Raw genomic sequence first — 57,671 nt, 5'->3', positions numbered from 1 at the left:
CGCTTCTGTTCCGCCGCTTCCCCCAGTCAATCCATCCATTGCAAACTCCTTTCCCGCGTTCTGCGAAGATGCCTCATTTTACAGGCATCCTGTTTTTGCATAACAATCGTGCACTTGATCGATAACATAATTTTGCATATGTTATCGATCAAGTGCTACTGTTTAGTCTGTGCAGGAGGAATCTGCGATATACAAAACGAAAACTTGGTTTCTGTCTGTCAGGTATCCAACATTATTTTCCGGCAAGATATTCTCTCATATGTTCTCTGATATGCTCGAACTGTTTTCTCGTATGAGAATTTTTCGACTCAAAATTCATCAGTCGATCCAGATACCCCTGTCTCTTCACAATACGGCAGCTCTCGGGATAGACCAGCTCGTACACCAGTGAAATATGTCCCACCACATTATCCACCGCTGTTTTCTTCAGGGAACGCAGCACAGCGTGCTCCTCATCAAAGCTCTGCAACACTTCCGGTGTCACTTCCTCCTGATATAATACCTCGGTGTCCACATTGTAGATCTCTTCCAGAGGGAATTCCACATTGACCTTCAAGATATCAATCTTATCCGCATCCCGTAAGATATGGCAGAACATTGCCGTACGTTCGTCCAGTCCCTCCGGAATCCGGTAGGCGCTGTGATAAAACACCGCCGTCCACAGAAGTTCATCGTAGGAAGCATCTTCTACGAAATCCCGGATACTGATTCCGGCATCTGCCTGAATTTCCTCGGGCAGGCTTTCTTCGCTTCCGGAAGCAAGTCCGTGTTTCTCTTCCCAGACCTTACCAAATAAAATCCTTGCTCCGTATTTCGCATGATCGATGGAATCTGCATCGGTGAAGGTACCATATACCCGCTGCTGTTCAAAGCGTCCCACATCATGGAGCAGTCCGGTCAGCCACGCAATGTCCACCTCTTCCTCCGGAAGGTCCAGAGATCTGGCGATCTGCTGACACAATCCGCAGACCCGGTAGGTGTGTTCTATTTTCAGGCGGATCATGTCCCGGCTGCTGTCATAACGGTCCGTGTATTCCTGAAATGCTGCCAGTGCTTTTTCTCTGTTGATCTTCATTGTTCGTTGCCTCTTTTGCCTCTTATCTCTTATATCATGTTTCATGACTCATGACCTGTTCGGTTTTTTCAAATCCATTCCTTCTTATCTGATGGTTTTTGTCTCTGTCAGGCCTTTTTCTCTGTCGACGATACATAGGCCAGCTTGTATACCGCTACACAAATCACTGCAACCACCATCAGCAATCCCAGCTCCAATGCCCATGTAGGAATCGTGGAGGCACACACCACAGTCAGAAAGTCCACTGTAAAATGCAGTCCGAAGGCTGCTGCCAAATGCAACTTTCTGCCTGTCTTCACCGCACTGTATACAAGAATCGACAACGCGATCTGCAGGGCGATCGCACTGATCCGCTCCACCGGTGCGAGGTAGAACTGGTAAGCCGGCGTGGTCCAGAGAACAGAGAGCTGATGGTAGGTTACCTCCTGTTGTGCGGGCTCCAATGCCGTCATAGTCTTCTCCATCAGGCCACCGTTAATCATGGCTGCGGTAAGGAGATTGCTCATAGAAGACATACCAAGGATCAGAAAAGCCTCAATGCCGCCATGTCCGGCGCCGTACATCAATGCATTTTCCCGGGTAAGGTGTTTTTTCAGGCAGAATTTCATGGCGATCCACCGGCCGCACTCCTCAAAAAGTGCTGCTGCAAGCCCACCGTAAATCGCATACAGCCAGATATTGTCCCGGATCACGTCTCCGGTCACCGTCAGCACAATGGCATGACAGATCTGCTCTAAGATCATGGCAAAGCCCACGAAGATACCGCAGCCGATGAAAAATGCCGGCACCCACGCCTTTGTCTTCTTATAGATAAAGATACCTAAAAATATGGGTAAACTCACGGATAATAGCAGAGATATCACCATTCCCAACATGCTTGCACCGCTTACGGTTCCCCAGATCATTGCTGTTTCCGTTACACTCTCAACTGCCATATATTCTCCTATCTGAGCGCCACGGGACGCTCTGCGCACTTGTTATTTCACCGTCTGCTGCCGTTTATATTCACCGTTCCCTCTTGTAAGATCCTCCGGAAAAAAGTAAGAAAACCTTCCTCTACCGCCACCCGGTCAACCGCTGTCTCAGGCAGATCATAGAAATATTTTCCGGTTCCGGGATCCAGGGAAATGCTGTCCAGCGGAAACCCCTCTCTGCGGATGCTGCTATGGGGTACATCCGTCAGCCAGAATTTCTCACTTTCCATGTCAGGCTCCATCGCCTCATATACATGTTCCTCATCCTGCACATAGCAGATAGCATTGCGGTATTTTGCCGTAAGCCTTCCATAGCGTTTGACCAGTCCGATATAGTGCTCCAGCATCTGCTCATCCGTCAGATACACACCATTCACCGTACGCACATGTACCCCGGGCTGGACCGCCTCCGGGACATCTTCAAAATACAACCCGGAATCACAGGAAAATACAGGCATACGAAAAGCTTCATAATAAGCATGGACCTTCTGCCTGGCATTCTCCAGAGGCGTATTGCCTGTCTCCGGGACATCGGGAATTTTCATCCCCTGTGCCCGCAGATCCTGCAGACTGATCAGTTCAATGCCAAGTCCGGCTATGCGGTTCTGCATGGCAGCTGCCTTGGCTGGATTGCCGGTACCGTATAACAGTTTCATAAGCAATGTCCTGCTTCCTTTCCGGTCAGATCAGTGCCGGTGTCTGTGCCAGGACAGAGATAATCGCAATCGCCGCCAAAATCACAACAACTACCACTACTGCAACAATGATCTTCTTTTTCATATATGATACCTGCTCTTTCTAAACCTTTTATGTTTTTGCATTCCATGAACTAATGATGACATATTTCAAGGACATTTTCAAGGATTATGAAAATATTCGAGATGGCTCCACTTTCTCGCCCGGCCAGGATTTTCTGAGTGCCGCATAGGAAACCAGGAAATTGGCAAGCCAGCCGGCCGGCACGGCAAGCCAGACAAAGTCAATGCCAAAACGCGGTGCACAGATCAAAGCCACAGACAGGCGAATCGCAAGGTTTACCATATTGGCAATGAGGAATGGCCGCATGATTCCCAGTCCGCGAAGAACTCCATCGGTCGCCATTTTAATCCCCATGAAGATAAAGAAGTAACCAAGCCATCTCATATAATCTCCTGACACCTGATAGGCCAGAGCTGTTCCGTCTTTTCCAAGAAATAACGAGGAAATCTGCGTGTGCAGCGTTTCAATGACAAGGAAGGCAAGTGCCGCAAAGCACACGTCCAACAACAATGCCGCATGATAGCCTTTTTTGATGCGTTCGGTTCTGCCTGCCCCAAGGTTCTGGGAAACATACGGCGAAACTGCATTGCCGATGGACACGAAGATCAGGGAAAAAACATTCTCCACCCGCATCGTCGCCGCATATCCTGCAAGTGCCTGTGTGCCGAAGGGATTTACCACTGCCTGTACGATCATCATACCGATCGACACGGTAGACTGCTGCAAGACCGAGGGCACTGCGATCCGAAGCATCGAGCGCAGCTTGCGCCCGTCAAACCACTGAAACGGGCTTTGGTATCGCCGCATCCGGTATAAGAAAATCAAAAGTGAAAAAACAGCGGAAATTCCCTGGGCAATCAGGGTTGCAAGCGCTGCACCGAATACACCAAGCCCCAGACCGGCTACCATCCAAAGATCCATCACAATATTCAGGATGGATGAAAAGATCAGCAGTCCCAGCGGAATTTTTGATTCACCGATGGAAGTGAACATAGTGGAGAGAATATTGTACATGAATAAAAACGGAAAACCCACAAAATAGACCCGCAAGTACAGTACCGCTTCGTCCAGAATATCGGCAGGGGTCTGCAACCCGCTCATCATCGCATTGGAAAAGCAAAAGCCAAAGACACCAAGGAGGATGCTCAGAAGCAAAAAGCTGATCAGTGACGTAGACACAATGGTTTTCATTTTGCCATACTCTTTTGCGCCGAAATAGCGGCTCACAAGCACACCAGCACCGACACCGGCACCCAGTGCCACACAAATGAAAACATTCGTCAGGGCTGCACAGGCACCCACCGCTGCCAGTGCAGAGGAACCCACAAACTGACCGACGATAATGGAGTCAGCCATATTGTATACCTGCTGAAAAAAGCTGCCGAGAATCATCGGCATTGCAAAAACCGTCAGCGCTTTCAGCGGTGCATCGGTAATCAAATACTCATCTTTTGACATGATCATATTCCTCCACAGTTCCTTCAGCATTCTTCCATGGCTTCTTCAACTCGTTCATCTGCATCTTCTGGAAGTTGGATGGCATCCAGCTTTCGCGTGAAAAGTTCAATCATCGCAGGATACTGATTTGTAATTGGGTGACTAAACCGATAAAACTGCGGCACACCTTCTTTCTTTATATGCAGCAATCCCATTTCTTCAAGCTGTTTCGATGCCCTTGATATAGAAGCAGGTGTCAGTTCCAAGTTCTTCGCGGCTTGACTTGTAGATAGTTCCTGTTCGCCTCCAATCTTAACTCTTTTTGAGTTAAGATACAATATTTGAGTTAAGAACAGTTGAAAATCAACATTATCAAATATTATTTTTACGCAAAAAAAACCGATGCAACATGAGCATTACACCCACACTGCACCGGAACTTGTTTTTTGCATCCGTTTCCAGAATCACCGGCACGCCCAGCCGGTTGCCCTCGGCAAAGGCAACATCCAGCACCTTTCGCATATAGCCCTGCCGCTGATATTTCTCCCGCACACAGACAAGCCCAACGAAAATGTAGGGCTTCCTTTCCTTGTCCATGCGGTCTTGCAGGGAAGCCCCTCCCCGCTTGATAACGATACCAAACTGCAGAAGGCGCTTCATGTCCGATACTGCTTTTGCGGCATACCAATATGCCGCCCACTATTATCTGACCTTCATGCAGAAATCACAGCGGTCATTTCCACGCCCCAGCGTCATGCTTCTCTCCCAGATCAGCTTCGGATGCAGCCCGGTATAGCTGATGTCATCACTGTCGCAAAAGCAGCAGCACAGCTCCGGGCAGCCGTATTCTGTGCAGGTGTCATGATAGGGACACTTCATCATATCCACACGCCAGACGCCGTTACCGGTCTGCAGTTCTTTTGGGGCAAAGCCCGCCGCCGGGCCGAAAACGCTCCGGGTGGATTTGACAAAAATGCCGGGAACAAGGCGGTAAAGCCCCGGTATGTGCAGCAGGGCGGCAAGCTGTTTGTGGCTCGTTCTCGCCAAGCGCTCCACATAGTCGTGAACGGTTTGCAGTGCCTCCTCTTTCGGCATGACCCGCTGCAAGGTCTCGTAGGCCGCAATGCCCGGCAGGATCTGCCGCTTGAGGTGGTATTGCTTTTCCTTGCTTGCATCTGCATTTTCAGCCAGCAGCGCACTCAGGCGCATATCGAAAGCGGTGTTCAGTTCCTTTGCCCGCGCGGGAAAGCGCTGTGCCGCAGTCTCCCGGAAATCACGGGAAAGATAGGTTTCCTTCCTCTTCATCGTCCGTTACCCTTTCTTTTTGTATCCGCAGTCGCAGTAGGGCCCGCCGGAGGCAAGGGTGTACTGCCGCACAAAATTTGTCACGCCGCCCGCTTCGCTCATGGTGTAGTCCAGACGGCATAAAGCAGGGGTCAGGTCGTACAGCCCCAGCTCCTTCATCAGCACACAGATGCCGCACTTGGTAAAGCGTCCCTCGTAGCCGCTGCCATCCGGGTATTCGTAAAACTCCATGTTCCACGAATAGGGGTTGCGGTCGGCGGCTTTCAGAGCGGCAGTGGCTTTCATGGCAGCGATATCCTTTGCGGTGAACTTGCTTTTTCCGCTCTTACGGCAGAACCACTGCATGGGTGCTGTCATCATCGCCTTTGCGTAGTAATCCGTCAGGCGGTCTACCGCCGGGCGCTGCGGCATGGAGAGAATGAACGCGCCGAGCATTGCGCAGTTGACGATGTTCATCTTGAAGCGGTCCGATTTTTCAAACTCCGGCAGGTCTGCAATGATTGCTTTGTACTTCGGCTTTGCTTTTTTCGTGATCGCTTGTGCCGCATCGGCATCATAGCCGAACACCGCCGTCAACTGCTTTTGGAATGAGCCTGCAAACAACGCCCACATTCCCATTGGCATACCCATGTATTTCATTGCACTGCCTCCTTACATTCTCCGCATTTTGCCTTCTCCCGCAGCAACACCAGCCCCAATACCAAAACCAGCAGGTGTCCAGCGGATTCCGTGCCGTGATCGATCTGATCCAGCGGCCACGGCAGAAGCGTGAAGAGATTTCCCACAATCCCCGTAAAAACGATGGGGTTGCAGAAGGATGCCAATATCCGCTGTGCTGTGTTTTTCAGCGGGAGCATCCTTTTCCAGATCATAACGAGCATCACGACGGAAAGAAGTACATCACACAGGATATATGCTGCCAGCAGCGGCGCGGCGTTGCAGTAAAACACCTTGTTGGCAATTTCAGCTGCCGCCTGCATATCGCCGTATTTCTCAAAGGTAAACTTGAAGATCAGCGCCACATTCATGAACATAGCATGAACATAGCCCCAGCAGACCGTGCCGGTGAGATAGGCGATTTGAAACAGCTTGACCCATTTCTGCTGCTTCGGTTGGGTGAGGCGTTGCTTCAAAAGCTTCCACATCTGGTGAAAACCGATGTAATAGAGTGCCGTTCCGAGAACACCGCAGATGATGCTGACCACCATGCGCCATGTTGCCATATCAAGATAGGCGACCTTGACCATCAGCCCAATGGATTCTGTGCTTTGGCTTTTCCCGGTCGCCGCAAATAAAAAGTCGCCGATCACATATAAAAGGCATCCAATCATACCTGCGATGAGTGCTCGTTTTTCTTTGCTCATTTTCATCGCTTGCCTCCAAATCCGATCTTCACGATCTGCATTTTCATCATGCCGTCACCGACCCTTGCATGAAAAACAAAACAGCGGGAGCATTCCGATTTCCCAATGTCTTAAACTTCATTGTCTCTCCTTTCCTCAGTGAATAAAAGCCGTCATAAGGACCGCCAACACCGCTGCTATACCTGCCATACCCACCGTGCCGAAAAGCCACTTTTTCCGCTTGTCTTTTGCAGTAATGTAGGGCTTCAGATCTTCTGTTCCGGGAATCGTCCATGCGTTCGTGTGCCCCACCCAGTAGCCATCGATCAAAAAGCGGTCAATGAGATTCATAACGGACAAGATGACAAGCAGCTGCCAGAAGCCCGCCGCAAAGCCTTTCGCACCGTTTATCCCATAGACACAGACCAGCACATAACCAATATAGCCGGGAATACAAACAGCTTTGAAAAGTTGAGAATTGCGCTTGATTTTCTCGTGTGTCGTAAGTCCCAGCTTCACGCACCGCTGCTGCACTGCCGGGCTGTAGAGATGCACCATCCCAACAGCCCCCTTGCGGATGCCCACAGCACAGACAAGAGCCAGCAAAGCCCCCAACCCAAGACCTTCCAGAATCACCTGTAAAAGCATTACTTATTCCTCCTGTATCCGTTTTCATCCCGGTATTCGGGATGTTCCTTTACGTATGGATCCTTATCGCCGCAGATGGTATAGTCGCATCGGCAGCCGTCCACGCAGGTGGTCGTCCGCACGAGCTTTGCATGGAGCAGTTCCATGGACGCATAGTCCACATTGCACAGGGCGGGCATAATGTCCGCAAATCCGAACCGCTTAGCAAATTCCGCCGCCGGACACGCCGTAAATTCATAATAGATGGGCTTGCTGTTTTCGTAAGGTGCAACATCCATCTCGTAATCATGCCATGTGTCACAGTGCTTTTGAGCGGTACTGAATGCCCGATACATCAGCTTTTTCCAGAATGGCTTGTTGCCGCCTGTCAGCCGATAGGCACTGCGAATGGCTTCTTTTCGCTCCATGTTTCTTCCTCCAGATACCAATAATCATATGGCCGTTTCCGGCATCATTTTTTCAAAATATCCGTAATTTTCTTGAAATCCTCGCGCGCCTCCTTGAATATTGGTAGCATACAGTAGCAATGCACCATCTTCGGGCGGGCGGACACTGTATAGGGAACCTTAGCGCGTTTGCAGGCCTCCTCAAAGTCTGGCAACGCACCGTATAGCACCTCATCCGCAGAATAGAAGAAGTGAATATCGCCAACGCCGGTAAAATCCCCCCGGGAGCCGGAGAGCATATAGTCCGGCACATTCTTACAGCCATGCCGCATAAACTTTTCCACCGTCACCATAAAGGCATAATCGATGGAAACGTCTCTCTCATTCAATGCCTTCATCCGCGATTTTTCGCCATCGTTCCATGGCACTTCGCCGGGTGATACGGCAACGATATGCCGTGGCTGCGGCAATGGCTCCGGCTGCGCATTATTGTGCGCTGCGATTCCAAGAGCCAGTGCGCCGCCGGAGGAAAAGCCACTGGTGCTGACATTTCCACCGCCGTACAATTCGAGCATTCTGCGGTAGCATTCATAGACCATTTCGTAGGTTTCGGTGATACAATGCTCCATGCAGAGCGGGTAGAACGGAAACCACACATCGCAGCCGGTCTCACGGCACAGCTTACGCATGACTGGCAGATCGCCCTTGTCCGGGCCGATCACCATACCGCCGCCGAAGAAATAGAGGATGGCGCGCTTTGACGGATTCGGATTTTCACGTACGATCAGGCATGGAAAGCCGTTGACTGTAATCGTCTCATAATATGCCTTGTGGTCGGTCGGCGTAAAAACGCCTCGATGTCGGTTCTGCTTTTCAATTTCCTTTCGCAGTTCGTTCTCTGGCAATGTGAAAGACTTTTTCACTCCGGAGAGTCTATACACTGCCCGCAGGATGGATGCAAAAATGCTCATGGCTTTTTTTCCTCTCATTTCCGCGCTGTAACGCACAGCCACCCCTTTTTGTTTTTGTGGCTCTGGATCTTACAAAATCCTGCTTGCTCCAGATATGCTTTCAGTGCAGTGTCCGTGTAGATGGTCATACCATTGATAATTTGTGTCCATTTGTCATCTTTTGCTGTTTCGCCGTTTGCTTCATTGCAGATGAAAAAGATCCCGCCGGGCTTCAGCACCCGATAGACCTCTCTGAAATTCTGTGCAAGCTCCGGCCAGAAGTAGACCGTTTCAAAGGCGGTCGCCACATCGAACTGCTCCGCTTCAAACGGCAGCTCTGTCACGCTTGCCTGTTGCACGTTGCACCGTCCTGCCGCAATGGCTCTGGCATTGACTTTTCGCGCTTTTTCCACGCTGACGGCTGAGTAGTCGATGCCCTGCACCCTGCCTTTGGGACACAGTTTCAACAGCGTTTTAATGTTCGCTCCACCGCCGCAGCCGCAGTCCAGTACCATGGCATCCGGGGCAGGCTGCAAAAATTGAAGTCCCCACGCTGCCATTGCGCTGTGTCCGAAGTTCATCATGGCAACCATGATCTTCCCGCCAAGTCCTACGGGCTTTCGGGTGTTTTCAAAGAATGACATATCACACCTCCGATTTCACACATTCTGCATAGGTCAGTGGGAAGGACGCTTTCAGCACAGCACTTTTTCGCACCCTCCACCCGTTCTGCCGCAGAAAACTCAGATACTCCTCACTCGTCCACCTGCTATGCAGAGGGAATCCTACCAATCTCATAAAATAGGCTTTGATCCTTCCTCTAAGTGAATTTTCCGCGTGCGTAAAGGTTGGCGCGATCAACACACCATCGTCCTTCAGCACCCGTTTGATCTCTCGCAGTGATTTCTCTGGCTGCGACACGATGTGCAATGCGTTGGATACGATCACCACATCAAATGAATTGCCTGCGTATGGCAAAGAAAACATATCCTGCACGGAAAAATGCAGCTTCGCAGAGCAATTTCCCCGCTTGGCTTCTGCAATCATTTTTGGAGAGGCGTCCGTCGCCTCAATGCATGCCGCTACTTTTACGATATGCTTGGCGATCAGTCCCGTTCCTGTAGCCAACTCCAGCACTGTTTTGTCTTTCACGACCGGACGGATCAGCTCATATATTTTTTCGTATGCTGCCCTGTCTTTTCGCATAAAGCAGTCATACAGACCTGCATTTCTGTCCCAGAAATTCTTGTGATCTCGCATTGCCGTCTCCCTTTTATAGTTAGACCACTCTAACCAGCACGCGCAGATCTGCAAGTTAGGTTCGGTTAACTCGTGTGTTTAAGAAAAGCCGCATTTCTGCGGCCTTTCGCCTTATTAAATAACTTCCTCCATGCACTGCACACCAGCGTTTTCAGCCACTGAGGATAACGATTCTCAATCTGCTCCTTGTGGAAACAGCCAAAATCTATTTTTTGCACCGTTGCGGTAGCCTTTGTTTTTTGTCTATATTATACCGTGCTTGCTTCTGATTTGCAATGGTATAGTATTCTATTTTGTAAACTTCCTCTGTCACATCTACAAAAAAGTCTGTTATATATACATCAGGATAAAGTTCCCGAAGGTTAATTTTCTTCATTATGTACCTCCATTTCGATTCACGGGTGATTGACGGGTGAATCGAATGGAGGCGGAGACCGACACCGGCAGACAACCGGGTCATCTCCGAAAAAATGGCAACAAAAAACGCCAGATTTCCGTGAGGGAAAACTGGCGCGCCAAGAACAGTCATTATTATACTGAATTACATGGAACGATAATGCCGATGCAATGTTATACTTGCCCGGAGGAGGAGCAATGCTTTTTTTTACTGATGTAGATCATGTGAGCTTTGAAAAAGCAAACGAGACACGGCAAAATAACCTCCAATCGGCTACCGTGTCCCTGCAAGTCGTCATTGGTTTGTGTAGACGCAAAGAAACGGCGGCTCTGAAAATCAAAGCCGCCGAAATAGAATAGGCGCGTGAAAATATGGCTGCTCTGCGACGGCTTTTTTTCTTTGCCGTCGTCCGGCAGATTATTTTAGAAATTATCTATTATCATTTTTTAGGTATAATTGTTCTCTTGTAGATCATATATGTTGCCACATAGTAGAAAAAGTAGACTACTAATAGCAAACATACGGTAAGGACTGTTTGCTGTATTCCAGATATGATAGAAGCTATCTGCAAAACTCCATTAACGTCATTTATTATGCTGCCTGTCATTACCGGAAATAAAAGCAAATTAACTAAAGTCGCCGGAACAACAGGCACGAAATATAAAAGAAACAACTGCTTTTTCAACAAAGTTTTTTTCTGATGATTTGCGACACCAATATAATCCAGAGTAAGATAATCTTTTCTTTCCTTGTTTGCCCAGCTTAAAATTTGAACTGATAAAAGGGTACAGGCAATGGCAGCAGATACAAATGCAAAATAGAATAACGGCAGGACAGTATAAACAGCCATAGAAGCAGACTGATTACGAACTCCTGTTTTTGAAAGTATCTGCACACTTTTGTTTATGGCTTTTAAGTCCTCAATTTGTGTTAATGACAAAGCAGAAAGTGTCTTTACTACAAATACATTTTGCTGTTTGTACAAAGCCTTACCAACTTTATCGGGAACAATGATTAAAAACCCGTTCCCATTTCCATATGACTCCTGTTGCATAAAATCTTCACTGTATATACCTCCGAAGTGACAAATTGTGTCACCAATCAAAAGCTGTGTGTGTTCTTCGGTATATTTTTCAAAAGGAGCTATATTGGGAACAGTGCAATGTATGATATAAGTATTCCTATCAAGCACGACGCTGGATAATCCCAGCATATCACGCAAATTATTGTAATCACTTATACACATAAAAGTATCTGTTGTTTCGCTCGATATAGAAAAACCAAATTTCCCCTGCACTGCCCTTAATGTTTCTTGATAAAAGGAATTATCTTTATTTGTATATAAGGTATACTCATAACTGCTATCCAAAAGATTATTTTCTTTTAGATAAGATAGATATTTAGAAAAATCTGTATTTTCCTCGTTTGAAAAAAGGGCTATATCAAAAGCAACAGCGTCAACGCGTTTTTCTACCATAGTGGTAAAATAAACTCCCCAGTTAATCGACAATAATGTAACTGTTATTAGAATTGAAGCTCCTATCATCAAAAAAAACATGGAGCGCAGTTTAGTAGTAAACTGCCGATAAACAAACACCCTTATATTTGTATATTTCCACTTGTTATTTTTTAAGCGGGAAGTGAAATGGTTCAGCAAAACAGCAAATAAGCCGTATGTTGCCGTCGAAAGAAGAACAAGAGAAAAAAGCGTTGATCCGTCCGGCATATTCTTAAAAGCAGACATTGTAATAATCGCAATCCCAATTATTCCTAAAAGCAGAGGAATCAGAGTTGCGGACAAGCCATATTTCTTTTCTCTATTATCAGAATTATCATTGTCTAAGTATAACAAATCTCGTACATTGAACTTACGGATACTACGACTTGTGCTAATGGAAACAAAAGAAAAAATAGCTCCCATATATACTAAAGTTAATATAATTGCTTTTGATGAAAATTCAAAGTTAAAATAGTATATTGTCGCATACATTTGACAAATTACAGCTTTTAATATCTGATAAAACAGCGTGCCTATAAAAACCCCGATAATTAAGACAAATACATAGATAAAATAATTTTCAAACATGAACATTTTTGCAATATCATTATTTTCAACACCTAATAGCATATATAAACCAAATTCACGGCTTCTTTTCCTCACCATAAACACGGTAATATGTTTTACCAATGCACTTATCACAAGCACAACAAGAACACTTACGGTAATAAGAATTAGCGGAAGTATTGATTTCTCATTTATGATAGCAGCTATTTCCTCCGAAAATATAATCATATTAAATGATAATAGCAATGCAACCGTAATGACCATAGTGATTATATAAATCATATATTCAACAACCTGTTTTTTTGCATTTTGTAATGATAATTTCTTAGGCATGGTTATTCACCTCCAAATGCAGATATTTCAGAAAGAATTGTCTGATAAAAGTCATTTCTATTGTGCTGCCCCTTATCAATTTCCTTTTTTAGGTTTCCGTCCTTTATGAAAAGGACACGATTTCCAAAACTTGCTGAAAAGGGATCGTGTGTTACCATAAGGATTGTACTTCTATCCTGTTCGTTCAATTCCGCAAGCATACTTAAAAGCTGCTTTGCGGACGCCGAATCTAAAGCTCCTGTCGGTTCATCTGCTAATATCAATTTGGGATTGTTTACAAAAGCCCTTGCACAAGCACACCTTTGTTTTTGCCCTCCCGACACATGGGCGGGTAATTTACCAGCTATATCACTAATGTTCAGCCGTTGCATAAGTCGTTTGACAATTTTTTCTATTTCTTTCCCCGGAATCCCCTTTATTGACAGAGGAAGAGAGATGTTTTCCTCAATAGTCAATGGTTCCAACAAATTAAAATCTTGAAAAATAAAGCCAAGATTTTCACGCCGAAACGCTGCCATTTTAGCGGACGAAATAGTTGTCAAATCCTGTTCACCCAAATATATATGACCGCTACTTACGCTGTCTATTGTTGAAATACAATTTAATAGAGTTGTTTTGCCGGAGCCGGACGCTCCCATAATACTAACAAAATCTCCTGAGTTTACAGAGAAACTTACTCGATCAAGTGCTTTTTTTAGATTGTTTCTTGTTCCGTAATATTTTTCAATTTCCACTACGTTTAAAAGCATTTTAATGTCCTCCTTTAATGAAAAACCAATAAGCAAATTAACATACTGAATGGCTGATGAAGCAGATATATCCAGATTGTTTTGCTTCCTAAAACCGATAAGCAGGGTAATTTACGCTGGGCGTATTTTTGCCATGTATAATGTTTCATGAATATCTGATTAAAATAAAACCCGCATAAATATAAAAATATCCACGGAAAAATAGGAAAGTAGTCACTTGAATGAAACCCCTCATGCGGAAAGCCTAACGGTGTAAGTATTTTTATATTGTATAATAGATTTGGAACTTGAATTTGTAGCAAACCGGTTATTCCAATTTGACCAAATTGTATTTGTTTGCAAAGCAGGAACAGCAAAAAGCAGATTGCCATTCCATAGATAGCAGGGATTTTCTTTAATAGTTTTTCTAAAGGAAGCGTAAGAAGGATTGCACAACCCATAAAATTTAATATTCCAAACCAAATTGTTTGCGCGGGAATGACTACTAATGTAATAATTGAAATCAGCAGCCCCAAAAGATTAAATATGATTCCACGCCGTAAATTCTTTTCTTTTCCCCATACCCATACAAAACCAGAAATAAAAATGAATGTGCAGCATATCGCCTGTTGCCAGATATGGATTGCCGGAAGGCTATACCATGTTGGAGATTTTTCATACACAATATACACATCGTATAAAAAATGAAATATAACCATATTGATAATAGCAACGCCCCTTATCCCGTCAACAAAATAATACCGTATCTTTTCTTCTTGCATACTGTTATCCTCCTATCTAATGCCATAACAGTCCATATTGAGAAGTTCAATTACAACGACTTCCGGGCGATTGTTAAAACGGATGGGAATAATGCTGTTACCTAATCCACGGCTAACAATCATATTTGTACTGACACTTGTATATAGCCCTGCGTCATACTGTGGAAATAGCCCTTGATTGGGTGCGATCAACCCGCCGATAAATGGCAAACGGAATTGACCACCGTGTGCGTGTCCGCTTAAAACCAAATCAATATTGCAATGTACATAGCTTTCAAACAATTCTGGCCGGTGCGACAGCAAAATGGTGTAGCTGCTTTCATCATCAACAAGACTACTCAGCTTTGTTCTGACCATAGCTGGGGCTTCTCTGAATATATCTCCTTTTATGGTAAAATCAGGGTCAGAAAGTCCAATAAGCGTTATTTCTTCTGTGTCGTGTTTTAACTGTACAGCTTCATCTTCAAGCACAATTACGCCAATCGTTTTAAGTTCTATTTTGAGTTCATCATACTGTGACAGGATTGCTTCGTGGTTCCCTGTTACATAATAGACAGGCGCAATCTTAACCGCTTCTTTTGCAAAATCAAGAGCTACTCCAATATCTGTATGCCCTGCGTCCACTAAATCCCCCGTTATTGCAATAATGTCCGGTTTGCTTTCTGATAGCAATTCCAGCAACTTTCTATTGCCTTTCCCAAATTCTGCGTTGTGCAGGTCTGATACTTGTGCTATTCGGAACCCGGAAAATGCGATAGGAATACGGCTACTTGAAATTTTTATGTTACTTACCGTCAACGCTGTATTACCCCAGATCAAATAAACGAGTAGGGCAAAAAATATTGAGCTTATTACGCATAATTTAAGATGTTTTTTCATGTTTTCTCTTTTCCCATCCTCCGTAATTATCTCTGCCGTGCGACGGCTTTTTCTTTTGTCGCTGTCCGACAGATATGACTTTTTTTATTTTATGAATATCATATCAAGGAACGACAAATCCAGCATGAGTAAATCACGCATGTTTTCTGCGTGATTTACTCATGCACTTTTTTACTGTGTTCGATATACTGCTTCTGTACATTGAAAGGAGCGATCAATAATGAGTACACTATTAGAAGTAAAAGACATCACCAAAATCTATCCAAACCAGCCGAAACCAGGACTAGATCATGTTTCTTTTGAAGTAATGCAGGGTGAATTTCTCGGTATTATGGGAGCTTCCGGCTCCGGCAAAACAACGCTTTTGAATGTGCTATCCACTATTGATATTCCTACAAGCGGCAGCATCTGCATGGGAGAGGAAAAAATTCAAGAGCTTAGTCAAACACAGGCAGCCGATTTTCGTAAGAATAATCTCGGCTTTATCTTTCAAGAGTATTTTTTGTTGGACAGTCTGACTGTGCAGGAAAATATTGCAGTTCCCTTGACTTTGCTCCATGAAAGCGCAAAGACGATTGATAAAAAAGTGATGGAGCTTGCGGAGCTGTTTGGAATTGCTTCACAGCTGAAAAAATATCCCAGTGAATTGTCTGGCGGTCAGCGACAGCGTGTAGCGGCGGCTCGTGCTATGGTAAAACGCCCGCCGTTGATTTTTGCAGATGAACCCACCGGGGCATTGGACAGCAGTTCAGCAACGGAACTGCTCTTTGCCCTCTCAGAAGTCAATCAGGCTTTAGGAACAACAATTTTAATGGTAACACATGACCCGTATGCGGCAAGCTATACAGATCGCATTTTGTACTTTAAGGACGGGCATATCATTTCCGAATTGAAACGGTGTAACAGGGAACGCCGTGAATTCTATGAGGAAATCATGCAAGAAGCCGCCAGACAGGACGAAAAGCGTTAAGGGGGGTGACAACATGAAATTATCCGCAATCGCCTTAAAAAATCTGAAACGGAACTTTTCGTTTTATTCCCTGTACCTTTTTTCCGTTTCTTTTGTCTTGATGATTTACTTCTGCTTTACTTCATTTTCCATGAACCAGATAATCATGGAAAAAATATCTTCGGATGGCAGAGTGGAAACCATGTGCCGGACAGTAGCAGTATTCATCATGGCATTTGTCATTTTTTATATGTTCTATTCCAATAGTTTTTTTATGCGGCGGCGTATGAGAGAATTAGGGATTTATTCGCTACTTGGGTATCGAAAATCAACTATATTGAAATTACTGATTTTTGAAAATGTAATGATCTGCTTTGGCGGTATGATGCTTGGGATTCTGACTGGCAGTATTCTCCACAAAATCGTAATCGCCGGGATTGTGACCCTTTTGGGAATATCCGTAGATCAAAGCGCAATCCCTCTAATTTACCCGGCAGCAGTAAAGGCAATCCTTTCCTTTGTAATCGTCGTGCTGATTACACTTACACTTTCTAACGCAAGGCTGCTCCGAAAATCCACCCTGCTTGATTTGGTGCGACTGGAAAAGAAAACGGAAAAACCGATCCATCCCCATGCAATAACAGCGATATTGGGTGTCGGATTTCTCAGCGCAGGGTACGGCCTTGCATTGGACATTATGCGGGGAAAGCAGTCATTGTGGAATACCATTGGATTTTCTCCTATTGCCATGCTGACACTTTTTTGTGTTGTGGCAGGAACGATTCTGTTTATGTACTCATTCCTACCCTATGTCTGTCAGAAAATCCGGAAGAAAAAAAGCAGACTTTACCATGAAAATACCATTATTGTAGTGCCAAAGTTTATGCACCGCATCCGTTCTAATGCGAAATCACTGATTCTGCTGATCCTGCTGACAGCGGGGACGCTGGCGGTCTTTGGCTCGACGGTTCTTTCTATGTGGTATCCATACCAATCTTTCCGGCGCATTATCCCCTCTGCCATTGAATACCGAGTGACAAATGAGCAGGAAAAGGAAATCTCTTTGCAGGCTTTGCAGAAGGCTTGCGACGAACAGGAATACGAAGTTTATGAAACGATTATTTTCAAAGTAAAAGCAACTTCTGATCGTCTGCCGACAGAATACAGTATCAGTGAAGATAAGGGGCGTATTCCCGAATTTGAATGTATCAGCCGGACAGACTATGCCACCCTGCTTTCTCAGCAGGGAAAGAAAACGGATATTCCAGAATTATCAGATACGGATTGCATTTTAATCAAATACTATCCAGACCATGAACATTCTGACATGGGAGCCTCGTATCGTCTGGACTTTGGAACAGGAATAACCGATGTAACAGTAAAACAGACAAGCATTGATAATCCTATTGGCTTTTCAAACAGTGTTGGAACGCTAATTTTGTCGGATAACCTTTATCAAAAAATGCGTGACAGTACCATAGATAGAGTTTCGGTTATCAGTATTAATGGTGAAAAAATGCGCTCTAATGAAACTGCCTACACAGCTTTGAAAGCGTCTATGCCGGACAACATTTATCTGGCAAGCGCATGGCAAAGAGAAAGTACCTTTGTCCGCGATGCAAGTTCCACTTTTTTGCTAATTTGTTTTACTACGATTATTTTCTTAATTGCTACGGGCAGTATTCTTTACTTTCAAAATATTTCGTTCGTAACCTATGACAAACCGGACTATGAAATCATGCTGAAAATGGGATATAGTCACACAATGATTAAAAAATGTGTGCGTCGGCAGATACAGATTTATTACGTTATTCCCTATGTCATAGGATTGCTGCACAGCATTTTTGCGATGATTTGTTATAAGTCTGCACTGATGGACGATCTGCTCGGACGGAACAGCGCCGTTGTTGCACCGATTCTTCTGGCGGTGGCGATCTTCTCCATTATCTATGTTATCTATTACCAGTTAACGAAACGCTCCTGCTATATAATTGCCTTGAAATAATGCGGCGGCTGGCACTTTCATTGGTGTCAGCCGTTGGTTTATTCAAAAATATTTTAGAATAGTAACCTTGAACTCATTGGGAAAGGACAGTACAATATTAGAAAAGGAATGGGGGTGGAAAATACGAAAAGCACATATTTCTCAAGACAGATTATTTGTGTGTTGAATCAATTTGCCGTGATCATTTATCTCGGCTTTATAGCGTACAACGGACATTATATAGAAAGCAATCACCTTGTTCATTTTCTATCTTTGTCGCTCTTGTTTTTTGACGCGGCGTATATCTCATATAAGAATGTAAAATGTAATAAGGTTCTGAACCACTTTTCCTTATTGTTATTGTTGCTGGGCTGGCAATTCTTATTGTACCTGTTTGATTTCCGGCCAATATCCAAAGCGGTTTCCATGCTGTTGTTACCTGTCTGTTTTTATCAGTCAGCATATTTCATACAGACATTTTTATTTCAGAGTTCCGCCTATCGGGGGCAAAAAGCGCTGCTTGCTTTTTTGAAAATTTCCTGCGTAACAGCAATTATTTGCTTCTTCTTTTCAGATAGGGCTTTTTTCACAGCCTACCAACTGCAATTTTTTATCTCGACACTGGCTCTTGCTGTCGTTGGTATCATACAGAGAAAACGAATTGTCTTTGTGCTGAAAAGTCAAAGGAAACGTCTGCTTTTTCCACTGGCTCTTGTAGTAATTCCATTTGTAATATACCTTTTCGTTTTTCACAGGGAAGCGGAATATATGGCAAGCATGGGGAGCTACATCCCCGTTATGCTGGCATTTGTATGTATTCATAGTATCGTGTTCCAATACCATCCACAGCAGGTACAATTTTTAACGCTGTCAGGGGGATATATTGTTGCTCTGGTTTTTGTCGGATTGGTTGGACTTGTTGGAATGGCATATCTTTTTCAAATCCCACTTGTGGCAATTTTGATGAGTGTTTACATAGTGGTTCTGCTGGCACAGGTTTACAATATCCTTTTGTATGTGCGGATTTGCAGACAGCCGACCGACTATAATAACCCCACGGATCGTCAGCACTTTTACGCCTATTCACTGGAACAGATTAAACGGGAAGAAAACTTAAAAAAAGATTTTTCCAACTATTTGCACGATAATATTTTGCAAAACCTGCTTTCCATCAAAAACATGTTATGTAAAGCAGAGCAGCCAGAGATAAGGAGGTTACTTCTCGATACGTTGACAGAATTAAATGCTTCCATCCGTTTTCAAATGCAGACTTATCACCCAAATCTGGTAAAAAGTCTGACCTTAAAGGAGAATATTCAAAATCTGCTTGATTCAATGGAAGAAAACCATTCTGCAAATATTTGTTTGGACTGCGATAAAGATGTATTTCTTGTAGAGCCATATAATGTGCTCATCTATCGAATGATAAAAGAACTGGTAACAAATGCGTTAAAACATTCCTCCGCAACGACAATCGATGTGTTGCTGATGCAGGAGGACGGACGCATTACCCTAAAGGTGACGGATAATGGTATTGGGTTCAAACCGTTCACTTATAAGTCAGGTTCACATCAGGGGCTTGCTTCTATTGGGGAACAGGTCAGTTTATTAGATGGCACTATGAACATCCAACCCGCTACTGGCGGCGGAACGGCAGTTGTCATTTCTATGCCTATGAACGGAGGTGATTCGTATGAAAATTTTGTTGGTCGATGACCATATACTTTTTGCCAAAAGTCTTTCGATTGCCCTGTGTGATAATCCAGAGATTGAGCAATTTTCCAGTACAAAGGATATTCAAGATTTGGAAAAACAAATTGCCACAGAACTACCAGATATTTTACTGATTGACATTAACTTAGGAGGACTGACAGACGAGGACGGTTTAATGCTCACACAACATTTGTTGGAGCGTTTTCCAGATCAAAAAATAGTCATTCTCTCTGGCTATAATCTTCCTGTTTATCGCAAAGAAGCAAAGAGGATCGGTGCAAGAGGGTTTATCAGTAAGGATGTAGAACCAGATGAGTTATTGCACATTTTATTGACCATCAAAGATGGGGCAACACACTTCCCACGGGAAGAAGTATTTATAGAAGAGCTGACAGACGGGGAGAGAAAAGTTCTCGAATTGGTTGCATCAGGAGTCAGGCGCCGCGAAATCGCTGAACAGCTTTTTATTAGTGAACGAACAGTATCAAATCATTTGCAACATATTTTTGAAAAATTGCAAGTTAGCTCTACCGTTGAGATGATAACAAAAGCTATTAAGTTAGGATACATTGCTCAATCGGTAATATGAAATATAAAGTTTAGAACAAGCACATATCGCAATATTCCACAGGCAGAATATGAAATATAGAATGTATGTGGGTGATGCAATATGGCAAAAATCGAAGATTGCCCTGGCTTTGAAACCTTCGGTGCGGATGTAAAAGAAGCACGGAAGGCGAAGAACCTTGCACGAAAAGATTTAGCCGAAAAGGTGAACATTGATACAAGGTATCTTGCCAACATCGAAAACGAGGGCACGATCCCCAGCCTGCCGGTCATCATTCAGCTTGTAAAAATCTGCGGCCTGCCGATGGAGAGATATTTCAATCCAGAGGTCATGCGAGAGGAAAGCGAGCTGCGCCAGCGGGTCGGACAGAAGTTGAAACTCTGCCCGGAACAGTATTTGCCTATCGTGGAAGGCGCCATCGACGGGGCCTTAAAAATTGAAAAGCCGAATGAAGAAACGGAGGGTGTCTGAACATCCTCTGTTTTTCTTATTTTGCGGGCATTTTTGGACTTCTGCAACGCTTTATAAGTAGGGATAAGATACGGTATCACGGCGCCTCTGAATTTCCCGGAGGTAGTCGATTGCCTCATGGTACAGTACCAGTTTGCAGTAAGCATCGAACTGGCACCGCTCGCCATAGTCATTGCGGGGGATCATATCCATCTTTTCACCCCCTTTCCTGGGGGAATGAGGTGGGTTTCTCCCTTTCCGCTAACAAGGCGAACGCAAAGCCGGACTGCTCCGATGGAGGGGCTACGCTTTTTTTAGCTGGTGCAGATCATGGATACTGCGAAAAAGAGAAAAGGACACGGCAAAATAACCTCCAATCGGCTACCGTGTCCCTGCAAGTCGTCATAGGTTTGTGCAAACGCAAAGAAACGGCGGCTCTGAAAATCAAAGCCGCCGTTTCAAATGGGCGTGTCAAATTGTCTGCTCTACGACGGCTTTTTTTCTTTTGCCGTCGTCCGGCAGAGTATTATTCAATATTTAATTCAATGTTTCCAGTGAAATTCTCACATTCAATGCCAATATAATTTCCACCATCAGGAAGTGTAATTGTGTCACTATAAGTTCCGGTTGCTTCAATCAACGTGACTGCTTCATCAGATCCAGAAATCCAAAATACTTTTGCAGTACCTTCCGTAATCTCCAAGGTGCAATCAATGGACAGCTCCTTACCGGCTTCTCTCTTTATGGAAGTTCCTCCGAACAAATACTCTGTACCTGAAAAGTTCGCATAATCAGCCGTATAAGTCCCTGTATAATCATCAATTCCTTTTTCTTTTTCCCCTTGCAGTGACGATTTCCCTGTCAGTTCTATGGAACCCGCAGACTGAACAATGTTATTGTAATGATTGAGAATTTCATCTTTTGAACAGCCAGCAAGCATAAAACTTCCCACAAGGACGAATGTTAATGCTAAAACTATTTTCTTCATAAAATCATCACCAGCCTTTCTTTGGTGCTACCTTTTTGGCCTTTTTCTTTGTTTGGGTTGCTTCTCGCTCTTTCATGCACAAAATCAAGATGGCAGAAATAACGACAGCAAGCACAAGACTGCAAGAACAGGTTCCGATATTCCAGTTGACTGCGGTATCATAGCTGCGGTAGCCTACCATTCCAAGACTTGCGGTAATCGGATAAAGGTTTGCTAATGTCATATTTCCTGCGGCAAACATCCCTCCATATCCATAGACAAAAGCAATGATTACACCGACTAAAAAACTGCCTGCCCTCCGATAAGTAAGAGCAATAATCGGCAGAACCGCAAGATATAAAAAGAAATTAACCGCAGTAATCTGCAAGGCTGCTTTTAAAGCTAAGGAAATCTCAAAGCCGGGAAATCCCACAATCATTTCTGCTATGATTGTAAACAGACCGCATATCAGCCCGAAAATAATAGACAATACGCCGCACACAATCAATTTTCCGGTCAGCAGTTTCTTAAAAGAGATCGGCACAGTCAGAATATTTTTCAATGTGTCATCCGTCTGCTCACGAGAAATCATATATCCAGCAATTAGGCTGATACACATCGGAAAAATCATGGACATATTGTTTTTGATGACCTGTTCTGTAAGATAGGCAAAATCCCAAACGGAACCATCATTCGCCATAGAGGTAAACAAGGTCAGCAGGACGGATAGGAGCATGAGTGCAACGCCCGCCCAAAGGATATGATACCTTTTCAATTTATAAAATTCTGTTTTTACAATGCGAACCATGTTTATTCCCCCCTCTGCTTATATAATCTGTCAATCAGTAAGAACGAAACGAATGCCATGATCCCAAGAATGAATACAACTTGAAATGTTGAGGGAATTAGCCCTGTCATTTGCTCCAAGTCCATTTTTATTCCATGAGCCGCCATATCTCCCGCACTCCAAAATGTAGTCAGTGGCGTGGGCAGAAGCCATAACATAGTTTTAGGCAGTGTGTCAAACAATGCCGTAGCACTCATGTTCAGAACGCTGTAAAAGACACACAGCAAAATGGAAAAAACATAGGTCTTACTGAAAAAGACAACAAGGGCAATCAACGGGAGTGTTCCTGCCGTAATGAAGATCCCCGTTTCAACCGCTAAAAACAATTTATAGCCTATTCCATAAACTTCCAATGTTCCAAATCCGCAAAGAATTGTTGCAATGGTAGAAGCCACACAAAAAACAATTCCAAAGAGAAACAGGACAATAATTTTTGCAAGCACCATTTGCGTGCTGGTTACGGGAATTGTACTCAGATTTTTGAATGTATCGTTGTCGCGTTCCATAAAAAACAGAATAGCGGCAATCACTCCGATAATGCAGGGCAGTAAAAACTGGATACCATATCCCAACACCATGTTAAATAGTCCATCGAAAGCATCTGCCCGATCCGTATATCGCTCCATCATAGAGGGCGTTGTCATCAGATAAGTCAGCGGGATTGGAAACAGGAACGCAGCCAGGATAATCAGCGGAATAAATTTCTTCCGTTTCAATTTCAAAAATTCGCATTTGATTAGTTTAAGCAATTCCTTCGCCCCCTGTCACACGCTTGAAGTAATCTTCAAGACTTTCTTCACAGGTATGTGCTTCTGATACCTCCAATCCGTTTTCTACAAAAGCAGTTACAATTTTCCCCACAGGCAACTCCATATTGTGTAGACGCAGATTGTGGTCGTCTTGTATGGAAAAATGGGTTTCGTGGAAATTGCGTTCCAAAATTCTTGCCGCCTGTGCAGTATCAGAGAGCGTAAACCGGATATGTTTACTGCTTTTTTGCTCCAGCTCAGCAAGGCTTTCTTCTTCCAGCAATGCACCGTGGTCAATAATTCCAATATCGTCAGCCAGCAAGGAAATCTCCGAAAGAATGTGACTGGAAATCAAAATGGTTTTTCCTCTTGCGTCGCAAAGCTCACGGATAAAGGATCGTACTTCTGCAATACCGATGGGATCGAGACCGTTGATCGGCTCATCCAAAATCAAAAGCTCCGGATCGTGCATGACTGCAAGGGCAATCGCCAACCGCTGCTTCATGCCAAGAGAGTATTGCGAAAACAGCTTCTTATCCTTGTAAGGTAGCCCGACCAAATCCAGAGCATCTTTGATGGCATGATTGTTTGGTACTCCACGCAGGGTAGCAAAGATACGCAGGTTCTCCGTACCGGTCAGATTGGGATAAAAACCAGGTGACTCAATCAAACTGCCAATGCGGGGCAGCAACTTCTTTTCATTTCCTTGCAAAGACTTTCCCCAGATTTTGACCTCACCGGAAGTAGGCTTCGTTAAACCCAACAGCATTTTCATAGTTGTGGTTTTTCCGGCTCCGTTTCTACCTAACAGACCATAAATTCTCCCACGCTTGACATGGATATTTAAATCAGCCACGCTCTTTTGTGAGCCGTATTGCTTTGTCAGATTTTTTGTTTCAATAATATAATTTGAATCCATCTTCAAAACCTCCTGTTCTGTAAGGTATTCTATCATGCCAACCTTGCATGAACCTTGCCGCAACCTTGCATTAACCTTGCAATTTGAAATTCGGCTAAAATGACAAGAGTTCCCGCCGTAAGGACGGGAACCCCCTTAAATCTCCAAAGGAAAACGCAACACAAATTCAGTTCCTTTTCCCGGCAAACTTTCAACTGTTATACTCCCACTCATCTTTTCTACAAGCTGATGGACAATAGAAAGACCAAGTCCGCTGCCTTTTTCAGCGCGTCCTTTATCACACTTATAAAGCCGTTCAAATATGTGTTTCAAATCTTCTTTCTCAATTCCCACTCCATTATCCGCCAGCAACAGCTCCATGCTGTTTTCCTTCTTCGATAGGGAAATTTTAATTTTGTCCGCATGGCTATGAGCGATTACATTTTGAATAAGGTTATTGATGATCCTCATATAGCTATCCATATCCAATCTTACCCGGACAGGCTGTTCAGGAATATCAATGTCATAATCAACCTGTTTATCCTCAAAAATCGGTATCCAGTCGATCAGAATATTTCTTGTCAGCTCTGCGACCTCAACGCTCTGGATCTCCAAAGCAAACTCGTTGGAATTTAACTTGAACCAGTCAAAGAGTACATCAATGTATTCTTTCAGATCATGGGCTTTCCGACGGGCGGTTTCAATATAATCATCCCGGTCTTTTCCTGTGACCAGTCCTTTGTGTGTAGCGTCAAGATACCCAAGCAGAGTAGTAAGGGGCGTTCGCACGTCATGGGAAAGGCTCGTCATAAGCTGGCGGTTGGTTTCTTCTGTCTGCCGTACAGTTGAAAGTCTGCTTTCATAGGCCACAACGATCTCATTGATTTCATAGGCAAGAGGTGCTGTCAGTTCATTTGTTGCAGATAGAATACGCCGGTTGCCATTTCCGTTTTTCACATCAACCAGCACATCGGTCATTTCTGCTATTTGTTTTTTTACACGCCGAACGAGAACGATAGAAGTCAATACAGCCACAACAGCAATCACAATGGACAAGAATACGATAATTTCCATGCTGACTACACCTCCTTATTAAACCGGTAGCCAATCCCTTTGACCGTTTGTATATACTTTGGGCTTGAAGGATTGACTTCTAATTTTTTACGAAGCCGACTGATAATCGCCATAATGTTACTGTCATCATAGAAATATTCTTCGCCCCATACTTCCTCATAAATCTGCTGTTTGGTCAAAATTTTCCCTTGATGTTTTGCACAGTACAGGAGCAAATCAAATTCCTTTGGGGGCAGTTCAAAAGTGCCGTTTGATGTAGTAACAGAACGATTTTCAAGGTCAATCTGCAATCCGTCAAAATTTAGCTTTTGTATGGCTCCAGCTTGCTGATTAAAGCGAGTGTAGCGGCGAATAAGAGACGCAATACGGGCAATCAGTTCATCCATATCAAACGGTTTTGTAAGATAATCGTCCGCCCCGGCTCGTAAGCCCCGTACTTTAGAAATGCTGTCATTTTTAGATGTGAACATCAAAATCGGCAGACTGTTCTCTTTGCGGATTTCTTCCAGCGTTTCAAAGCCATCCATACCAGGCATCATCACATCCAGCACCACAAGCTGATACTCCTGCTCTCTTAATTTTTGTAAGCCCTCTTTTCCGGTATTACAAAAATCAGCTTCTATGTTTTCTGCTTGTACGCTACGTTTAATCAAAGCGCACAGTTCTCTGTCATCATCTATAATCAGGATTTTATTCATGGTGCAACCCCTTCCCTTGTTTTGTCCTTCCCTTGTTTTGTCCTTCCGTCAATCGGCTTTTCTGCGTTCTTTGGGATCAGCCAAACACCAGCCATCTTTACAGCGCCGGGGATACGCCCAGCAGCGCAATAGTAATTTACTCTACGAGGTGTCACGCCCCATTTTTCGGCGGCCTCTTTTAGTGTCATATAATCCATTATGCACCTCCACAGAGTACATTATAGTTCTTTGTCTCGAACAATACAATTTTATCACCAATCGCAGCTTTATATAATCGGCATAATCGTACAGCTTGTCAAGCATAATAAGGTCATTCCATCATATAAACCGGAACGATACAATATTATTGAGGTGAACGATTATGCCGATTGATGATTTAACTGCTTTAGGGTAAAAAATGCGGGAAGCCCGAAAGAATAAAGAACTGACACAACAGGAACTTTCTGATCTGAGCCATGTTTCTGTAAAGCAAATCGCCAATATCGAGAAAGGGAAAATGAATCCTTCCTATTTGATTTTGAGAGCATTGGCAAAGATCCTGCACATCTCTTTAGATACACTTATAAATCCAGATGTTTCTCTGGAGGATGATGGTGTCAATCAGATGAAAATGCTTTATTCCAGCTGTCCGCCAGAAATGCGTAACACCCTGCTGCATCACACCCAGGAAACGGTGAAAGAACTGACAGAGTTGTCCGAGAAATTTGAAACGAATTGAGCCAGTGAGAGAACTCCCGTATGTTCTGTACCCGGTGGAATGGCTTGGAAAAAGGCTCTATCTTTGATGAGGCACTGGACGATAAAGAATACGAAGGGAATCTGATTTATCTACTGAAAAGCGGCAGTGAATTTATTCGCAATAATTCCAAAATCCGTTTTTTCAAAGAGGCACAGTATCGTGTAGACAAGCCGGATTATGCGGAACGAGCTGTGACAGAGGCTCTTGTTAATGCGCTTATCCATCGTGATTATATTGTACTTGGCAGCGAAATCCATATTGATATGTTTGATGATCGGGTGGAAATCACATCTCCGGGCGGTATGTTTGGCGGCGGCTCAATTCAGGAATACGATATTTACAGTATCCGTTCCATGCGACGAAACCCTGTGATTGCTGACCTGTTCCACCGCATGAAGTACATGGAACGCCGTGGAAGTGGTCTACGCAAAATCGTCAGTGAAACCGAAAAGCTGCCTGGATACACAGAGGCATATAAGCCCGAATTTTCCTCAACAGCAACAGATTTCAGGGTCATCTTGAAAAATGTAAACTACAACTTAGAGGGTGACGCCCACCAAGTTATCCACCAAGTTATTGAACTATCAACGGTGTCCAAACAGATTTTGGCTTTTTGCACAACACCAAAATCCAAGAAAGAGCTTGCAGTATTTTGCGGCTTCAAAGATTTAAGAAACTTCACTTTGAAGTATATCAATCCGCTTTTAGAATCCGGGCAATTAGAAATGACTATTCCCGATAAACCTAAAAGTCGCAATCAAAAATATATTACAGTTCGTTCCGAATAAACAGAGAAGCAGGGCATTGGGTCTCATCTCCCATTGTCCTGCTTCTTTTTCATTCCAAATTATATTCACATCATTTACCCATACACCCAATCCTGTATCGCAAATTTCAAACTCTGCACCTTTCCCAGCAACCAGCGGCAGCCCCATCGGGCTAATCAAAAATGCCATAACCAGCAAAATCACACCTTTCTGCGGGGAATAGGTAATAATCACAGCCACGCCAAGCAGAGCAATTACCGTGCTTAGTAGACCAATCACCAGACTGGATATGTAGATCAGCCCCGTGCAGAGCCAGACAAAAAGCGTCAACACCAAAACGACCGGTGCAGTTACGATCATCAGCAGACATTTCAAAATCTTCATTCCTGTTCCTCCTTCCAACGCTCCAGATGCCGTTTGCACAGGGCATCCGCTTCTCTCTCATCATCTTCCGTCACTTCCCGTTTTCCTTTGGTCAGTTCAATCTCCAGCACCTTTTCAAAGGTCAGCATCTGTTTTCACTCCTTTGCTACGCTTCTTATTCTACTCATATTATCCGGTGCGGACAGACAAAAGACAAGAATACAGACAAAAAAGAAAAAGCGGAGGAAGGTGCGGCGAAGAAACGCCGTTCCTCCCTCCGCAAATGGAGTATCTATCCCTGTTATGAAAGTTTGGAGAGTTGGGTAAGGATTTCCTTTACACCCTCATTCGTATTCTCAAAAAGTCAAAGAAAATGGGAACGCCTATCAGCCAGCGGAAAAAACGATAAGAAAGAAAGCTGAATTCTTGACTGAATTACCTACTTTCTTGAAAAAGTTCTATACTATATTTGGTAGGATTGTTTTGCTCGATAAAAACATTCGCATATAAATCCTCCTTTCGGTGAAATGGTGTCAAAACATAGTAATTACTTACTGCTTTGTATTCCTTACCCTCGTAAATAAATCCACATACAATTCTGCAACAGATGTAATTTCCAACCGTAATCCATGATGCTGGAATTATATCCTTGATTTCAGAGTCTATGCAAGTACCTGAATGCTTCAGATTTTTCAATTTTTTCTTATCGTATGTCAGCTTACCCACTGAAATCAGAAACAACATTATCCACACAGAGGCATTGAGCAACATGACCTTCAATATAGTTGGATTAAAAAAATTCCCAATAAAACCAACAGCTAATTCAATCACTGCTACAAGCAATGTTACATTAGAACATGTAGAGAATAAGTATTTTATTGGTTTAAGATTGGCAATTTGCTTTTCTTTGTAAAGTTTGGAAATATTTTCTTCCGCCTTTCCTTTATATTCCTCTGCCGATATATGTTCTCCAGAAAAAAGCTCGTTCAAACTAATGCCCAAAGCATCACATAAAGGTTGTAAAAGTGACACATCGGGCATTCCTCTACCTCTCTCCCGTTTTGAAATTGTCTTATCACTGATTTCTAATTTTTCTGAAAGCTGTTTTTGTGTATATCCTTTTCGTTTTCTCTCATCAATGCATAAATTTCCCAATTTTAGTTTGATCCATCTGTTTTCCTCCTCTCTGATTTGATTATCCCATGATTTGATTTCCAATCACACTCACGCAGCGTAGAATATGATGAACTTTGCGGTTTCTACGCTACGTAAAGCGAAATTTGAAGTTATTCATTTAATTCAGCCTCAATCTCTTCAATGGTAGGCATACTACCTCTGAACTCTTCTGGTATAAGTTTTGATAATTCATAACTGGAAATACCAAGTGGCTGGCATGTAGATTCTAATGCATACTGGGCTTCTACTTTATCCATATCTTTACAAATCAGAAGTCCCAAAGTAGGATTATCAGCTTCTGTTTTCATCTGATGATTAACAGCCACAACATAAGTTCCCAATTGACCTGCGTAAGAAGAATCAAATTTTCCTGTCTTTATTTCTACAACAACATAGCAATGCCTTTGAGTATTGTAAAATAACATGTCTATAAATTTTTCAGTATCTCCTACCTCAATTCTCACTTCCCTACCCATATAAGCAAAGCCAGTACCTAACTCCATAAGGAAATTATTAACTTTCTCTATAAGCGCATCCTTTAGTTCCTTTTCATCATACCTTTCACGCAAGGTCAAAAAATCAAAATTATATGGATCCTTCGTAATTGCTTGTGCTAAATCGCTCTGTTCTATCGGAAGTGTATTAGAAAAGTTAGTTATTGCTTTGCCCTGGTGTTCATACAAATTCGTTCCTAAGAAGTTTAGTAAAACATCTCTTGACCAATTGTTTTCAATAGTTTTTCTGATATAAAACAATGCCTTTGCAGAATTTCCTTTGCATTTATCAAGTATTATTTTGTTATGTCCCCATGGAATTCTAAAAATGATTTGTAAATCATCCCCAACTTGGGGACGATTTGCATCTGTGATCAATTCGTCCTCAACCTGAGGACAAATCACTGCGTCAGGATACATCTCATAAAAGTATCTCATATATTTCAAATTAGTTGGAGAAAATGATTTCACATCTGGCAAAATGGATTTCAAATCGTCACTCACGGTTTTATAGAAGCCCATTCCATATCCGAATTGTTCACTCATAGATGAAATGCCCTTACCAAGTTTCCAATAAAATCTTAGCATCTCATCATTTATCTTCATAGAAGCCCTGATTTGGCTTTTTCTAAAATCAGTGGATATTCCGGCAATCCACTCCTTATATTCATTATCAGCCTTAATCAACTCACTCATATATAATCCTTTCTAATGTGTCAGTTCCACCACTTCCGATTTGTTAATTTGTTTTATTATAGCACATGCAAACCCCTTCACAATAAAAAAGAGCAACCAAATTTTCTCGATTACTCTTTTTTCATTACTTCCATAATAATATCATAACTTCCTTTTCAAAAAAGTCTCCATACCGTAGCCATTCCGTATATATTTGTAACTTTTATAAGTCATTTTTCTTGCCACAATAATAATACCATCTCTTATTTGAAAAAGAAAGATACGCACTCTTTACATTTCAGGTGCTTAATACTCAGACTTCTTACTACTTTGAATCACGGTTTTGTGATATTTTGTGATACTTTACGAGGTTTTCTTGGTAAACGTCAAATACCTTCCACCCCTTATAAATCAAGCATTTCTGCCACTTTCAACCATCTACTTCTCGTCAACCACTTGAAAAATGTAGAACTTTAAATAATAAGATTCATCTGCCGCCCAGAGAATCGGATGATCCGGTGCCTGGGTACGGAATTCCACCTGGCGCAGGCGCTTGTGTACATTGCGGGCTTCCTGTCCGATTGTCTCTGTGAAAAGCTCATACGTCATGAAATGAGAGCAGGAACAGGTTGCCAGAAAACCTCCATCCATCAGCAGCTCAGGATACGGATATGGGTTTCCATATTAAAATCTTTCGTCTCGCCATCATCCAGATAGTACTCGTAGGGTTTTATCTCTTTTCCAAAAGAATACAGCGTCAGATCTTCAAAATCAACATCTTCAACACATTTTCCGCCTTTTGCCACCGGAAACAGATATCCTTCCCTTAAGAAAATATGCACGGTTCCCATTTGCATTTCTACATAAGAAAAGCCTTTCTCGTATACCTTTCCTTCTTCTATGATACCATTCTTAAAAATCAGTTCTTTCATATGCTCCGGGAAATAAACCACTCTTCCGGATACATTCTGCTCGCAGACCGGTGCCACCATGATATTTTCTCCAATGAAAAGCTGATCCTCCACCTGCCCTGCCAGTGTATCCTCACCATAAAGGAACGCTAACGGATTGAACATCATCGTATTTTGCAGCGCCGCTTTCATATATTCGCTGTAAATATATGGAAGAATCTGATAACGCACACCAATCACATCTGCAAATTTCTCCACATGGGAGAAACGATACACCTCCTGTCTTCTGGTTCCTCTTGCCGAATGATTCCGTAAAAGTGGTGTAAACACCGCAAATTCCAGCCAACGTAACACCAGATCTTCGGTTGCATCTGCACCAAATCCACCGACATCCGCTCCGGTATATAAAAAGCCGCACATATTCAAAGAGGGCATCATCTTCACATTCATTTTCAGATGGGACCACCACGAAGCATTGTCTCCCTGCCAGATTCCTCCGAACCGGTGCATGCCGATATAGGATGCTCTGGAAAACAACAGAATTCTCTTTTCCGGCACGTAACGTTCAAACGCCTCCGAGGCAGATCTCGTCATATAATAGCCAAACAGGTTATGTACCTGATCGTGACGGTAACGCCTGCCTTTATAATTATGATAAAACGATGCATAGTCCTCCGGATTATTGCAGATGCCTCCAATCATTCCGGTCATTTCGAAAAAGGTATTCACGTCAAGGTTCATCTTCTTATAGTCTTCCATTTTCTCAAAGACCTCTTTCAGATGCTTTTCGGAATAAAAAATCGCCGGTTCATTCATATCGTTCCAAAAGCCGTCAATTCCCTTGTCGATCAGAATCCGGTACTTATCACCAAACCACTGTCTTGCCTTGTCATCAAGCATATCCGGAAAGCAGCATTTCCCGGGCCATACCCCGATAATGAAATCTTCTCCGTTTTCATCCTTGCAGAAGTATCCGTTCGCTTTGCCTTCTTCATAGACATCATAGCCATCTTCCTTTTTTACACCACCATCAATAATGGGAACGAGATGAATGTTCTCCTTCCTCATTTCTTCGACAAGCTCTTCAAAATCAGCGAAGCTGTCCCGGTTAATCGTGAAGTCCTTATACCGTTCCATATAATCAATATCGAGATAGATACTGTCAATGGGAATGTTATGCTTTTTATATTCCGCTGCCACCTCACGCACTTCATCCGCTGTATCATAACTCCACCGGCTCTGTCCATAGCCAAATGCCCATCTGGGTGCAATATAGCTTCTTCCGATCAGTTCACGGAATTCCTTCACTACATCCCTGTAGGAAGCTGCCTCAATCAGATAAATTTTATAGTTCTCCTCTTCCATGGAAATGCAAAGATCATCAATATCGGTATAACCAATATCGAAGGTCACCCTGCCCGGCGTATCCACAAACAAGCCATAGGTTTCATGCACTCCGTCACCCACCATAATGAAGTTGTGTGCTCCATACAGGGAATTGGTATTCTCACAGTAATTCGGATTATCGCTGCAATTGCTGATGTAACGCCATCCTCTCTTGTTGATGCCACGCACATTTTCTCCAAGCCCATACACGATTTCATCCTCTTTCAAAGAATAATGAAAACCGTCTTCTTTTTTCTGAAAAACACCATCGCTCCATGCAGAGGATGCGAGCTCCTTTACCACAGCATCTGTTTCAATCGGTTCTCCAAAGATATATTTCCTTACCATCGTTCCTGTCCCTGACTAGCCTTTCACTCCGCCAGCCATCAATCCTTCCTTAAAGTATTTTTGTGCAAGAGTATAAATTATAATAATCGGTATCATAGAAAGCAGACTACCTGCCATTAAAATATTATACTCTGTTCCATACTGCCCGTTCAAGCTGTTTAATGCCAGGGTCAGTGTCATTATTGAAAAAGCTTGATCATATGGAAAAGAAGATCTATGATTAATATTTTTTAAACACCATTTTATTTATTACCCATTTATATGATACGACAAAGCTTTTCCATCACTTGAAAATAATTTCATTTTTTTGACTGTCTCCTGTTTCACAGCCTCGACTGCAGCCGGAATCAAGTCAATAATCCCTTTTTTCACACTGCTAAATTTTTTTAATTCTGCTTCTACCGCCGCAACATTTATATCAGTAAAAATATTAACCTTACTGATGCCCTCCTGTATTGCCCTCTTAAAATCTGCATCTGTCAGGCCGGAACCTCCGTGCAGCACTAATGGAATATCAACTGTATTTGCGATTGCTCTGATTCTTTCAAAATCCAATTTTGGAGGAAGGGTATAGGCACCATGCGCTGTACCCACTGCGATTGCAAGCGCATCTATACCTGTTTTCTCCACAAAATCCTTTGCCATTTTAGGATCTGTATAATATTTTTCAGGATTCACATCTCTCGGCTCGCCTTCAGCAGATCCTTCATTATCACCTACATGCCCCAATTCTGCCTCAATGGTTGCACCATATGAATGCGCTATATCTGCCATTTCTTTTACCTTTTTTACATTATCTTCATAGGAATCTGTTGAGCAGTCATACATAATGGAAGAAAATCCTAATTCCAGTGCCTTTAAACAAGTTTCCTTCTTTAAACCATGATCCAAATGTACTACAACAGGAACATCTGCCTTTTTTGCCATGGGAATTAGATAATAGGAGACCTCTTCTAACGGCCCATATGGAAATAACACTTCCGCAGTGCCAATAATCACCGGGGCTCTCATACTCTCTGCTGCTCCTATGATACCTCTGGCCAATTCCAAATTAACTGCATTGAACAATCCTACCGCATATTTATTTTTTTTTGCCGGGAACAGAACATCATTCATATTTACTAACATCTATTACTCTCCTCATATAATTTTCAGACATTTCCGGGTACTTTAACCCATCCTTCTTTTATTTTTTTCTGCAATTCACTAAAAGACTTTAAACCGCTCAGTGCATCATACTCTGTTACACAAGATGCACCGGTTGCTGTGGAAAGCTGCATACATTCTTCGATCGTATAACCTCCAAGCATGGCTGTCAAAAAAGCCGCAATACTTGTATCCCCGGCTCCGGTTCCTGACAATACTCGCTCTGGTATATAGCTTTTTTCAAACCCCTCTTTATCTGCCCATCTATTTATATTAAGCTCTGCTTTTTTTCCTACTTTCATAAGTGTATTCCTGCCTGCAGTTCGATAATATATACCTGGAGTGCCGCACTTGATCAATAATACCTTTGCACCAAAGTCCATACACTGTTTGGCAAGTGGCTTAATATCCTTTTCAATATCCAATATTTCTGTAATATCCTGGCTTCCAGCACGTTTCTGCCAGTCGGCAAATCGTTCCTTATCCAGCATATAACAAAGTTCCTCTGCACTTGGCATAAAGAAATCAACATACGGAATGACTTTCTCCAAAATTTGTTTCCAATCTATATGTCCGACATCGGCAGCAGAATCCACTGCAGCCATATCCAAAGAGGTAGCTGCACCAGTGTCCTTGACTTTTATCATAAGCTTTTGCAGTTCTTCTCCATGATGTTCATACATCTTCTTCATCAATGGCGGATAGCCAAAGTGGAACAAAGAAGCGTTTTCCAGTTCTTTCTGTGGAACATCATCTGCCTGAAAGGTATCATTTGCACCTGGATTATGTAAAAAAATACGGTCAATTCCCGGAACAGCAAGAATAACGGAATAAGAAGTAGATTCTCCCTCCATAACCAGCATCCCCTTTTCCGCTTTATATTCTTTCAGAATATTATGGATCATATCACCAAAGGCATCCTTGCCTATTTTCCCCATAAGAGTGACATCCGCACCTAATATTTTCATAGCAAGACCCGTATTAGCTACAGAACCGCCTGTATGTACATCAACTCCCTTCATTTGTATCAATTTTCCCGGTTGCAAGATGCTGCTCATTGTTTTTTTACCAGCCTTCGAAAAAACAGGTGTAATGTCCAAGCATATATGCCCAGCTGCAATCACTTTTTTTCCCATATCATCCACCTTGCCTTATGCATTATTTTCTCTTATATACAGAGAATATACCCTTAACAATAATTGATTACCTGAAATCCCTGTGCTTCTAATTTTTTCTGTAAAACTTGTGATATCTGTTTATCCATTGGCATAAAGTTCTGAACACTTTTGCCCAGCATTTTATATTTATGTTCCCCATAAGAATGATAAGGAATCAACTCTATCCTCTGGATGTTGTCCGCATGTTGTAAATACCTGCAGTAAGCTTCTATTTCCTTGTCAGAGTCATTAACATTTTTAATGCATGGAATACGAACCCATATAGGAGAATTTTTCTTTAATTTGTTTAAATTTGTAAGTATTCGTCCATTATCCACACCTGTAAACTTTTGGTGCTGATTACAATCCATGCTCTTTAGATCATATAAAAATAAATCTGTGTATGGTAAAATCCTTTGAAAATATTCCCATGGTATATTACCTGCTGTATCCACAGCAGTACTGACTTCCATTGCTTTACATTTCTTTAATAACTCTTCTAAAAAATCAATTTGTAGCATAGCTTCACCGCCTGAAAATGTGACGCCGCCTCCAGAGTTATTGTACAGATGAGTATCCTTCATAACTTCTTCCATAACATCCTCATCTGTATATTTTTGTCCTATAATCTCTAATGCCCTTGAATAACATACTTCTGCACATTTTCCACAATTTGTACAAATATCATATAAATGTATCAACTGGCCATTTGCAATCCGGCGTGCCTTTCTTTCACAGATATCTACACATGCACCACATCCAATACACTTTTTTTCATGAAACATTAATTCAGGAATGGCACTCTGCGATTCTGGATTATGACACCATGCACATTTTAAATTACATCCCTTGAAAAATACCGTTGTACGTATGCCAGGACCATCATGAATAGAAAAATGCTGTATGTTAAATATTGTTCCCTGCATCCACTATATCCCATACTTTCCTAGTTTATATAAAACCGATTTTCATCATTAATGTGCACGGTTTCTGTTAATCATTTCATTTTGAAGTTCCTCATCTAATGCCGTAAAGTATGCACTGAATCCCCAAACCCTTACAATCAGATTTTTATATTTTTCCGGATTTTTCTTCGCTTCTTCAAGAACTCCGGAATCTGTAATATTGAAATCAACCACATTACCTCCCATATCCAAAAAGCTGCGAACAACTGCTGAAAAAATAGTGTTGTCCATATTATTGGGAGAAAATGGAAAATCCAAATATAATACTGCTGATGCAGGATAGTTTTCCATACGCAGCTTATCCAGTCCTTCCATGATCCGGCTGATATTTGTCGGACCAACTGCTTCGCTCGGTCCCATTCCTCTGGATAATATATCACCTTGCTTTCTTCCATCCGGTGTAGCCTCTGTGTTACGCAAAGAAACATACCCGGTATTTGAAAACAGAGAACTTTCAAACCACCCGCCACGCGAATTGGGAATACCTGAAAATATCTGTGATAAATCCTCAGATACTTCTGAAGCCAGCTGGTTGATTTCTCCGCTGTCTCTCCCCCACTTGTCTACTTTGTATGTCAAAAAAGCCCTTGTTCTTTCACAGTCAGAAAAATTACTATTCAGACATTTTATCAGTTCATCCAGCGTCATATCCTTATCTTCAAAAACTACTTTTTTGATTGCAAACAAAGAATCGACCAAAGTACCAAATCCCACAGGAGAAAAACTGGATGTATTGTATTTTGCCCCTCCCTGCGTCATATCCTTTGCCTTTTCAATGCATCCGGTTATCGTAGCCGAATATAATGGACAGGGATTATACTCATACCACATTTTTTCATATTGGTTAAAGTACTTTGCCACCTGATAAATAATCTGCCTGATTTTTCCAACAAAGCAGGAATAGAACTCAGCATAATTCAAACAAGTATGCACATTGGGTTGTTCAATACCTTCGTGTATCCAGAAATCTTGGGTTCCGACACCTAAAATGAGTAATAAAAGTTTCGGCAAACTTACATAGATATACGCACGGCAGTTTATCTCTGTTTCACTTAAAAGTGGTTCCTGACACCCTCCAGCAACATATAATCTGGCATCTGCCAATTCCTTTCCCTGTCGTACATTTGCCGGAATTAGTATTTCGTCATTAAAAATGGAGAGAACGTTCTTACCCTTTGCAATAATTTTTCCTAATTTTTCGAAATACTCCATTGGATGATTATGACTAATTCTTGCCTGAAGCTTCGGGTTTACCAGCTCCTGTTCTTCAAATATTTCCAATATCATTTGAGTCACTTCATTATAAACAGGCGCTCCATTCCTGCTACATCCTCCGATGGTCATGGCCGTATTGGCACCACCATCCGGCGGATGATTTCTCAGATCCCATTTTGCATCCGTCAAATGAAGTGCAAAAGCCAAAAGATCCTTTGCTTCATTTCTTGTTAAACTGCCCTCCTCTATATCCTTTTTGTAGTACGGATATAATAGCCTGTCAAAATGGCCTATAATTGCAATCCCAATGCCTTCCATTCCCATGACAATTTCGCGCATAAACCATATGGTATTCAACGCTTCATAAAATGTTTGTGAAGGCTTTGCCGGAATTTGTGCTGCTGTTTCAGCAATGGTCATCAAATTTTTTCTAATCTCCTCATTACTTTCACCATTTGCCAAACTGAGGGCTTCTGTAGAAAAGTTCTGTGCAATTTCTTTTAACACCTCACATCCATAAATCGCGCTTTCTAAAAATGCCTTTTCCGATTCACCCTCAATCTGCTCTTTTTTTAACTCCGCCTGTGCAATGATGCCGTCTAAACCATAATTAAGGACTTTTTCATATCCGATACAATGATGAGCAAAATCCGTAAAGAAGAACGAGATAAATACATTGAGCTCCTTATAATAATCTCGAAATGAAAAAAAATCGTGCTCTATTTCTCTGTTTTCCCGCATCATTTCGCCACCAATGCCGGGTTCCGGTGGAAACGAAGCAGTCAGCCCATTTCTTGCCCTTCCTGTGCACAATTCAAAGTAAAAAGGAAAATTTCTGAAAACATGTACCTTACACTTTCTTGCCAATTCATAAACCTTTCTTTTTTCCGTGCATGGATTTTCATCCCTTTTTTCCTTATCCAGTTTTCCTATTTCCTTTTCAACATCAATCGGATATGTCGAATAGTATTCATCAAATTCTGCATAAAATTCTTCTTTATACTTTTCAAACGATAATACATTTCCCATCAGCCAATTTCTCCCTAAAATGTTAAAACTATTTTTAAGCCCTGACGTTTTCTTATTAATTCAAAGCCGTCTTCATAATGCTCTATTGGAATTTTATGTGTCACATAATCAGACAAATTAACCATTCCCTCTTTTACATAATTTAAGACATCCTTTTGAATTGTAATCAAATGGCTGTAATCAGGCCATTGAACTGAATGGATTTTCCAGCTATAATCCGAATGCTCCCAATCAATCATCTGATCATTCTTTAATCCTATTCCATAAATTCCAATCGTACCGCCTGGCTTAATACATCTGAGCCCCTGGCTGAGTGTATTTCCATTTCCAACTGCATCTATATACAAATCAGCTGCACCCATGTACTTATGAACCTTTTCTACAATATCTTCCTTATGTGTATTAACTACCACATCAGCTCCTACCTCCAAAGCTTTAGTCATCCTGGCTTCATGATGTCCCCCAAGCAAAATGAATTTTGCACCTAATATTTTACAAAAATTAGCCATTGCTATGCCCACCGGTCCACAACCCATAATCACTATACGCATATCTTCACGTACACCAAGACGTTTTGCAGCACTATAGATTTCCTCTAAAGTAATAAGCATGGGAGCCTCAATTTCATTCACAAAGGAAGGTACAACAATTCTGGATTTTAAACTGACATCCTCTACGGCTATACCGTCTTCTTCCATAGACATACAATCAGCCACCGTTGTAAATTCTGCGAATCCTCCCCACATGGAATAATATTTATCATTATTACAAAGTCCTGGGCGTAAAACCAGGTCTCCTACTTTATAGTTCTTTACCCGTTTTCCGGTTTCAATAACTCTTCCGACCGCCTCATGTCCTAATACTGCCGGATAGGTAGAAAATCCTTTCAAGTGACCATCAATGATTTTTAACTCTGTCCCATTACATATTCCACATCCAACCGTCTGCACCAATGCATCATAATCTCCTATGTCCGGCTTTGGAATATCATCTTTTAATAAAACATTTCCTTTTCCATCAGTTATTAAACCTTTCATTAATTTATTAATCCTTTCTGAAACATTACTCTTTATTTTGCTTATGTCCTATCCTTTCACAGCACCCGCTGTCAATCCTTTTTCCATCTTTTCCTGAAGCAGTATGTACATGATAATTGGTGGAATGATACTAACTCCAATTGCTGCCATTACTGCACCATAATCTGACGTATATGCCCCAAAGAAAGACAATAAACCAATAGAAATGGTTTTCATACTATCTTTACTGATAAACACTAACGGAAATAAAAGATTATTCCAGGCAGAAACAAAATTAAAAATAGATGCACTAGCAATGGCAGGCATGGACAATGGCAGTATAATTCTAAAGAAAACAATTCCGTGTCCTGCTCCATCCATAACAGCCGCTTCTTCCAATTCGTCTGGTAATCCTTTCATATATCCAGTAACAATGAAAACTGTCATAGAAAGACAAAAGGCTGAATATAACAATACCAATACTGGAAAATTATCGACGATTCCCAATTTTCCAAATGTAAAAGCAAGTGGTATGATAACTGTTTGTATGGGGATCATCATACCTGCCAGAAATAAAATATACACAAAGCTTTTTCCTTTAAATGTATATTTCGCCAAAATATAGCTTGCCATAGATCCAATAATAGCACTGACAAATAGCGTTGCCGCTGTCAAAATAATACTGTTTTTAAAATAAACCCCCATCTTTCCAATTGTCCACGCCCTGACATAATTTTCCCATTGTGGAGTACGCGGCAGTGAAAAAGGTTCTGTAAAAATTTCAGTATTATTTTTTAAGGAAGAAGTCAATGTAAAAAAAACCGGATACAGACAAATAACAGCAAAAATGCTTAAAACTATATACAACATTATTCCTCGCACCCTTTTTTTTCTTATAGCATGACTATTTGAACTTATCTCCAAACCTTACTCCCTCCTTTCCTTTTTCCTTTTTTCTCGTCATCCCTATTCATAATTTTTAAAGAAATGATAGTAAGTGCAAGACTCATCAGAAACATAACTGTTGATATTGCACTACCAATTCCATAATGGTTATACTTGAATGCCTGACTATATAACAACGTTGCTGGTACATGGGTTAATCCATTCGGTCCACCTTCTGTCATAACAAAAACCATATCAAACACCTTCAATACCCCTGTTATGATCATTACTACTGATATTTTTATAGATTCCCAAATCATAGGAATCATAATATATATTACCTTTTTCCATGTATTTGCACCATCGATTGTAGCTGATTCCAAAATATCCTCCGGTATGGAATTCAAAGCTGCCAATCCTATCACAATGTAATATGCAACACTGGCCCATGTAGTAACCAAAATGATACAAATCATTGCAGTTTTAGAATCCACCAACCACCCAGTACAAAGATTTTCCATTCCAAGCTTCATTAAAAGATTATTAAGGACACCCGTTTCGTTTGGTTTTAAAATAAACTGCCATAACAATCCTGTAGCTGTAACCGGCAAAATCATCGGTATAAAATAAACTGCTTTAAAGAATTTCTGACCATGTTTTGTATAATACAAAAGAATAGCAAAGAAAAAACCAATTGGAAGCTGCGTTAACAATCCAACAAAAACAAAAAGAAGAATATTCCTCATTGCCTGATGAAACTGTGTATTATTAATAAGAGCGACAAAATTATCTATTCCCACATATTTAAGTGGAACTCCCTGTATTCCTGGCCATTCAAAAAAGGAAAAATAAAATGATTGCAATACAGGAATACACTCAAAAATGATATAAACCAAAAGTGCCGGAAGCAAAAATACAAATATGATTTTTTTATTGCGACGGTATTGTTCCATCCTTATCATCTCCGTTCTTGATATGGATAACCGCCCAGTGAAACTGTGCAGGCAGCAATTCATCGTGCGGCAACATCCTCTTATTTATTACTGATTATTATCTATTTCAGCCTGAATCGTCTTAGCAGTATCCTCTGGTGTTGTTCCAAGCATCATTCCTACTAATGAATTTCTTATAACGTCCTGCATGGATGTTATTTCATCATATTCAAAAACATCTCCTCCATATGTTGTCAGCTCATTATTAAGTGCTAGTGCCTTTTTCATGAGTGGACTCATTTCGTAACCATCGATATTGACATCAGATCTGCCCGGTAATTGATTGCAAACTTTCAAACGTACTTCTTCTGAATATGCACTATGTGTAAATTTGGCCCACTCTAGCGTAATCTCTTTTTCATATCCCTCCAATTTTCCGTTATACACATGTGCATCTGTATAAACAGCAGCATTATCCTTATAATCTTCAGCATCTTCAAAGTACGGAATCGGGAAAAAATCTAACGAATCTGCAATTTCCGAAGCCTCTGCATTTGGGATGAACCAGAGCGGAACACAAATCATGGCATATTTTCCACTCAGAAAATTTGCATTCTCTGTACTCCAGTCAATTCCTTCGAAATTTTCTTCAAAGGCCCCCCGGTCTTTAAAGCTTTTCAAAATTTCAAATGTTTCAACCATATTTTCATCTGTCCATTTTGCTTCTCTTGCACCTATTTTCTTAATATTGTCAACACCTACTTTTTTGTATGCAATACAATTATAAAAATGCCCAAGTCTCCAGGTATCCTTTGCACCCATTCCCATAGGTGTAATTCCTGCTGCATTTAATTTATCAAATGCAACAAAAAGATCCTCCATCGTTTCCGGTACTTCGTTTATCCCTGCCTGGGCAAACAAATCCTTGTTATAAAAAATCACTTCCGGCTGCATAGCAAATGGCAATGCGTAAATTCCATCAACTCCATAACCTGACAGGTCATAAGAGGATAATGTTGGATCTGCCAATCCGGAAGTAAATTCCGTATCTTCCAGTAAAGAAGATAAATCCATTGCCAAGCCGTTTTTAGCATATTCTACCAATGATGCAGCTCCATATTGCATCCACATATTGGGTAAATTTCCAGTTGCAATCGCGGTCTTTAATTTGTTATTGTATGCAGCTTCATCAGCTACTGAATCATCCTGGAAGGTTACATTAGGATGCAGCTCAGAAAACTTCTCCATCATCGTCTGAAGCCACTGTGCCTGTACATCACTTCCGGCATACCTCGTTAATACAGTAATAGTTACCTCAGGATCTTCATTCTGAGCAGTATCAGTTGTTTGCGTCGCAGTATCGGAGCTTTCCTCCTTTACTTGTGAATCATCAGTTTTAGAAGCATTTCCCCCGCAGCCAGCCAATAAGCTAATTGACAAACATGCTGTAAGTAATACAGAAATAATTTTTCTTTTCATAATTTCCCTCTCTTCCATTTCTTTAAATCAGGTATTTGTGAAAGTCACTGGTCATTGTAAATAATTCGAATTATCTGTTAACACCATTACAGCACATCCTATCCTTTCCCTCAATGAAACTATTTTAGCAGAATTCTTTTTTTTTTTGTTAATTCTACATTTTCCTGCATGCTCTTTCAAAATATTTTTAGATTTGTAATTTTTTTGCTTGTACTTGTCTATGAAAAAAGAGACCAACATCCGTCAGTCTCTTTTTATCACTTAACAATTTGTCTGATTGTTGTCTGTGAAATATTGCCGTTGGCAATCTTTGGGCGTTATTCCATAGATTTTCTTAAATACTTTTAGGAAATAAAAGTAATCTTCAAATCCACATGCGCTTGCAACGTTCGCAATATTTTCTCCCATAATCAATAAATGCAATGCATGCTGCATCTTCTTTTCCAATACACATTGATGAATCGTAATGCCATATCTGTCTTTAAAAATAGAATTTAATCTCCGATAACTCATACCAAAACTGGTTTCAAATTCCAATGCACTATGTTTTTTTTCTATATGATCCACAACACATTGTAAAATCTGTTCTGCAACCATGCTATTCTGATTTTTGCTGTATTGCTTCTTCATTGAAGCTACACTCAAACTATAGAGAATAGATGCTAAATATGCTTTTAATGTATCACTGCTTAAATACTGCAATTTAAAATCTCTGTGCCAGGTCACAACTAAAGATATGATATCTATATCCACAGGAAGTTTGCCGCTTAAGGAGATCCACATTTTTCCTCTCTGACATTTTTCTATTTTATCGACCCTCTTACAGTCCATATTAAAATGAAAATAGTACACATCATGCCATTCTTCTTCAACACCCCGCTGCAAAACCCCAGGCGGAAGCAAAAAATATTCCCCTCTCTTTACAGAAATCTGTATACCCTGTACTTCTATGCTCCGGCTTCCTTGCACCACAATCCCTAAAGTCCACAAGCTCATTATTCGATCAGGATGACGGTTCCGGGTAACGATTCTATCAAATTCATCTATTGATATCAGTGACTTTATTTCATACCAGATCATCTTGTAAATCCATCACCATCCCTTCAAATGATTCGTTCCATTTTCAAAAAGAGGAACAAAAAACTTTATTTAAATTTCCCTTTTTTCCATATTTTCCTTTTCTTCCATTGCTTCAGACAAACTCTACTGCTAAAGTCTGTACATATAAAACACTATACTCTAACGAAAGGAATTTTGTCTATGAAAAAATTGAATGTTGCAATTGTAGGATTAAGTTTTGGTCTTGAATTTGTTCCCATCTATCTGGAACATCCTGATGTGGAATCCCTTACTCTTGTGGAAACGAATGTAAATTTATTAAGGACTGTTCAAGAACGCTATGGCATTCCCGATGAGAACTGTTTCACCGACCTTCAGCAAGTATTGGATAATCCCAATATTGACGCTGTACATTTAGTTACACCACCATCCACCCATGCTCCTTTATCCATAAAGGTTCTGGAATCAGGTAAACATTGCGGCTGTACTATTCCAATGGGAATGAGCATTGATGAACTCCATCAGGTCATCGCCGCCCGAAAAAAATCCGGCAAAAATTACATGTTTTTAGAAACTACCGTATTTCAAAGAGAGTACTTCTATGTTAAAGAACTTATGGATAAAGGTGATTTTGGAAAAATTCAGTATATGTCCTGCGCTCATTATCAAGATATGGAAGGGTGGCCGTCCTATTGGAATGGTTTTCCTCCACTCATGCATCCGACTCATGCCATCGGTCCATGCCTCATGCTCTTAGGTGCGTATCCAGAAAAGGTTTATGCTAAGGGTTCCGGTAAAATCCGTCCAGAATTAGAATCAAACTATCAAAGTCCTTTTGCATTCGAATCTGCATTGGTATCGCTTAAAGATTGTGATGTTACTATTGAATTAGAACGCTTCCTTTACGGTGTTGCCAGGAGTTACGCCGAATGTTTTAGGGTTTATGGTGAAAAACGTAGTTTTGAATGGCAACAGCTTGACGATGAAGATCCGGTTATTTTTACACGCACAGGTCAGCTTGAATACAATGAAATGTATGATATAGACGGAAACGCCGAACAGTATAGCCGTGGAAGTGAAATCACGAAAGCCCGCGTCAGTATTCCTGATTACGCGCACTTGCTTCCACCCGAAATATCAAAATTCACCAAAGAAACCGTATACAACGTAAAAAACACCCACCTGTCCTTTACACAAGGAGGCGGACATGGCGGATCACACCCTCACATGGTTCATGAGTTCATTAGATCAATCATCGAGAATCGCAAACCTGTTCCTGACGATATACTTGGTGCATACTGGACCGGTGTTGGTATTTGTGCTCATCGCTCCGCAATGGAAAACGGAAAAGAAATCCAGGTACCACAGTTCCATCTGGACTAATTTTCTGGCAAATCCGCAAATACAAGGGTAGTAAAAAATATCTATGTGCCCTCCCCCATTCATAAGGGGGGAGGGACTTTTCTTCTTCAGAATAGTCTTATGAACAGGAATATCCCTACTTATGCTCAACATATTTTTTTGGAGATATTCCGTATAACTTCTTAAAACATTTATTAAAGTAATATTCATCTTTATATCCAACCATGCCAGCTATTGATGATAACGAATATTGCGCTTGATTATCATCCAACAACCGTTTTGCTTTGTCTAATCTTACCCGTGTTAAATAATCGCTGAGATTACTTCCGCTTTCCTGTTTAAACAAATGACTCAGATAAGATGAATTTACAAATAATGCATTTGCTATTTTAGACAGAGAGAGTGTATTATCCATATAATTTTGCTCTATATATCGTTTTGCATCATTTACAATAAGACCCTGCTTCGTTTCAGAGAAATTAGAAAGCAGTTCTTCAGCTTCCAAAAAACAATTTAATACATAATGCTTCAGGTCAACACCAAGTTCAAAAGCCAGTAACTCATTTAGCATTTTATCCAACTTAAAACCAGATTCCTGTATTTGCTTTTCTTTCAAACATTGCCCAAGATCAGATAAAATCCGTATTGCCTGAAAAACCATCTCCTCCCGTGTCCGCGGATAAGAAAGTAAAATCTCTACCTGATTATAAGCATTTTCATAATTACCAGAACGTAATTCATGCAGAAGATTTCCAGAAACTGTATGGTGTAAAGGAAGATCATCCAATAACGTTGGTACCTCATCCTGATAGATACAGCGTGCATTTCCTAATAAGAACCTCCACTTCAATGCCTGTATTGATTCATGATAGGCATCTGACATCATGGATAATCCCTGAAAGGGATCGGATATTCCTAAAGTTACAGTAAAGTTTAAAGTTTTCTGAACAGCATGACAAATATGGTGACAGGAAGTTGCAAACACTTTAACCGAATCAGCGTTATCCAGGGCAGTCAGCACAACAATATGATTATCAAAATCCTGAAATAGAATGCTTGTAAAAGATGTTTCCAAAATTTCCTGCGCGATATTGGAAATTGCAAATTTCCAAAGCTCCTTTTCTAATTGGGGAGCGAAAAGTTCTTCCAGACGATCAATAAGAATGGTCGCTATTTGAAACGTACCGGTGTCAGGACGAATCCCAGTCTGCGTTAGTGGGTATAAATCTAAGGAATTATAGTTTTCAGAACTTTCTATCAGCTTTAAAAGTAATTCTTTTTTATCCAAACGTAATTTCTGATTCTGATAATCAGATATCGTTTTTTTTATCTGGTTCTGGTTAGATAAAACATCCTTTGCTTTGCTAAGTGCCTTGATAAATTCACTGTTATTTAAAGGCTTAAGCAGGTAATCAAGCACTCCCGCTTCAATTGCTCCTTTGGCATAATCAAATTGGGAATATCCGGTTAAGATAATGATCTGTATTTCAGGATATTCCTTATTTACACTTTGAGCTAATGTAATCCCATTGATAATAGGAATATTAATATCCAATAAGAGTAAATTTGGATGTAATGCTTCTATCATTTCCATAGCCTGTCGGCCATCTTTGGCTTCTCCCACAATTTCAAATCCCAAAGCATTAAAATCAATACTCTTTTTAATCAATTCTCTTATTAATATTTCATCATCGATAATTAGTATTTTATACATTCATTCCCTCACATTCTTATGCATGGTTTGATGGTAGAATAATTCTAATCTCCGTGCCGCATCCATATGTACTATAAATATTGAGCCCATATTCAGCTCCGAAATGCAGCTTAATTCTGTCATTTACACTGCTTATACCAAATCCAGCCCGTAAATGATGCTTATCTATTGAGTCCTTTATCTCCATCAGCTGATCTTTACATATACCTACCCCATTATCTTTCACAGAAACAAAAATATTATCGCCAACATACCCTCCTTCAATGGAAATAATCCCAGGTTTTCCATTTGGTTTTATTCCATGATAGATCGCATTTTCCACAAGTGGCTGTAAAGAAAGTTTAATAATGGGACAATCAAGAATTCGATCATCTATTTCATAAGTAAAAGTCAGATTATCTGCATAACGGACTCTTTGAATCGCAATATATTGTCTGGTGATTTCTAACTCTTTACGAAAAGGTAAAACAATTTCTCTTTTTCCTAAAACTGCCCGATAAAAATTTGCCAGATTTTTTATCATATCACAAGCATCCTGGTTGCGTTCGAGCATCAACAGGGAACAAATACTTTCCAGCGTATTATATAAAAAATGAGGATTAATCTGAGCCTGAAGTGCTTGCATTTCATATTCCCTTTTCTTTTTTTCAGCAAAAAAGGTTTGATTTAACAGAGTTTTCATCTTTAGAACCATATTGTTAAAATTCATAGTCAAGTGACCCACTTCATCCATGCCATATGGAGCTAAATAAATATTCAAATTACCATTTGCCACTTCATCAACGGTTTGGGAAAGCCTGCGGAGCGGAAGGGTAATGGCCTTGGATTGATAAGAAACAAATATGAATGCAATTATCATTAGAATTCCTCCCAATGCAAGAGAAATTTCTGCCGCCAGTTTACTATCTCTTAACAAAATATTCAATGGATGCAGGCTAATCAGATACCAATCAAAACGTTCTATATAACAAACATTAATAAGATAATTCTGATCATTATAATAAAAGCAACGACTGCCTGTTTTATTGTCTCTAATCCAATTAATCAATTTTTCATTTTGGATTTCGGCACAATCTGACTCTTCGCCGGAAGCCGAGATAATATTACCATCAAAGTCTAAAATCATTATCTGCATCCCATCGTCTGATGATAGATTCGTATATAAATCCGAAAATACTTTCTCATTAACATTCAGAACGGCAAACCCAATAATACTGCCATTGTCACTGGAAATAATGTTTCTTCTTAAAGAAACTCCTCTACTTAAATCCTTCGAATCTGCTTCATAATTTAAGTCATGGATATTATCCCAAATGAGCTTATTCCAAACGCCATCCATAGTAGGCGCATATTCAGTATATTCCGATTGCAGGGAAGCATCTGAATAATTTACATTACTGGAAGCAATGGCATAGCCGTCATTGCAATATATAACGATTGAACTAATGTAAGATTTAGATATCGTCATCGGATCAAGGATACTTCGAATAAGTGGTTCATATTGATAGCGTGTGTAATAATTTGAAGTGTTTAAAGCCTTTTGAATATAATAATTTGATACCACAATACCAGAATTCATTTCTGTATTAACAAAAAGATCATTCATTCTAAGCCTGACTAACTCCAAATTCCGATTTGATGCTTCAGAATTATTAGATATAAGCATTTTAGAAAATATGACCGTGATCAATCCTGTGACAGTACACAAAAAAAACGCAAGAATAAATATTATAGTAGTAGCCATCTTTTTTGCAATAGGCAAATTTTTATAAAATTGACTGAATTTTTGTAAAACTTTTTTCATTCATAAGTCTCCCTAAATTATTCTCATTTTATAACTAATCATTTCTAATTGAAATAAATCCCTATTATTGCTATCATATAAATTAGATACCTGAAATCCACCCTTGCTTTTAACTCATTAATAATATATTGTTGTTCAAAAAATTCTCCAATGATTTTCCTTTTACAGTTAACCGTACAACGGTCCGTAAGCCTTGCATGCTACCATATCCGCTGCTTCCGTATCCCTGGTTCCAAAACTTCCCCATGCATGCGGTCGGAAGATCCTCTCTTCTTCCACGTTGTGCATAACAACCGGAATTCGAAGCATGGAAGCCAGCGTAATAAGGTCTGCACCCATATGTCCATGGATAAAGGCTCCATGATTGGCACCCCAGTTTGCCATCACACTGTATACATCACGGAATGCACCTTCACCTGTCGTACGTGGTACAAACCAGGTTGTCGGCCAGGTCGGATCGGTCCGGTCATCAATCTTCTTATGCACATCCTCCGGCAGCGTAATGCTCTTTCCTTCAGCAATCTGCATTACCGGCCCCACACCTTCTACCAGATTTACACGAACCATCGTAAGCGGCATCTCCGCATCGGTCTTAAAGTGGGAAGAATATCCGCCACCACGGAACTGGCAAAGCTCTGCCGGACACCAGCTTGTTGCCGTAAGGCAGGCTTCGATATCTTCCTCCGTCATCTCCCACCATGGCTTCATCACAGCATTTCCCTGTGCATCCTTACTCTTACCGGTTGCATCCAGACAGGTTGATCCGGAATTAATCAGATGAATAAAGCCTTCCTTTGCCGAGCCCTCCGGCTTCCATCCGGTTACTCTCTCTACCGCTTCCGGACTCCAATAGCATCTGACATCTGAGAAGCCGCTTGCCTTTCCGGTAAGAAGATTTCCGAATACCATGGAAAGACCGTTCAGATTATCATTCTCTGTCGCAAAGACATAGGGCGCTCTCTTGCCTTCCCAGTCGAAGGTAGAGTTCAGAATCGCCTCGGTAAAGTCTGCATTCGGCTTATAATCCGTCCACATACGCTGTCCCTGGAAGCCTGCAAACAATGCATTTCTTCCAAGAGACTCCTCGACAAAGCCCTTATCCGCAAGCCTCTCATTGCCTTCCATAATATCCTTCACAATGAGCGTCATCTTTACGACAAACTCCCATTCTTCATCCTTCTGCCGTCTGCTGTGTGCACGGCTGTCCGGATTCGGATCATGCCCCTCCTTACAGTGTGCCTTTACCCATGCAAGTGCTTCTTGGAACTTCTCTTCATCATAAATGCCCAGATCCATTCTCCGCAGGATCTCTGTCATATCGACCCATTCCGGACGCATGCCCAGATACTTTATATAAAACAGCGGATCAATAAAGGATCCCATGATTCCCATGGAAACTGCACCGATTCCCACATAAGCCCGGTTCTTCATCTGTCCGACTACGGCTGCACATCTTGCAAACCGCAGAATCTTTTCCTGTACATCGGAAGGGATTTCGCTCTCTTCCATATCCTGTACATCTCTTCCGTAAATGGAATAGCAAGGCAGCTTCATCTGGTTGTGTGCCGCAAGCGCAGAAGCCAGATAAACGGCTCCCGGACGCTCCGTACCGTTAAAGCCCCAGATTGCCTTAATGGTAAGCGGAGAAATATCAATCGTTTCTAACGGATAACACCAGCTCGGAGTCACACTAAGCGTTGCAACCACATTCTGCGTTTCAAAATAAGAAGCACATCTTGCTGCCTCTTCTCCTCCCGCAATACTTCCCGGAAAAATCACAACCTTAATCGGAGTCCCGTCTGCATAAAATACATTTTCTTCAATCAGCTTTTTGGCAGCCTCTGCCATTTCACGCACTTTTCCTTCCAGTGCATCACGAATTCCCATACGTCTGGAATCCACAATGGGACGAATTCCTATCGCCGGATAACTTTTCATATCACTCTCTCCTTGTCTCTTTTTTAGCTTTATCATCTTGCCGCATCTGTTCTGATATTAATCCTTGCTTTTTATCTGAGTACACTTGAATAATCGGAATTCGGACCACTGAATACGTTCCGAAGATACGCAACGGAAGCTGCCGCATCAAGATCCAGCCTCTGTTCATCTGCGCCCTTGCTTAAATCTCTCCATACTTTAATATCACTGCCGACTCCGCCGCCGCTTCTTACAAACGGTTCCATAACGACATTCTTGTCATATCCGATTGCCCGGAGTGCACTGCCGATCTGATACCACGGCATACCACCCTTTCCGGGAAGACGACGGTTATTCTCACCTACATGGAAATGTCCGAGACGGTCACCTGCAAGCAAAATGGCCTCTACCATGTCATCCTCCTCGATATTCATATGGAACGTATCCAGCATGATCTTCACTGCCGGCACATCCACTTCTTCCACGAATTTCTTTGCTTCCGCACAGGTATTGAGCAGATACCCCTCAAAGCGGTTTAATACTTCAAGGCAATATTCCACACCACACTCTCCGGCGATTTTGCCGACGGTACGCACATTGGCAACACTCCTTGCCCAATCTCCTTCTTTATCGATAGGCTTCGAATAATCCACCGGCCAGTAAGAATAAATACCCCCGCCAATCGTATGAATATCCAGAATCTCCAGTTTCTTCAGAATATCGGTATAAAATGCAATCGCATTCTTAACCACCGCAGGATCGCTGCTGCCAAGATTCTCCCCTGCATTCGGTCCATATCCGGCCGTCAGCATAACTCCCGCATCTTCTGCCATCTTTTTCATTTCAAGGAGCTCGTCCTTACTGATATTCTTCAGCATCGCACAGGAGATTTCCAGAATATCAAAGCCCAGATCCTTTACCTTGGAAATGTACTTCTTCTGATCGACATTCCACTCCTTCTCCCAGTATGCAAAATAAATTCCATATTTCATTTGACTTGTTTCCCTTCTTGAATCATATTCTTGTGCCTTCCTTGCAGACTCCTCCTGCTGTCCTGAACAGTTGACTGCTGCATCCGGTTCTTATACCAGCCTGATCATCTGGAAGATCTCCACCTTCGGCAGATAAATCCGTAACGTATCACCAAGTACTTCTGTCTGAAGCTCTGTTCCCTCCGGCAGCAATACAGCCTTTTTATCCGGTTTCTTTACGTCAATATAAATATCGTGCATCGGCACTACCGGAGATTCCTCCTGCTCGTTGATGACGGCAAAATAATCGCTGCCATCCTTTTCCCATCCAATCACTTCTACAAATTTCGGTGCATTGGAGGTATAAACCATCTCTCCGATAAGAGATTGAAGCATTCTCGTAAAGACCTGACGGCTCATATAGGGCCGTGACATTTCAATCGGAGCAGCCGACCAGAGAAGCTTACCCTTTCCGGTATCTTTGAGAATCACGCAGGGCTCATCGGTATAGATTCCGGGAGGATTCGAGTGGATTGCCGCAAAGTCTTCCGTATCCGTCAGGGTATAAGGCAGTACTCTGGTTGCCAGTACCGTAATGCCTTCCGGATCAGTAATCTCCGCTGTCATCTGTGCCATGGGAACCGTGAGAGGTGTCAGGCTTCCAAAACCTTCGAAGATTGCCATTCCTTCTTCTGTCGGGCGCATGTAAGTAAACTGATGCTCTGTTCTTCCGGTCACTTCAATGCCAAGCAGCTTTTGCAGCCTCGGATGACCGACCGGTCCACTAATATAAAGATTTCCACCACGGTTCACGTAGCTTTCGATTTTATCCATTTCTTCATCGCGGATTGCTGCAACATGTGACAGAATCATCACATCTGCCGTCTCGCCATCGATGTTTTTCGTTCCGATTACTTCGAACGGAATATTATTTTCACGCATGATCGATGCTGCTGCCACCGGGCCATCCAGATACAGATCCGGATGAATCTTCTTCTGCATCATATCCTCGCAGTTCTCGTTCGGATTGTACTTGGCATGTGTTGCAAACCAGATTGCCGCATTATGATGGAACTTGCCGGAAACATATTTCTCATAAAGACCGGTCTTTGCATAAATCCGCTTCATCAGTCCGTGATAAACCTCCGGAACAATCGATCCATCCGGGTTAATTGCATCCACAAGCAGGAATGCACCATTATGTACCAGTGCCGTGATCACATGAAGCATCAGCTCTTCTTCAGTCTTCGTGGTGGTATGATAAGCAAGCTCCGGATCACATCTTGACGTATGATATACGAACGGAAGGTTTGGAGATACATTTTTATAATACTTGTTAATAAAGGTCTGCTGCAAAAAACCACCGTAATAGTCACCACCGCAATAATCAATGGCTTCTGTCAACAGTTCACTGCTGCCATCCACCCAGCCGCCGGTGATTCTGGAAAACTGATGTTCAATCGTTACGTTCGGCTTTACGGCTTTCACACAGGCAGTTGCGAAATTCGCATACTCTGCCATCCACAGATCCCTGCGGTATACGAAGTCCAGCCAGTCCGGATCCTTCCAGTCAATTTTACGTGGAAGCTCCTTACCGGTCTCCTTCTTATAACGTTCCCTGCAGCTTGCACAATAGCACACCTCCGGGAAAAAGGTCATATCAAGGAACATTCCCTCAAAATCATACATGGTATTCATTTCCGTGAGGCAGGCCTTCACATACTCCCGGTACTCCGGATTGTTCGGACAGACAATTCCATATCGTCCGCTCTTAAAATCTTCTCCATGCCTGTATTCACGCATCATCTTTCCCTCTGCCGTAACCAGTCTCCAGGACGGATGCTCTTCATATGCCCAGTTATCAAAAATCTGCGTAAAGTACGCAATTACGGCAATTCCGTTTTCATGACAGGTTTTCACCATATCACCAAAAAAATCATACCCTTTAAGTCCCCGGTGCATCCGTCCGACCTTTGTCGGATAGTAGCACAATCCGGTATGCGGCTTGCCCTTTACCATCGCAGCCTGAACGCCTGCATCCTTCAGGGCTTCCACATACTCCTTCACATTGATCTTTGAAAGAAACTCCGGATTCCAGTCATCAATATGCATGTCCATTAAATTTCGTCTGTAGTTTCCTTTAATCCACATATTCTGCCCTCCCAACGAGCGGTTTTATTTAATTATATTCTATCCCCGTAATGTATTGAAAACAAGGAAAAAATAAGGACAAACCATATCGGATTTTTGTTATTTTCCGATTGTTTTATCCTTATTCTTATTTATTATAATAATATGAGAATCTGTCATATCCCATATTACCTTTTATCGTTTTTATGCAGTAATATCCAGTGCATGCCAGTACTCGTCATTTCCGGATCCGCAGGTTACGGTAAGCTTCTTTCCAACAACAAAAACCTTGCAGTTGTTGACACTTCTTAATGCATCCAGCTTTAATTCCATCGTTCCGCCATTGGTGTCAAGGAACAAAACCTTTTCTGTAGACTTACCGGAAACTGTTCCGGTTACGGTAATCGTTGCAGAGGTGTTCACAGATGCAGAACTGCTGCCACGTTCCCCGGTCAGGGTAGAAGCATGCCAGTAACCGTCATTTCCGTTATATCCTCCAACAGTCATCCTGTTTCCTGCAACCGTTACCAATCCGTTGATCGTGTTGGCATTGCTGTCAATCTTAAATTCCATGGTACCATCCTTAGTGTCAAGGAACAGGACGCTTTCTGTTGTCTTACCGGAAACCGTACCCGTAAAAGTATTGGTCACCGTACCTGTGGTATTACTGTTATTTCCACCTGTGGTTGTGCCTTCTGCAACACGGTTTGCATGAAGGTACGCATCACCTCCACGGTAAAACCATACCGTCAGCTTCGTTCCCGTTGTCTTCCATTTGCCATTGGTGGTATCGGCATTTCCATCCACTTTAAATTCCATCGTTCCGTCCTTGGTATCAAGAAACAGGACATCACTTGTGGTCTTGCCGGAAACCGTGCCATTTACATAGGTTCCACCCATGCTGCTACTGCTGTTATTCTGGGTATTGGACGCATCTGCAATCGAAATCGCATGCATATAGGCATCGGAGCCACGCGCACAGGTGATGTTATACTTTCTGTTGGCTACCAGTACGGAACATCCGTTGATGTTGGTCGTCTGGTCATACTTAATCTGCATCTCGCCCTGTGCGGTATCCACATAAAGGACATCGCCATTTGTCTTATCACTGATCGTTCCTGTTATAGTAGAAGTCTTGGAAGTATCAATGGTAATTCCAACAGCTGCTCCGTTATAAGTAATCTTGGTTGCATGCCAGTAACCGTCTGAGCCATGCGAAATTGCTACAGAAAGCTTTGTTTCCGGCAGAAGAATTCTCGCCTCACTGACATCGGTACTGCTGTCAATCTTAATCTCCATCTTGCCATCCTTCGTGGATAACATTAAAAGCTCTGCAGTCGTTCCCGATGCAACCGTTCCCTGTACATTTGCAGTTTCTGCTGCATATACCTCTGTCTGCAAAAACGGTGTCAACAGCATTTAAAGTGTACCCTTTGTCAAGGACACTATGACTTTTTCCTTTTCAGATTTCTATTATATATTTGTTTGTTGTGTAGAGGCATCAAAGTGATGCCTCTGATTGATTGTTTTCACCTTTTGCTTTAGGGATTATCAGAGGATAAATTCCTGTTGTCATATATTGATAATACTCAACAGGTGACAACCTTGCTAAGTCCCATTGATAACGTTCTGTATTATAGTATTCTGTCCAATCCCTAACTGCGTTTAATATCTCCTCATAGCTGTAGCACTCTGACAGATCCAGTTCGTCTTTCATATGACCAAAGAATGATTCCTGAGGAGCATTGTCCCAACAGTTTGCTCTACGTGACATAGACTGTCTCAGTTCATTATCCTTTAACAATTGGATAAATTTAATGCTGGTATAGTGGGAACCCTGATCGCTATGTATTAATGTTTCTGTGCTTAAATCAGTTCTATGTTTTTCTATTAACTGTTTTACTGTTTCTAATACAAAATCAATTTCTAATGATTCGCTGAGAACCCATGACAGCAGTTCCTTGGTACAGGCATCTATAATTGTTGACATATAGCACCGGGGTGCTTTTCCATTTATAATATACGTGATATCTGTTAACAGAATTTTTCTTGGTCCGTGTTCCTCGAATTCACGGTTTACTATATTGGGGGCGGTATATGCGGTTGCCATTGCTTTTGCCATTCTCCGATAGGGATTTGCTTTGCGGATAGGACACTGTAAGTTATATTTCCTCATCAGCCGACTGATTTTTTTGATATTCATCACTATAGGCGGTTCCATGTGCAACAACCTCATATATATGCTACGGGCACCTTTATGGTATCCTCGATACTGGTATGCTTTCAGAATCAAAAGAAAATCCTGTCTGTCCCGTTCCTCTCTTTCCATTCGTTGGTCTTCTGTTGAGAGATAATGGTAATAGCCCGAACGGGATACTCCTGCAATTTCGCACATGGCAGCTACATTCAATAGATTATCGTTTTTTTGCAAAGTATCATAAATAATCTGATACTTTGCATGGGCTGGTATTTTCATTATTCCGGAGTCTCCGGATTTAAAGATACAATTTTTTTTAGAAACTCAATCTCCTGATCTTTATATGCCAGTTGCATTTCTAAATACTTTATCCGATTTTCAGCCGACAGATATCCGTTGCAGCCCTGTGCATAGGTGTTAAGATCTCGAAAGCCATTTCCCTTTTTTACTTCATTTCCAATCATGGTTTTCAGACCATTTATTCTGGAATCCCCCAAGATATTTGGATCTATCCCAAGAGTCGAAACAATCTCACGTGGAAGCCTGCCCTTTGACAGTTCCTCCCAAAACAGTTTTTTAAATTCTGCCGAGAAATGTACAATGCTCGGTGATACATCCAACACATATTTGCTATTTCTCAGTGTGAGCATTTCCTGTTCTGTAAACTTTTTGTTTGCCATAATTTCCTCCAATTCGTTTTTATTTTAATATCAATCTGAATCGGAGTCAAAAATCGATTTTGTCCAAAATAAAGGGGATCATCAGAACCATGTCCGAAGTTAAGGGTTTCCTGTAAACTCATTGTATAGATTTAAGGGTTTTCGTTAAAACTTACTGTCTAATGGTAAGGGTTTTAAAAACTCAAACTGTCTAATCTATAGGGTACATTTTACTTTACCGCTAAAATGGTATAAAAATAAGGACTAAATTAGGCATAACCCCTTGATTTTACTGGGTTTCATCTAACTTGGTCCTATTATAACTCAAACACCATTTTCCCATTTAGAAACCGCCTGATTGGTAATATCTAATAGTTCGGCAAGCTGTATTTGTGTTAGACTTTTTTCTTTTCTACACTGTGCAATAAATGCACCTATTTTTTTCTGATCCATAAAACAAATCTCCTTTATACTATATTTGACCTCAGTATATCAAATAGAGAATTTATTTGGAACATACTAAGCGTTGAAGGGAGTCTCAACGTTGAGTTGAATAGATATCAATTTGCGATAATCATTCTACCATACCGTTATAAATAAATCATCTCATGCAAAACGATTTCTTCTGCCCGATTGCGAATGTTATTGCAACGCTGCACCCATTCCATTTGACGGGTACACTTTAATTTCTCGGTTACGCCCTCGGCAATTTTCATCTGCTCCATGATGGTATCTAACCGTTCCTGTGCCTGTTCGTTCAGGTCTGCAAGATATGTCCACAATTCTCCGGTCAGTATCAATGTGTTCAATCTGGCTGGGTGGACTTCTCTCAAATATTCCCGGTGCATCCGTCCATACTTTCCGATGGGGCGGTGTTCTTCCGGCAGTTTCAAATCTGGGATGTAGTAATCTCCGACAAGGATATAATCAATTCCGTTTTCCGTTATTCTTGGTTTT

General features: G+C 41.7%; 58 protein-coding genes and 4 pseudogenes (1 of these 62 cut by a window edge). 9 read left to right on the top strand and 53 right to left on the bottom strand.

Features of this window, described 5'->3' with window-relative positions; translation table 11 throughout:
- From DW835_RS09750 to DW835_RS18415, 16 genes and pseudogenes are all read right to left on the bottom strand, one after another.
- Nucleotides 1–39 carry the beginning of a hypothetical protein gene (locus DW835_RS09750; RefSeq protein WP_117465498.1) on the bottom strand. It extends 216 nt beyond the left edge of the window, so the window shows 39 of its 255 coding nt (coding positions 1–39); the start codon lies at nucleotides 37–39; its stop codon lies off the left edge, out of view.
- A 193-nt stretch (nucleotides 40–232) separates the two neighbouring features.
- Nucleotides 233–1,075 (bottom strand): HD domain-containing protein, encoded by an 843-nt coding sequence (locus DW835_RS09745; protein WP_117568771.1) that lies wholly within the window; start codon nucleotides 1,073–1,075, stop codon nucleotides 233–235.
- 107 nt (nucleotides 1,076–1,182) lie between these two features.
- A complete protein-coding gene (locus DW835_RS09740) occupies nucleotides 1,183–2,010 on the bottom strand; it encodes a YhfC family glutamic-type intramembrane protease (protein WP_117465495.1) in 828 nt (275 codons plus the stop codon).
- Nucleotides 2,011–2,057: 47 nt separating this feature from the next.
- On the bottom strand, nucleotides 2,058–2,705 hold the full coding sequence (locus DW835_RS09735) for a non-canonical purine NTP pyrophosphatase (RefSeq protein WP_117465494.1): 648 nt from the start codon (nucleotides 2,703–2,705) through the stop codon (nucleotides 2,058–2,060).
- 208 nt (nucleotides 2,706–2,913) lie between these two features.
- On the bottom strand, nucleotides 2,914–4,266 hold the full coding sequence (locus DW835_RS09730; protein ID WP_118731061.1) for an MATE family efflux transporter: 1,353 nt from the start codon (nucleotides 4,264–4,266) through the stop codon (nucleotides 2,914–2,916).
- Between the two features lie 23 nt (nucleotides 4,267–4,289).
- Nucleotides 4,290–4,511, bottom strand: a complete 222-nt coding sequence (locus DW835_RS18420; RefSeq protein WP_243037121.1) for a hypothetical protein — start codon at nucleotides 4,509–4,511, stop codon at nucleotides 4,290–4,292.
- Between the two features lie 106 nt (nucleotides 4,512–4,617).
- The gene (locus DW835_RS09720; protein WP_182430292.1) at nucleotides 4,618–4,905 is read right to left on the bottom strand and encodes a GNAT family N-acetyltransferase; all 288 of its coding nucleotides are present in this window, start codon (nucleotides 4,903–4,905) and stop codon (nucleotides 4,618–4,620) included.
- A gap of 42 nt (nucleotides 4,906–4,947) precedes the next feature.
- Entirely contained in the window at nucleotides 4,948–5,550 is a 603-nt protein-coding gene (locus DW835_RS09715) for an L-2-amino-thiazoline-4-carboxylic acid hydrolase (RefSeq protein ID WP_118731052.1), read from the bottom strand.
- A 6-nt stretch (nucleotides 5,551–5,556) separates the two neighbouring features.
- Nucleotides 5,557–6,189, bottom strand: a complete 633-nt coding sequence (locus DW835_RS09710; RefSeq protein WP_117465491.1) for an L-2-amino-thiazoline-4-carboxylic acid hydrolase — start codon at nucleotides 6,187–6,189, stop codon at nucleotides 5,557–5,559.
- Nucleotides 6,186–6,920 carry a DUF6796 family protein gene (locus tag DW835_RS09705; RefSeq protein ID WP_118551187.1) on the bottom strand — a complete coding sequence of 245 codons (735 nt, stop codon included), beginning with the start codon at nucleotides 6,918–6,920 and terminating at the stop codon, nucleotides 6,186–6,188. Before DW835_RS09705 ends, DW835_RS09710 begins: the two co-directional genes overlap by 4 nt.
- Nucleotides 6,921–7,049: 129 nt before the next feature.
- On the bottom strand, nucleotides 7,050–7,541 hold the full coding sequence (locus tag DW835_RS09695; protein WP_118731051.1) for a hypothetical protein: 492 nt from the start codon (nucleotides 7,539–7,541) through the stop codon (nucleotides 7,050–7,052).
- A complete protein-coding gene (locus DW835_RS09690) occupies nucleotides 7,541–7,948 on the bottom strand; it encodes an L-2-amino-thiazoline-4-carboxylic acid hydrolase (RefSeq protein WP_243037120.1) in 408 nt (135 codons plus the stop codon). Before DW835_RS09690 ends, DW835_RS09695 begins: the two co-directional genes overlap by 1 nt.
- Before the next feature lie 44 nt (nucleotides 7,949–7,992).
- Nucleotides 7,993–8,916, bottom strand: a complete 924-nt coding sequence (locus DW835_RS09685) for an alpha/beta hydrolase (protein ID WP_207665420.1) — start codon at nucleotides 8,914–8,916, stop codon at nucleotides 7,993–7,995.
- Complete coding sequence (locus DW835_RS09680; RefSeq protein WP_117568767.1) at nucleotides 8,913–9,521, bottom strand: class I SAM-dependent methyltransferase; 609 nt, start codon at nucleotides 9,519–9,521, stop codon at nucleotides 8,913–8,915. Before DW835_RS09680 ends, DW835_RS09685 begins: the two co-directional genes overlap by 4 nt.
- Nucleotide 9,522: 1 nt before the next feature.
- The gene (locus tag DW835_RS09675) at nucleotides 9,523–10,137 is read right to left on the bottom strand and encodes a class I SAM-dependent methyltransferase (RefSeq protein WP_118731049.1); all 615 of its coding nucleotides are present in this window, start codon (nucleotides 10,135–10,137) and stop codon (nucleotides 9,523–9,525) included.
- A gap of 298 nt (nucleotides 10,138–10,435) precedes the next feature.
- A pseudogene (locus DW835_RS18415) lies at nucleotides 10,436–10,597 on the bottom strand (sigma-70 family RNA polymerase sigma factor); the annotation flags it as partial.
- 134 nt (nucleotides 10,598–10,731) lie between these two features.
- Between DW835_RS18415 and DW835_RS17985 the strand changes: the two are divergent.
- Entirely contained in the window at nucleotides 10,732–10,893 is a 162-nt protein-coding gene (locus DW835_RS17985; RefSeq protein ID WP_182430290.1) for a hypothetical protein, read from the top strand.
- Nucleotides 10,894–10,973: 80 nt separating this feature from the next.
- On the opposite strand, the gene DW835_RS09660 is transcribed toward DW835_RS17985, so the two are convergent.
- Genes DW835_RS09660 through DW835_RS09645 form a run of 4 tightly spaced genes read right to left on the bottom strand, consistent with a single transcriptional unit; the run spans nucleotide 10,974 to nucleotide 15,321 of the window.
- Nucleotides 10,974–12,932 (bottom strand): ABC transporter permease, encoded by a 1,959-nt coding sequence (locus DW835_RS09660; protein ID WP_118504815.1) that lies wholly within the window; start codon nucleotides 12,930–12,932, stop codon nucleotides 10,974–10,976.
- Between the two features lie 2 nt (nucleotides 12,933–12,934).
- Nucleotides 12,935–13,687 carry an ABC transporter ATP-binding protein gene (locus tag DW835_RS09655; RefSeq protein ID WP_118125321.1) on the bottom strand — a complete coding sequence of 251 codons (753 nt, stop codon included), beginning with the start codon at nucleotides 13,685–13,687 and terminating at the stop codon, nucleotides 12,935–12,937.
- A gap of 8 nt (nucleotides 13,688–13,695) precedes the next feature.
- Nucleotides 13,696–14,442 (bottom strand): heparan-alpha-glucosaminide N-acetyltransferase domain-containing protein, encoded by a 747-nt coding sequence (locus DW835_RS09650; protein WP_118504814.1) that lies wholly within the window; start codon nucleotides 14,440–14,442, stop codon nucleotides 13,696–13,698.
- A 12-nt stretch (nucleotides 14,443–14,454) separates the two neighbouring features.
- Nucleotides 14,455–15,321, bottom strand: coding sequence for a metallophosphoesterase (locus DW835_RS09645; protein WP_118731047.1), 867 nt, complete (start codon nucleotides 15,319–15,321; stop codon nucleotides 14,455–14,457).
- Between the two features lie 220 nt (nucleotides 15,322–15,541).
- On the opposite strand from DW835_RS09645, the gene DW835_RS09640 reads away from it, so the two are divergent.
- From DW835_RS09640 to DW835_RS09620, 5 genes are all read left to right on the top strand, one after another.
- A complete protein-coding gene (locus DW835_RS09640; RefSeq protein WP_118731046.1) occupies nucleotides 15,542–16,291 on the top strand; it encodes an ABC transporter ATP-binding protein in 750 nt (249 codons plus the stop codon).
- A 13-nt stretch (nucleotides 16,292–16,304) separates the two neighbouring features.
- Entirely contained in the window at nucleotides 16,305–18,275 is a 1,971-nt protein-coding gene (locus tag DW835_RS09635; RefSeq protein ID WP_118731045.1) for an ABC transporter permease, read from the top strand.
- 114 nt (nucleotides 18,276–18,389) lie between these two features.
- The gene (locus tag DW835_RS09630; RefSeq protein WP_182430289.1) at nucleotides 18,390–19,970 is read left to right on the top strand and encodes an ATP-binding protein; all 1,581 of its coding nucleotides are present in this window, start codon (nucleotides 18,390–18,392) and stop codon (nucleotides 19,968–19,970) included.
- The gene (locus tag DW835_RS09625) at nucleotides 19,948–20,556 is read left to right on the top strand and encodes a response regulator transcription factor (RefSeq protein ID WP_165858278.1); all 609 of its coding nucleotides are present in this window, start codon (nucleotides 19,948–19,950) and stop codon (nucleotides 20,554–20,556) included. The genes DW835_RS09630 and DW835_RS09625 overlap by 23 nt, the downstream gene beginning before the upstream one ends.
- 81 nt (nucleotides 20,557–20,637) lie before the next feature.
- Nucleotides 20,638–21,006 carry a helix-turn-helix transcriptional regulator gene (locus DW835_RS09620; RefSeq protein WP_118731043.1) on the top strand — a complete coding sequence of 123 codons (369 nt, stop codon included), beginning with the start codon at nucleotides 20,638–20,640 and terminating at the stop codon, nucleotides 21,004–21,006.
- Between the two features lie 51 nt (nucleotides 21,007–21,057).
- Here DW835_RS09620 and DW835_RS09615 read toward each other — a convergent pair whose 3' ends face one another.
- The 8 genes from DW835_RS09615 to DW835_RS09575 form a co-directional block, all read right to left on the bottom strand.
- A complete protein-coding gene (locus tag DW835_RS09615) occupies nucleotides 21,058–21,198 on the bottom strand; it encodes a hypothetical protein (RefSeq protein WP_243037118.1) in 141 nt (46 codons plus the stop codon).
- A gap of 313 nt (nucleotides 21,199–21,511) precedes the next feature.
- Nucleotides 21,512–21,973 carry a hypothetical protein gene (locus tag DW835_RS09605; RefSeq protein ID WP_029732360.1) on the bottom strand — a complete coding sequence of 154 codons (462 nt, stop codon included), beginning with the start codon at nucleotides 21,971–21,973 and terminating at the stop codon, nucleotides 21,512–21,514.
- Between the two features lie 7 nt (nucleotides 21,974–21,980).
- Nucleotides 21,981–22,760, bottom strand: coding sequence for an ABC transporter permease (locus tag DW835_RS09600; protein ID WP_118731042.1), 780 nt, complete (start codon nucleotides 22,758–22,760; stop codon nucleotides 21,981–21,983).
- A 2-nt stretch (nucleotides 22,761–22,762) separates the two neighbouring features.
- Nucleotides 22,763–23,548: an ABC transporter permease gene (locus DW835_RS09595; protein ID WP_118731041.1), complete on the bottom strand. Its 786-nt coding sequence runs from the start codon at nucleotides 23,546–23,548 to the stop codon at nucleotides 22,763–22,765.
- Nucleotides 23,541–24,467, bottom strand: coding sequence for an ABC transporter ATP-binding protein (locus DW835_RS09590; RefSeq protein ID WP_117506375.1), 927 nt, complete (start codon nucleotides 24,465–24,467; stop codon nucleotides 23,541–23,543). The genes DW835_RS09595 and DW835_RS09590 overlap by 8 nt, the downstream gene beginning before the upstream one ends.
- 135 nt (nucleotides 24,468–24,602) lie before the next feature.
- Entirely contained in the window at nucleotides 24,603–25,520 is a 918-nt protein-coding gene (locus DW835_RS09585; RefSeq protein ID WP_118731040.1) for a HAMP domain-containing sensor histidine kinase, read from the bottom strand.
- 5 nt (nucleotides 25,521–25,525) lie between these two features.
- Complete coding sequence (locus DW835_RS09580) at nucleotides 25,526–26,218, bottom strand: response regulator transcription factor (RefSeq protein ID WP_008705950.1); 693 nt, start codon at nucleotides 26,216–26,218, stop codon at nucleotides 25,526–25,528.
- Entirely contained in the window at nucleotides 26,215–26,415 is a 201-nt protein-coding gene (locus DW835_RS09575; RefSeq protein ID WP_118731039.1) for a helix-turn-helix domain-containing protein, read from the bottom strand. The genes DW835_RS09580 and DW835_RS09575 overlap by 4 nt, the downstream gene beginning before the upstream one ends.
- Nucleotides 26,416–26,615: 200 nt before the next feature.
- Here DW835_RS09575 and DW835_RS09570 point away from each other — a divergent pair, with 200 nt between their 5' ends.
- Nucleotides 26,616–26,936 (top strand): helix-turn-helix transcriptional regulator, encoded by a 321-nt coding sequence (locus DW835_RS09570; RefSeq protein ID WP_243037116.1) that lies wholly within the window; start codon nucleotides 26,616–26,618, stop codon nucleotides 26,934–26,936.
- Between the two features lie 11 nt (nucleotides 26,937–26,947).
- Nucleotides 26,948–27,745: pseudogene (locus DW835_RS09565) on the top strand (ATP-binding protein); the annotation flags it as partial.
- Nucleotides 27,746–27,819: 74 nt separating this feature from the next.
- Here DW835_RS09565 and DW835_RS09560 read toward each other — a convergent pair.
- The 15 genes and pseudogenes from DW835_RS09560 to DW835_RS09480 form a co-directional block, all read right to left on the bottom strand.
- Nucleotides 27,820–28,108: pseudogene (locus tag DW835_RS09560) on the bottom strand (CD1845 family protein).
- Nucleotides 28,105–28,236 (bottom strand): hypothetical protein, encoded by a 132-nt coding sequence (locus tag DW835_RS18625; protein WP_279221283.1) that lies wholly within the window; start codon nucleotides 28,234–28,236, stop codon nucleotides 28,105–28,107. The pseudogene DW835_RS09560 and the gene DW835_RS18625 overlap by 4 nt, the downstream one beginning before the upstream one ends.
- Nucleotides 28,237–28,522: 286 nt before the next feature.
- Nucleotides 28,523–29,305 carry a helix-turn-helix transcriptional regulator gene (locus DW835_RS09555; RefSeq protein WP_243037115.1) on the bottom strand — a complete coding sequence of 261 codons (783 nt, stop codon included), beginning with the start codon at nucleotides 29,303–29,305 and terminating at the stop codon, nucleotides 28,523–28,525.
- A 68-nt stretch (nucleotides 29,306–29,373) separates the two neighbouring features.
- Nucleotides 29,374–30,453 carry a PDDEXK nuclease domain-containing protein gene (locus DW835_RS09550; RefSeq protein WP_118731037.1) on the bottom strand — a complete coding sequence of 360 codons (1,080 nt, stop codon included), beginning with the start codon at nucleotides 30,451–30,453 and terminating at the stop codon, nucleotides 29,374–29,376.
- A gap of 417 nt (nucleotides 30,454–30,870) precedes the next feature.
- Nucleotides 30,871–31,092 (bottom strand): annotated as a pseudogene (locus tag DW835_RS09540) (rRNA large subunit methyltransferase I); the annotation flags it as partial.
- Nucleotides 31,083–33,077, bottom strand: a complete 1,995-nt coding sequence (locus DW835_RS09535) for a TIM-barrel domain-containing protein (RefSeq protein WP_118731036.1) — start codon at nucleotides 33,075–33,077, stop codon at nucleotides 31,083–31,085. The gene DW835_RS09535 and the pseudogene DW835_RS09540, both read right to left, overlap by 10 nt.
- A gap of 249 nt (nucleotides 33,078–33,326) precedes the next feature.
- Nucleotides 33,327–34,205: a class II fructose-bisphosphate aldolase gene (locus DW835_RS09525; protein WP_118731035.1), complete on the bottom strand. Its 879-nt coding sequence runs from the start codon at nucleotides 34,203–34,205 to the stop codon at nucleotides 33,327–33,329.
- Between the two features lie 23 nt (nucleotides 34,206–34,228).
- Entirely contained in the window at nucleotides 34,229–35,359 is a 1,131-nt protein-coding gene (locus DW835_RS09520) for a carbohydrate kinase family protein (protein WP_118731034.1), read from the bottom strand.
- A gap of 53 nt (nucleotides 35,360–35,412) precedes the next feature.
- Nucleotides 35,413–36,306 (bottom strand): glycyl-radical enzyme activating protein, encoded by an 894-nt coding sequence (locus tag DW835_RS09515; protein WP_118731033.1) that lies wholly within the window; start codon nucleotides 36,304–36,306, stop codon nucleotides 35,413–35,415.
- 48 nt (nucleotides 36,307–36,354) lie between these two features.
- Nucleotides 36,355–38,589, bottom strand: coding sequence for a pyruvate formate lyase family protein (locus DW835_RS09510; protein WP_118731032.1), 2,235 nt, complete (start codon nucleotides 38,587–38,589; stop codon nucleotides 36,355–36,357).
- Between the two features lie 14 nt (nucleotides 38,590–38,603).
- The gene (locus tag DW835_RS09505) at nucleotides 38,604–39,626 is read right to left on the bottom strand and encodes a zinc-binding dehydrogenase (protein WP_118731031.1); all 1,023 of its coding nucleotides are present in this window, start codon (nucleotides 39,624–39,626) and stop codon (nucleotides 38,604–38,606) included.
- 48 nt (nucleotides 39,627–39,674) lie between these two features.
- Nucleotides 39,675–40,529 carry a carbohydrate ABC transporter permease gene (locus tag DW835_RS09500; RefSeq protein WP_118731030.1) on the bottom strand — a complete coding sequence of 285 codons (855 nt, stop codon included), beginning with the start codon at nucleotides 40,527–40,529 and terminating at the stop codon, nucleotides 39,675–39,677.
- The gene (locus DW835_RS09495; protein ID WP_182430288.1) at nucleotides 40,520–41,443 is read right to left on the bottom strand and encodes a sugar ABC transporter permease; all 924 of its coding nucleotides are present in this window, start codon (nucleotides 41,441–41,443) and stop codon (nucleotides 40,520–40,522) included. The genes DW835_RS09500 and DW835_RS09495 overlap by 10 nt, the downstream gene beginning before the upstream one ends.
- 87 nt (nucleotides 41,444–41,530) lie before the next feature.
- Nucleotides 41,531–42,901: an extracellular solute-binding protein gene (locus tag DW835_RS09490; RefSeq protein WP_182430287.1), complete on the bottom strand. Its 1,371-nt coding sequence runs from the start codon at nucleotides 42,899–42,901 to the stop codon at nucleotides 41,531–41,533.
- 261 nt (nucleotides 42,902–43,162) lie between these two features.
- On the bottom strand, nucleotides 43,163–43,981 hold the full coding sequence (locus DW835_RS09480) for an AraC family transcriptional regulator (protein ID WP_118731026.1): 819 nt from the start codon (nucleotides 43,979–43,981) through the stop codon (nucleotides 43,163–43,165).
- Between the two features lie 180 nt (nucleotides 43,982–44,161).
- On the opposite strand from DW835_RS09480, the gene DW835_RS09475 reads away from it, so the two are divergent.
- Nucleotides 44,162–45,343: a Gfo/Idh/MocA family oxidoreductase gene (locus DW835_RS09475; protein WP_022498890.1), complete on the top strand. Its 1,182-nt coding sequence runs from the start codon at nucleotides 44,162–44,164 to the stop codon at nucleotides 45,341–45,343.
- 115 nt (nucleotides 45,344–45,458) lie between these two features.
- On the opposite strand, the gene DW835_RS09470 is transcribed toward DW835_RS09475, so the two are convergent.
- The 10 genes from DW835_RS09470 to DW835_RS09425 all read right to left on the bottom strand — a co-directional run.
- Nucleotides 45,459–47,036, bottom strand: a complete 1,578-nt coding sequence (locus DW835_RS09470) for a response regulator (RefSeq protein ID WP_118731025.1) — start codon at nucleotides 47,034–47,036, stop codon at nucleotides 45,459–45,461.
- 16 nt (nucleotides 47,037–47,052) lie between these two features.
- Nucleotides 47,053–48,840: a sensor histidine kinase gene (locus tag DW835_RS09465; protein ID WP_118731024.1), complete on the bottom strand. Its 1,788-nt coding sequence runs from the start codon at nucleotides 48,838–48,840 to the stop codon at nucleotides 47,053–47,055.
- A gap of 168 nt (nucleotides 48,841–49,008) precedes the next feature.
- Nucleotides 49,009–50,778 (bottom strand): L-fucose isomerase, encoded by a 1,770-nt coding sequence (locus DW835_RS09460; RefSeq protein WP_118731023.1) that lies wholly within the window; start codon nucleotides 50,776–50,778, stop codon nucleotides 49,009–49,011.
- Between the two features lie 71 nt (nucleotides 50,779–50,849).
- Nucleotides 50,850–51,749 (bottom strand): sugar phosphate isomerase/epimerase family protein, encoded by a 900-nt coding sequence (locus tag DW835_RS09455; RefSeq protein ID WP_118731022.1) that lies wholly within the window; start codon nucleotides 51,747–51,749, stop codon nucleotides 50,850–50,852.
- A 90-nt stretch (nucleotides 51,750–51,839) separates the two neighbouring features.
- On the bottom strand, nucleotides 51,840–53,879 hold the full coding sequence (locus DW835_RS09450; RefSeq protein ID WP_118731021.1) for a family 10 glycosylhydrolase: 2,040 nt from the start codon (nucleotides 53,877–53,879) through the stop codon (nucleotides 51,840–51,842).
- 183 nt (nucleotides 53,880–54,062) lie between these two features.
- Nucleotides 54,063–55,259 carry a hypothetical protein gene (locus DW835_RS09445; protein WP_182430286.1) on the bottom strand — a complete coding sequence of 399 codons (1,197 nt, stop codon included), beginning with the start codon at nucleotides 55,257–55,259 and terminating at the stop codon, nucleotides 54,063–54,065.
- 100 nt (nucleotides 55,260–55,359) lie between these two features.
- Nucleotides 55,360–56,334 carry an IS3 family transposase gene (locus tag DW835_RS09440; RefSeq protein ID WP_118731019.1) on the bottom strand — a complete coding sequence of 325 codons (975 nt, stop codon included), beginning with the start codon at nucleotides 56,332–56,334 and terminating at the stop codon, nucleotides 55,360–55,362.
- Nucleotides 56,334–56,735 carry an HTH domain-containing protein gene (locus DW835_RS09435; RefSeq protein WP_118731018.1) on the bottom strand — a complete coding sequence of 134 codons (402 nt, stop codon included), beginning with the start codon at nucleotides 56,733–56,735 and terminating at the stop codon, nucleotides 56,334–56,336. The genes DW835_RS09440 and DW835_RS09435 overlap by 1 nt, the downstream gene beginning before the upstream one ends.
- 303 nt (nucleotides 56,736–57,038) lie before the next feature.
- Nucleotides 57,039–57,167, bottom strand: coding sequence for a helix-turn-helix transcriptional regulator (locus DW835_RS09430; RefSeq protein WP_118731017.1), 129 nt, complete (start codon nucleotides 57,165–57,167; stop codon nucleotides 57,039–57,041).
- Nucleotides 57,168–57,304: 137 nt separating this feature from the next.
- Nucleotides 57,305–57,671: TnpV protein (locus tag DW835_RS09425; RefSeq protein ID WP_118731059.1), on the bottom strand; the 367-nt coding region annotated here is incomplete at its 5' end.

Source organism: Clostridium sp. AM34-9AC, from assembly GCF_003480225.1.
GTDB lineage: Bacteria > Bacillota > Clostridia > Lachnospirales > Lachnospiraceae > Acetatifactor > Acetatifactor acetigignens.
The sequence above is the reverse complement of the archived record's forward strand: the minus strand, read 5'-3'. Positions and strand labels throughout refer to the sequence as shown.

What these genes read in the sequence shown, in the direction of transcription:
- DW835_RS09745 (WP_117568771.1), bottom strand. Translation starts at nt 1,075, where the DNA reads ATGAAGATCAACAGAGAAAAAGCACTGGCAGCATTTCAGGAATACACG.
- DW835_RS09740 (WP_117465495.1), bottom strand. Translation starts at nt 2,010, where the DNA reads ATGGCAGTTGAGAGTGTAACGGAAACAGCAATGATCTGGGGAACCGTA.
- DW835_RS09735 (WP_117465494.1), bottom strand. Translation starts at nt 2,705, where the DNA reads ATGAAACTGTTATACGGTACCGGCAATCCAGCCAAGGCAGCTGCCATG.
- DW835_RS09730 (WP_118731061.1), bottom strand. Translation starts at nt 4,266, where the DNA reads ATGTCAAAAGATGAGTATTTGATTACCGATGCACCGCTGAAAGCGCTG.
- DW835_RS09720 (WP_182430292.1), bottom strand. Translation starts at nt 4,905, where the DNA reads ATGAAGCGCCTTCTGCAGTTTGGTATCGTTATCAAGCGGGGAGGGGCT.
- DW835_RS09715 (WP_118731052.1), bottom strand. Translation starts at nt 5,550, where the DNA reads ATGAAGAGGAAGGAAACCTATCTTTCCCGTGATTTCCGGGAGACTGCG.
- DW835_RS09710 (WP_117465491.1), bottom strand. Translation starts at nt 6,189, where the DNA reads ATGAAATACATGGGTATGCCAATGGGAATGTGGGCGTTGTTTGCAGGC.
- DW835_RS09705 (WP_118551187.1), bottom strand. Translation starts at nt 6,920, where the DNA reads ATGAAAATGAGCAAAGAAAAACGAGCACTCATCGCAGGTATGATTGGA.
- DW835_RS09695 (WP_118731051.1), bottom strand. Translation starts at nt 7,541, where the DNA reads ATGCTTTTACAGGTGATTCTGGAAGGTCTTGGGTTGGGGGCTTTGCTG.
- DW835_RS09690 (WP_243037120.1), bottom strand. Translation starts at nt 7,948, where the DNA reads ATGGAGCGAAAAGAAGCCATTCGCAGTGCCTATCGGCTGACAGGCGGC.
- DW835_RS09685 (WP_207665420.1), bottom strand. Translation starts at nt 8,916, where the DNA reads ATGAGAGGAAAAAAAGCCATGAGCATTTTTGCATCCATCCTGCGGGCA.
- DW835_RS09680 (WP_117568767.1), bottom strand. Translation starts at nt 9,521, where the DNA reads ATGTCATTCTTTGAAAACACCCGAAAGCCCGTAGGACTTGGCGGGAAG.
- DW835_RS09675 (WP_118731049.1), bottom strand. Translation starts at nt 10,137, where the DNA reads ATGCGAGATCACAAGAATTTCTGGGACAGAAATGCAGGTCTGTATGAC.
- DW835_RS17985 (WP_182430290.1), top strand. Translation starts at nt 10,732, where the DNA reads ATGCTTTTTTTTACTGATGTAGATCATGTGAGCTTTGAAAAAGCAAAC.
- DW835_RS09660 (WP_118504815.1), bottom strand. Translation starts at nt 12,932, where the DNA reads ATGCCTAAGAAATTATCATTACAAAATGCAAAAAAACAGGTTGTTGAA.
- DW835_RS09650 (WP_118504814.1), bottom strand. Translation starts at nt 14,442, where the DNA reads ATGCAAGAAGAAAAGATACGGTATTATTTTGTTGACGGGATAAGGGGC.
- DW835_RS09645 (WP_118731047.1), bottom strand. Translation starts at nt 15,321, where the DNA reads ATGAAAAAACATCTTAAATTATGCGTAATAAGCTCAATATTTTTTGCC.
- DW835_RS09640 (WP_118731046.1), top strand. Translation starts at nt 15,542, where the DNA reads ATGAGTACACTATTAGAAGTAAAAGACATCACCAAAATCTATCCAAAC.
- DW835_RS09635 (WP_118731045.1), top strand. Translation starts at nt 16,305, where the DNA reads ATGAAATTATCCGCAATCGCCTTAAAAAATCTGAAACGGAACTTTTCG.
- DW835_RS09625 (WP_165858278.1), top strand. Translation starts at nt 19,948, where the DNA reads ATGAAAATTTTGTTGGTCGATGACCATATACTTTTTGCCAAAAGTCTT.
- DW835_RS09620 (WP_118731043.1), top strand. Translation starts at nt 20,638, where the DNA reads ATGGCAAAAATCGAAGATTGCCCTGGCTTTGAAACCTTCGGTGCGGAT.
- DW835_RS09615 (WP_243037118.1), bottom strand. Translation starts at nt 21,198, where the DNA reads ATGGATATGATCCCCCGCAATGACTATGGCGAGCGGTGCCAGTTCGAT.
- DW835_RS09605 (WP_029732360.1), bottom strand. Translation starts at nt 21,973, where the DNA reads ATGAAGAAAATAGTTTTAGCATTAACATTCGTCCTTGTGGGAAGTTTT.
- DW835_RS09600 (WP_118731042.1), bottom strand. Translation starts at nt 22,760, where the DNA reads ATGGTTCGCATTGTAAAAACAGAATTTTATAAATTGAAAAGGTATCAT.
- DW835_RS09590 (WP_117506375.1), bottom strand. Translation starts at nt 24,467, where the DNA reads ATGGATTCAAATTATATTATTGAAACAAAAAATCTGACAAAGCAATAC.
- DW835_RS09585 (WP_118731040.1), bottom strand. Translation starts at nt 25,520, where the DNA reads ATGGAAATTATCGTATTCTTGTCCATTGTGATTGCTGTTGTGGCTGTA.
- DW835_RS09580 (WP_008705950.1), bottom strand. Translation starts at nt 26,218, where the DNA reads ATGAATAAAATCCTGATTATAGATGATGACAGAGAACTGTGCGCTTTG.
- DW835_RS09575 (WP_118731039.1), bottom strand. Translation starts at nt 26,415, where the DNA reads ATGGATTATATGACACTAAAAGAGGCCGCCGAAAAATGGGGCGTGACA.
- DW835_RS09570 (WP_243037116.1), top strand. Translation starts at nt 26,616, where the DNA reads ATGCGGGAAGCCCGAAAGAATAAAGAACTGACACAACAGGAACTTTCT.
- DW835_RS18625 (WP_279221283.1), bottom strand. Translation starts at nt 28,236, where the DNA reads ATGCTGACCTTTGAAAAGGTGCTGGAGATTGAACTGACCAAAGGAAAA.
- DW835_RS09550 (WP_118731037.1), bottom strand. Translation starts at nt 30,453, where the DNA reads ATGAGTGAGTTGATTAAGGCTGATAATGAATATAAGGAGTGGATTGCC.
- DW835_RS09535 (WP_118731036.1), bottom strand. Translation starts at nt 33,077, where the DNA reads ATGGTAAGGAAATATATCTTTGGAGAACCGATTGAAACAGATGCTGTG.
- DW835_RS09525 (WP_118731035.1), bottom strand. Translation starts at nt 34,205, where the DNA reads ATGTTAGTAAATATGAATGATGTTCTGTTCCCGGCAAAAAAAAATAAA.
- DW835_RS09520 (WP_118731034.1), bottom strand. Translation starts at nt 35,359, where the DNA reads ATGGGAAAAAAAGTGATTGCAGCTGGGCATATATGCTTGGACATTACA.
- DW835_RS09515 (WP_118731033.1), bottom strand. Translation starts at nt 36,306, where the DNA reads ATGCAGGGAACAATATTTAACATACAGCATTTTTCTATTCATGATGGT.
- DW835_RS09510 (WP_118731032.1), bottom strand. Translation starts at nt 38,589, where the DNA reads ATGGGAAATGTATTATCGTTTGAAAAGTATAAAGAAGAATTTTATGCA.
- DW835_RS09505 (WP_118731031.1), bottom strand. Translation starts at nt 39,626, where the DNA reads ATGAAAGGTTTAATAACTGATGGAAAAGGAAATGTTTTATTAAAAGAT.
- DW835_RS09495 (WP_182430288.1), bottom strand. Translation starts at nt 41,443, where the DNA reads ATGGAACAATACCGTCGCAATAAAAAAATCATATTTGTATTTTTGCTT.
- DW835_RS09490 (WP_182430287.1), bottom strand. Translation starts at nt 42,901, where the DNA reads ATGAAAAGAAAAATTATTTCTGTATTACTTACAGCATGTTTGTCAATT.
- DW835_RS09480 (WP_118731026.1), bottom strand. Translation starts at nt 43,981, where the DNA reads ATGATCTGGTATGAAATAAAGTCACTGATATCAATAGATGAATTTGAT.
- DW835_RS09475 (WP_022498890.1), top strand. Translation starts at nt 44,162, where the DNA reads ATGAAAAAATTGAATGTTGCAATTGTAGGATTAAGTTTTGGTCTTGAA.
- DW835_RS09470 (WP_118731025.1), bottom strand. Translation starts at nt 47,036, where the DNA reads ATGTATAAAATACTAATTATCGATGATGAAATATTAATAAGAGAATTG.
- DW835_RS09465 (WP_118731024.1), bottom strand. Translation starts at nt 48,840, where the DNA reads ATGAAAAAAGTTTTACAAAAATTCAGTCAATTTTATAAAAATTTGCCT.
- DW835_RS09460 (WP_118731023.1), bottom strand. Translation starts at nt 50,778, where the DNA reads ATGAAAAGTTATCCGGCGATAGGAATTCGTCCCATTGTGGATTCCAGA.
- DW835_RS09455 (WP_118731022.1), bottom strand. Translation starts at nt 51,749, where the DNA reads ATGAAATATGGAATTTATTTTGCATACTGGGAGAAGGAGTGGAATGTC.
- DW835_RS09450 (WP_118731021.1), bottom strand. Translation starts at nt 53,879, where the DNA reads ATGTGGATTAAAGGAAACTACAGACGAAATTTAATGGACATGCATATT.
- DW835_RS09440 (WP_118731019.1), bottom strand. Translation starts at nt 56,334, where the DNA reads ATGAAAATACCAGCCCATGCAAAGTATCAGATTATTTATGATACTTTG.
- DW835_RS09435 (WP_118731018.1), bottom strand. Translation starts at nt 56,735, where the DNA reads ATGGCAAACAAAAAGTTTACAGAACAGGAAATGCTCACACTGAGAAAT.
- DW835_RS09430 (WP_118731017.1), bottom strand. Translation starts at nt 57,167, where the DNA reads ATGGATCAGAAAAAAATAGGTGCATTTATTGCACAGTGTAGAAAAGAA.